Annotated in this window: 55 protein-coding genes and 1 tRNA gene (1 of these 56 running past the window's edge); 12 read left to right on the forward strand and 44 right to left on the reverse strand. The window is 52.9% G+C overall.

What is annotated here, in order from left to right:
* Both VIN76_RS01105 and VIN76_RS01110 read left to right on the forward strand, forming a co-directional pair.
* A partial coding sequence (locus VIN76_RS01105) for a hypothetical protein (protein WP_332039971.1) occupies nt 1-280 on the forward strand: 280 nt, incomplete at its 5' end.
* A gap of 272 nt (nt 281-552) precedes the next feature.
* Entirely contained in the window at nt 553-2,523 is a 1,971-nt protein-coding gene (locus VIN76_RS01110) for a S9 family peptidase (protein WP_332039972.1), read from the forward strand.
* 57 nt (nt 2,524-2,580) lie between these two features.
* Here the strand turns inward: VIN76_RS01110 and rpsD are convergent, their stop codons facing one another.
* Nucleotides 2,581-3,195 carry a 30S ribosomal protein S4 gene (rpsD, locus tag VIN76_RS01115; protein ID WP_332039973.1) on the reverse strand — a complete coding sequence of 205 codons (615 nt, stop codon included), beginning with the start codon at nt 3,193-3,195 and terminating at the stop codon, nt 2,581-2,583.
* Between the two features lie 111 nt (nt 3,196-3,306).
* On the opposite strand from rpsD, the gene VIN76_RS01120 reads away from it, so the two are divergent.
* A complete protein-coding gene (locus VIN76_RS01120; protein ID WP_332039974.1) occupies nt 3,307-3,723 on the forward strand; it encodes a chorismate mutase in 417 nt (138 codons plus the stop codon).
* 12 nt (nt 3,724-3,735) lie between these two features.
* On the opposite strand, the gene VIN76_RS01125 is transcribed toward VIN76_RS01120, so the two are convergent.
* The 16 genes from VIN76_RS01125 to gspJ all read right to left on the reverse strand — a co-directional run bounded on the left by VIN76_RS01125 (nt 3,736) and on the right by gspJ (nt 16,955).
* On the reverse strand, nt 3,736-4,467 hold the full coding sequence (locus VIN76_RS01125; protein WP_332039975.1) for an RNA methyltransferase: 732 nt from the start codon (nt 4,465-4,467) through the stop codon (nt 3,736-3,738).
* Nucleotides 4,464-4,940: a transcriptional regulator NrdR gene (gene nrdR, locus VIN76_RS01130; protein ID WP_332039976.1), complete on the reverse strand. Its 477-nt coding sequence runs from the start codon at nt 4,938-4,940 to the stop codon at nt 4,464-4,466. Before nrdR ends, VIN76_RS01125 begins: the two co-directional genes overlap by 4 nt.
* 12 nt (nt 4,941-4,952) lie before the next feature.
* Entirely contained in the window at nt 4,953-6,263 is a 1,311-nt protein-coding gene (gene glyA, locus VIN76_RS01135; RefSeq protein WP_332039977.1) for a serine hydroxymethyltransferase, read from the reverse strand.
* A complete protein-coding gene (rpiB, locus tag VIN76_RS01140; RefSeq protein WP_332039978.1) occupies nt 6,260-6,709 on the reverse strand; it encodes a ribose 5-phosphate isomerase B in 450 nt (149 codons plus the stop codon). Before rpiB ends, glyA begins: the two co-directional genes overlap by 4 nt.
* 188 nt (nt 6,710-6,897) lie before the next feature.
* Nucleotides 6,898-8,838: a potassium transporter Kup gene (locus VIN76_RS01145; RefSeq protein ID WP_332039979.1), complete on the reverse strand. Its 1,941-nt coding sequence runs from the start codon at nt 8,836-8,838 to the stop codon at nt 6,898-6,900.
* 152 nt (nt 8,839-8,990) lie between these two features.
* Complete coding sequence (locus VIN76_RS01150) at nt 8,991-9,644, reverse strand: tetratricopeptide repeat protein (protein WP_332039980.1); 654 nt, start codon at nt 9,642-9,644, stop codon at nt 8,991-8,993.
* Nucleotides 9,644-10,057, reverse strand: a complete 414-nt coding sequence (locus VIN76_RS01155; RefSeq protein ID WP_332039981.1) for a cytochrome c-type biogenesis protein — start codon at nt 10,055-10,057, stop codon at nt 9,644-9,646. Before VIN76_RS01155 ends, VIN76_RS01150 begins: the two co-directional genes overlap by 1 nt.
* Complete coding sequence (locus VIN76_RS01160; RefSeq protein WP_332039982.1) at nt 10,054-10,581, reverse strand: DsbE family thiol:disulfide interchange protein; 528 nt, start codon at nt 10,579-10,581, stop codon at nt 10,054-10,056. The genes VIN76_RS01155 and VIN76_RS01160 overlap by 4 nt, the downstream gene beginning before the upstream one ends.
* On the reverse strand, nt 10,578-12,515 hold the full coding sequence (locus VIN76_RS01165; RefSeq protein ID WP_332039983.1) for a heme lyase CcmF/NrfE family subunit: 1,938 nt from the start codon (nt 12,513-12,515) through the stop codon (nt 10,578-10,580). Before VIN76_RS01165 ends, VIN76_RS01160 begins: the two co-directional genes overlap by 4 nt.
* Nucleotides 12,512-12,961: a cytochrome c maturation protein CcmE gene (ccmE, locus tag VIN76_RS01170; RefSeq protein ID WP_332039984.1), complete on the reverse strand. Its 450-nt coding sequence runs from the start codon at nt 12,959-12,961 to the stop codon at nt 12,512-12,514. Before ccmE ends, VIN76_RS01165 begins: the two co-directional genes overlap by 4 nt.
* A 28-nt stretch (nt 12,962-12,989) precedes the next feature.
* Nucleotides 12,990-13,124, reverse strand: coding sequence for a hypothetical protein (locus VIN76_RS01175; protein ID WP_332039985.1), 135 nt, complete (start codon nt 13,122-13,124; stop codon nt 12,990-12,992).
* Nucleotides 13,121-13,837 (reverse strand): heme ABC transporter permease CcmC, encoded by a 717-nt coding sequence (gene ccmC, locus VIN76_RS01180; RefSeq protein WP_332039986.1) that lies wholly within the window; start codon nt 13,835-13,837, stop codon nt 13,121-13,123. Before ccmC ends, VIN76_RS01175 begins: the two co-directional genes overlap by 4 nt.
* Before the next feature lie 146 nt (nt 13,838-13,983).
* Complete coding sequence (locus VIN76_RS01185) at nt 13,984-15,033, reverse strand: Leu/Phe/Val dehydrogenase (RefSeq protein ID WP_332040077.1); 1,050 nt, start codon at nt 15,031-15,033, stop codon at nt 13,984-13,986.
* A 129-nt stretch (nt 15,034-15,162) separates the two neighbouring features.
* A tRNA-His gene (locus VIN76_RS01190) sits at nt 15,163-15,239 on the reverse strand.
* Nucleotides 15,240-15,342: 103 nt separating this feature from the next.
* Complete coding sequence (gene gspK, locus VIN76_RS01195) at nt 15,343-16,332, reverse strand: type II secretion system minor pseudopilin GspK (protein WP_332039987.1); 990 nt, start codon at nt 16,330-16,332, stop codon at nt 15,343-15,345.
* Nucleotides 16,329-16,955 carry a type II secretion system minor pseudopilin GspJ gene (gene gspJ, locus VIN76_RS01200; RefSeq protein ID WP_332039988.1) on the reverse strand — a complete coding sequence of 209 codons (627 nt, stop codon included), beginning with the start codon at nt 16,953-16,955 and terminating at the stop codon, nt 16,329-16,331. The genes gspK and gspJ overlap by 4 nt, the downstream gene beginning before the upstream one ends.
* A gap of 110 nt (nt 16,956-17,065) precedes the next feature.
* Between gspJ and VIN76_RS01205 the strand changes: the two genes are divergently transcribed.
* The 5 genes from VIN76_RS01205 to VIN76_RS01225 are packed head-to-tail and all read left to right on the forward strand — an operon-like array spanning nt 17,066 to nt 21,332.
* Nucleotides 17,066-17,704, forward strand: a complete 639-nt coding sequence (locus VIN76_RS01205; protein ID WP_332039989.1) for a 2OG-Fe(II) oxygenase — start codon at nt 17,066-17,068, stop codon at nt 17,702-17,704.
* Nucleotides 17,658-18,968 carry a divalent metal cation transporter gene (locus VIN76_RS01210; protein WP_332039990.1) on the forward strand — a complete coding sequence of 437 codons (1,311 nt, stop codon included), beginning with the start codon at nt 17,658-17,660 and terminating at the stop codon, nt 18,966-18,968. Before VIN76_RS01205 ends, VIN76_RS01210 begins: the two co-directional genes overlap by 47 nt.
* Nucleotides 18,965-19,723: a 5-oxoprolinase subunit PxpA gene (gene pxpA / locus VIN76_RS01215; RefSeq protein WP_332039991.1), complete on the forward strand. Its 759-nt coding sequence runs from the start codon at nt 18,965-18,967 to the stop codon at nt 19,721-19,723. Before VIN76_RS01210 ends, pxpA begins: the two co-directional genes overlap by 4 nt.
* Before the next feature lie 53 nt (nt 19,724-19,776).
* A complete protein-coding gene (locus VIN76_RS01220; protein WP_332039992.1) occupies nt 19,777-20,385 on the forward strand; it encodes an allophanate hydrolase subunit 1 in 609 nt (202 codons plus the stop codon).
* On the forward strand, nt 20,382-21,332 hold the full coding sequence (locus VIN76_RS01225; protein WP_332039993.1) for a biotin-dependent carboxyltransferase family protein: 951 nt from the start codon (nt 20,382-20,384) through the stop codon (nt 21,330-21,332). Before VIN76_RS01220 ends, VIN76_RS01225 begins: the two co-directional genes overlap by 4 nt.
* Before the next feature lie 30 nt (nt 21,333-21,362).
* Here VIN76_RS01225 and rpmE read toward each other — a convergent pair whose 3' ends face one another.
* From rpmE to VIN76_RS01295, 14 genes are all read right to left on the reverse strand, one after another.
* Nucleotides 21,363-21,593, reverse strand: coding sequence for a 50S ribosomal protein L31 (gene rpmE, locus VIN76_RS01230; RefSeq protein ID WP_332039994.1), 231 nt, complete (start codon nt 21,591-21,593; stop codon nt 21,363-21,365).
* A 117-nt stretch (nt 21,594-21,710) separates the two neighbouring features.
* Complete coding sequence (fabZ, locus tag VIN76_RS01235) at nt 21,711-22,169, reverse strand: 3-hydroxyacyl-ACP dehydratase FabZ (protein WP_332039995.1); 459 nt, start codon at nt 22,167-22,169, stop codon at nt 21,711-21,713.
* Nucleotides 22,170-22,177: 8 nt separating this feature from the next.
* Nucleotides 22,178-22,837: an OmpH family outer membrane protein gene (locus tag VIN76_RS01240; RefSeq protein WP_332039996.1), complete on the reverse strand. Its 660-nt coding sequence runs from the start codon at nt 22,835-22,837 to the stop codon at nt 22,178-22,180.
* Nucleotides 22,837-25,515, reverse strand: a complete 2,679-nt coding sequence (gene bamA / locus VIN76_RS01245) for an outer membrane protein assembly factor BamA (protein ID WP_332040078.1) — start codon at nt 25,513-25,515, stop codon at nt 22,837-22,839. Before bamA ends, VIN76_RS01240 begins: the two co-directional genes overlap by 1 nt.
* A gap of 166 nt (nt 25,516-25,681) precedes the next feature.
* Nucleotides 25,682-26,806, reverse strand: a complete 1,125-nt coding sequence (gene rseP, locus VIN76_RS01250) for an RIP metalloprotease RseP (RefSeq protein ID WP_332039997.1) — start codon at nt 26,804-26,806, stop codon at nt 25,682-25,684.
* Complete coding sequence (locus tag VIN76_RS01255; protein ID WP_332039998.1) at nt 26,803-27,975, reverse strand: 1-deoxy-D-xylulose-5-phosphate reductoisomerase; 1,173 nt, start codon at nt 27,973-27,975, stop codon at nt 26,803-26,805. Before VIN76_RS01255 ends, rseP begins: the two co-directional genes overlap by 4 nt.
* Nucleotides 27,972-28,778 (reverse strand): phosphatidate cytidylyltransferase, encoded by an 807-nt coding sequence (locus VIN76_RS01260; RefSeq protein WP_332039999.1) that lies wholly within the window; start codon nt 28,776-28,778, stop codon nt 27,972-27,974. Before VIN76_RS01260 ends, VIN76_RS01255 begins: the two co-directional genes overlap by 4 nt.
* Before the next feature lie 3 nt (nt 28,779-28,781).
* The gene (locus tag VIN76_RS01265; protein WP_332040000.1) at nt 28,782-29,543 is read right to left on the reverse strand and encodes an isoprenyl transferase; all 762 of its coding nucleotides are present in this window, start codon (nt 29,541-29,543) and stop codon (nt 28,782-28,784) included.
* Nucleotides 29,544-29,548: 5 nt separating this feature from the next.
* Entirely contained in the window at nt 29,549-30,106 is a 558-nt protein-coding gene (gene frr / locus VIN76_RS01270; RefSeq protein WP_332040001.1) for a ribosome recycling factor, read from the reverse strand.
* A gap of 20 nt (nt 30,107-30,126) precedes the next feature.
* Nucleotides 30,127-30,849 carry a UMP kinase gene (gene pyrH, locus VIN76_RS01275; RefSeq protein ID WP_332040002.1) on the reverse strand — a complete coding sequence of 241 codons (723 nt, stop codon included), beginning with the start codon at nt 30,847-30,849 and terminating at the stop codon, nt 30,127-30,129.
* Nucleotides 30,850-31,020: 171 nt separating this feature from the next.
* Nucleotides 31,021-31,944: a translation elongation factor Ts gene (gene tsf, locus VIN76_RS01280; RefSeq protein ID WP_332040003.1), complete on the reverse strand. Its 924-nt coding sequence runs from the start codon at nt 31,942-31,944 to the stop codon at nt 31,021-31,023.
* A 126-nt stretch (nt 31,945-32,070) separates the two neighbouring features.
* Nucleotides 32,071-32,919: a 30S ribosomal protein S2 gene (gene rpsB, locus VIN76_RS01285; protein WP_332040004.1), complete on the reverse strand. Its 849-nt coding sequence runs from the start codon at nt 32,917-32,919 to the stop codon at nt 32,071-32,073.
* A gap of 476 nt (nt 32,920-33,395) precedes the next feature.
* The gene (locus VIN76_RS01290) at nt 33,396-34,190 is read right to left on the reverse strand and encodes a phosphatidylcholine/phosphatidylserine synthase (protein WP_332040005.1); all 795 of its coding nucleotides are present in this window, start codon (nt 34,188-34,190) and stop codon (nt 33,396-33,398) included.
* Between the two features lie 46 nt (nt 34,191-34,236).
* Nucleotides 34,237-34,971: a phosphatidylserine decarboxylase gene (locus tag VIN76_RS01295; protein ID WP_414696250.1), complete on the reverse strand. Its 735-nt coding sequence runs from the start codon at nt 34,969-34,971 to the stop codon at nt 34,237-34,239.
* A 179-nt stretch (nt 34,972-35,150) separates the two neighbouring features.
* Between VIN76_RS01295 and VIN76_RS01300 the strand changes: the two genes are divergently transcribed.
* A complete protein-coding gene (locus tag VIN76_RS01300) occupies nt 35,151-36,371 on the forward strand; it encodes an NADP-dependent isocitrate dehydrogenase (protein WP_332040007.1) in 1,221 nt (406 codons plus the stop codon).
* 137 nt (nt 36,372-36,508) lie between these two features.
* Here VIN76_RS01300 and alaS read toward each other — a convergent pair whose 3' ends face one another.
* The 6 genes from alaS to dapA form a co-directional block, all read right to left on the reverse strand.
* The gene (gene alaS, locus VIN76_RS01305; protein WP_332040008.1) at nt 36,509-39,157 is read right to left on the reverse strand and encodes an alanine--tRNA ligase; all 2,649 of its coding nucleotides are present in this window, start codon (nt 39,155-39,157) and stop codon (nt 36,509-36,511) included.
* 242 nt (nt 39,158-39,399) lie between these two features.
* Nucleotides 39,400-40,485 carry a recombinase RecA gene (gene recA, locus VIN76_RS01310; RefSeq protein ID WP_332040009.1) on the reverse strand — a complete coding sequence of 362 codons (1,086 nt, stop codon included), beginning with the start codon at nt 40,483-40,485 and terminating at the stop codon, nt 39,400-39,402.
* 152 nt (nt 40,486-40,637) lie between these two features.
* Nucleotides 40,638-43,088, reverse strand: coding sequence for a response regulator (locus VIN76_RS01315; RefSeq protein WP_332040010.1), 2,451 nt, complete (start codon nt 43,086-43,088; stop codon nt 40,638-40,640).
* The gene (locus VIN76_RS01320) at nt 43,078-43,704 is read right to left on the reverse strand and encodes a DUF2062 domain-containing protein (protein ID WP_332040011.1); all 627 of its coding nucleotides are present in this window, start codon (nt 43,702-43,704) and stop codon (nt 43,078-43,080) included. Before VIN76_RS01320 ends, VIN76_RS01315 begins: the two co-directional genes overlap by 11 nt.
* 25 nt (nt 43,705-43,729) lie before the next feature.
* Nucleotides 43,730-44,212: an SsrA-binding protein SmpB gene (gene smpB / locus VIN76_RS01325; RefSeq protein WP_332040012.1), complete on the reverse strand. Its 483-nt coding sequence runs from the start codon at nt 44,210-44,212 to the stop codon at nt 43,730-43,732.
* 78 nt (nt 44,213-44,290) lie between these two features.
* Entirely contained in the window at nt 44,291-45,166 is an 876-nt protein-coding gene (gene dapA, locus VIN76_RS01330) for a 4-hydroxy-tetrahydrodipicolinate synthase (protein ID WP_332040013.1), read from the reverse strand.
* A gap of 103 nt (nt 45,167-45,269) precedes the next feature.
* Here dapA and VIN76_RS01335 point away from each other — a divergent pair, with 103 nt between their 5' ends.
* Nucleotides 45,270-47,246 (forward strand): transglycosylase SLT domain-containing protein, encoded by a 1,977-nt coding sequence (locus VIN76_RS01335; protein ID WP_332040014.1) that lies wholly within the window; start codon nt 45,270-45,272, stop codon nt 47,244-47,246.
* A 30-nt stretch (nt 47,247-47,276) separates the two neighbouring features.
* Here the strand turns inward: VIN76_RS01335 and VIN76_RS01340 are convergent, their stop codons facing one another.
* The 3 genes from VIN76_RS01340 to aspS form a co-directional block, all read right to left on the reverse strand.
* On the reverse strand, nt 47,277-48,065 hold the full coding sequence (locus VIN76_RS01340) for a polyphosphate kinase (RefSeq protein WP_332040015.1): 789 nt from the start codon (nt 48,063-48,065) through the stop codon (nt 47,277-47,279).
* A 126-nt stretch (nt 48,066-48,191) separates the two neighbouring features.
* A complete protein-coding gene (locus VIN76_RS01345; protein WP_332040016.1) occupies nt 48,192-49,088 on the reverse strand; it encodes an alpha/beta hydrolase in 897 nt (298 codons plus the stop codon).
* A complete protein-coding gene (aspS, locus tag VIN76_RS01350; protein ID WP_332040017.1) occupies nt 49,085-50,869 on the reverse strand; it encodes an aspartate--tRNA ligase in 1,785 nt (594 codons plus the stop codon). Before aspS ends, VIN76_RS01345 begins: the two co-directional genes overlap by 4 nt.
* 200 nt (nt 50,870-51,069) lie before the next feature.
* Here aspS and rnd point away from each other — a divergent pair, with 200 nt between their 5' ends.
* Complete coding sequence (gene rnd, locus VIN76_RS01355; protein WP_332040018.1) at nt 51,070-52,245, forward strand: ribonuclease D; 1,176 nt, start codon at nt 51,070-51,072, stop codon at nt 52,243-52,245.
* 14 nt (nt 52,246-52,259) lie between these two features.
* Nucleotides 52,260-52,568 carry an I78 family peptidase inhibitor gene (locus VIN76_RS01360; protein WP_332040019.1) on the forward strand — a complete coding sequence of 103 codons (309 nt, stop codon included), beginning with the start codon at nt 52,260-52,262 and terminating at the stop codon, nt 52,566-52,568.
* A 9-nt stretch (nt 52,569-52,577) separates the two neighbouring features.
* Here the strand turns inward: VIN76_RS01360 and VIN76_RS01365 are convergent, their stop codons facing one another.
* The 4 genes from VIN76_RS01365 to VIN76_RS01380 form a co-directional block, all read right to left on the reverse strand.
* Entirely contained in the window at nt 52,578-54,014 is a 1,437-nt protein-coding gene (locus tag VIN76_RS01365; RefSeq protein ID WP_332040020.1) for a Ppx/GppA family phosphatase, read from the reverse strand.
* Between the two features lie 80 nt (nt 54,015-54,094).
* On the reverse strand, nt 54,095-56,287 hold the full coding sequence (locus tag VIN76_RS01370) for an RNA degradosome polyphosphate kinase (protein ID WP_332040021.1): 2,193 nt from the start codon (nt 56,285-56,287) through the stop codon (nt 54,095-54,097).
* Nucleotides 56,280-56,936, reverse strand: coding sequence for a DnaA ATPase domain-containing protein (locus tag VIN76_RS01375; RefSeq protein WP_332040022.1), 657 nt, complete (start codon nt 56,934-56,936; stop codon nt 56,280-56,282). The genes VIN76_RS01370 and VIN76_RS01375 overlap by 8 nt, the downstream gene beginning before the upstream one ends.
* Before the next feature lie 5 nt (nt 56,937-56,941).
* Nucleotides 56,942-57,671, reverse strand: the 3' portion of a protein-coding gene (locus tag VIN76_RS01380; RefSeq protein WP_332040023.1) for a heavy-metal-associated domain-containing protein. Its footprint extends 587 nt past the window's final position; 730 of the gene's 1,317 nt are visible here — the last part of the coding sequence; its start codon lies beyond the right edge, outside the window; its stop codon occupies nt 56,942-56,944.

A 57,671-nucleotide genomic window follows, 5' to 3' on the forward strand; every position in this document is an offset into this window, starting at 1 on the left:
GTTCCGCGCCTATCAGGAGCTTGTTCTCGCCGGGCGCTCGGAGCCCGAGCTTCACAAGCTCCTCACCTCAAGCTACCGCGCCTTTATCAACGAATGGCACGAAATCGCGCACTCAAAATTTGGCTGGAAATATTCCGACCCACAAATAGTGAAATCGAGTAATATTGCACATTACCTGCTCGACGGGATGGCCTTTGGTCGTCTCGGCGGACAATTAGATGAAAATGAAATCCAGGAATTACTCGACTACACTAAACAGCTATTACGCGGACACACGTAAAGGCCGCGTACGGATGGTTATTTGCAAATTATCCCTTCCCATGATTAGCAGGGCCAATAACCTGTCGGCAGATTGGCTAACTCACAAATAACGCTAGTCAAACCGGTCCTGCACCTTTGATTCAGTACATCTCCACATGATCGTAAAACGGTAAATATAAGAAGGCTCCCTCATGAACTAATCCCTTATTATTGCTAATGCCATAGGATTATTTGCGATTGACTGCCCCCGGTTTCTAATTAAGACTTATGTAAATATAAGAGGGGGCATAATTGAATAATTCTATTCGTTCTGTAATTTTGTCATTTTGTCTACTGTCCAGCAGCGCATGGGCCGGGCAGAATCAGGTAAAACCAACCGCAGCGGAGGTTTTTGGCGCTCTTCCGGCTGTTTATGACATCAGCCTTTCGCCCGATGGGTCGAAATTGGCATTTATTGCATCGGGATCGGGCGGAATAACCGATCTATTTGCTATTGATTTATCCCAGGCCAACCAAAATCCGGTCCGGGTAGCGCGTGCAAAAGGCGATCCCGATAATCTGCAATGGTGCAACTGGGTATCCAATGTCCGGCTGATTTGCCAGTTCGGCGGTCTCCATGAGCATAATGGCGAAATCCTGGGCTTTAGCAGAATTGTCGCTATCAACAGCGACGGTAGCGATCCGGTGTTGCTGAGCAAGCGACAAAGCGGCATCGCATTGGGATTCAATCTTCACGGAGGTAGGGTTATTGATTGGCTGCCCCAAGAAGATAATTCGGTGTTGATGACCAGATTATATATTGAGGAAATGCGCTCCGGTTCAAGAATAGCCAATAGCGCGGAAGGGTTGGCGGTAGAGAAAATTGATACCTTGACCGCAAAAACAAAGTTTGTCGAACGTCCGACACGAGAGGCCCTCGAATATATTACGGATGGCAAAGGCAATGTTCGCATTAAAGGTATGCGGACCAAATTGGGTCGCACGGAACTCGATAGCGGCGAAATAAAATATTTCTATAAAACCGGCGGAAAATGGCAACGTCTGACCGAGCTGAACTATGCAAACCGGACAGGGTTTAACCCCTATGCTGTTGATGCTTCAACAAACCGGGTTCTTGGATTCGCTCCCTACCAAGGACGTCAGGCGTTGATGGCAATGGCACTTGATGGCACAGCGAAAACCGAAGTCATATTCTCCCATGACGAAGTGGATGTTGACGACCTGATCAGAATTGGCAGGAATAACCGCGTGGTAGGAGTGAGCTATTCCACAGAAATGCGGCACGGAGTATATTTCGATCCTGAACTTTCCAATCTAGCCACTGCTCTCTCAAAAGCTTTAGGAAATGAAAAGTCAGTAAATTTTGTAGATTCCAGTCAGGATGAATCGAAATTATTGGTCTGGGCCGGGGCGGATACGGACCCCGGTCAATATTTCCTGTTCGATAAAAATACTAAGGCAATGAAGCCGCTGTTAGGCGTGCGCCCTCTCGTTGAAGGTCAAAAACTGGCAACGTCACGGCCCGTATCCTATCCCGCCGCAGATGGCACCATGATCCCTGCTTACCTGACATTGCCGCCAGATGGTGCAACCAAGAATATTCCGGCCATAGTCATGCCGCATGGCGGACCGGAGGCACGGGATGAGTGGGGCTTTGACTGGATGGCGCAATTTTTCGCCAATCAAGGCTTTGCCGTGATTCAACCGAATTTCCGTGGGTCTTCGGGTTACGGGGATGCGTGGTATTACAAAAATGGTTTCCAAGGATGGAGGACTTCTGTCGGAGATGTCACCGATGCTGGCCGGTGGCTGGTATCCGAAGGCATCGCCAAGCCCTCGGCATTGTCCATTGTCGGCTGGTCCTATGGAGGATATGCAGCATTGCAATCCTCGGTTCTGACTCCGGATTTGTTCAAGTCCGTAGTGGCCATCGCCCCGGTAACCGATCTGTCTTTACTCAAATCGCACTCAAAAGGCTATTATTCCGGTGCTGTCACGAGGGACTTCATTGGTTCTGGCCCTCATATAAAAGAAGGCTCCCCAGCGCAGAATGCAGCAAACATCAATGCGCCGGTCTTGCTGTTTCACGGCGACTATGACCAGAATGTACCTGTCGACCAAAGCCGTTTCATGGCAAAAAAGTTAAAGGATAGCGGAAAGTCCGTTCAATATTACGAATATCCTAAACTCGCACATAGTCTTCACGACGCGGAGGTGCGGGCCGAGATGCTGCAAAAGTCGCTGGACTTTCTTCCGAAATAACGCACAAAAAAGGGCGACTCCAGAGGGGCCGCCCTTTTTTGTATATCGTTTAACCGGTTAGCGTGAGTAGAACTCGACGACCAGATTTGGTTCCATTGTCACCGGATAAGGCACTTCATCCGGAGCAGGTATGCGGACATAGGTCACTTTGTCGGTGCCATCCGGGGTAATATATTCTGGAATGTCGCGCTCTGGAAGGCTTTGCGCTTCGATAACCAACAGCATTTCCTTAGCCTTGTCGCTCAACGAAATAACGTCGCCGGGCTGCACTTTACGCGATGCGATGTTACATTTAACACCGTTCACGCGAATATGTCCGTGGCTGACAAGTTGGCGTGCCGAGAAAATCGTTGGCGTGAATTTGGCGCGGTAAACGACCATATCCAGACGCTGCTCCAGCAGACCGATCAGGTTATGGCCGGTGTCGCCTTTCATGCTCGATGCTTCTTTATAAGCGCGCTTGAACTGTTTTTCGGTTACGTCGCCATAATAGCCTTTCAGCTTTTGCTTGGCGCGCAGTTGGATACCATAGTCGGAAAGCTTGCCTTTGCGGCGCTGACCGTGCTGGCCGGGACCATAATCGCGGCGGTTAACAGGTGATTTGGGGCGGCCCCAAATATTTTCACCCATGCGGCGATCAAGTTTATATTTGGAACTGGTACGTTTTGTCATGTCAATGACTCCTAATTTGCTTAAAGAACGATCCCGGAGTGCACCGAAAACCCATTGGATTAACGCGGCTACCGCTTCACCGGGGTGCGGAGCCAATTGCAAGCCGCGCCTATGACGATGCAGGGCGTAAATGTCAAGCAACTATGGGGCAATAAATCGCGCCGGAAACGCCATGTTTACTCGACTTGCAGCGCCGCAACGATTAAAGCCGCTGACATGACCAATACGACCCCGTTACCGCCCATGGAAACCATGGCTGACGTCCGCACGCAAGTGGACCGGATTGATGGCGAGCTGATCGCCCTGATGAAACAGCGTTTTGCCTGTATGGACGCCGCCGCGCGTATCAAGCAGGACCGCAATACCGTGCGTGACGAAGGGCGCAAGGCGCAGGTTCTGGCAAATGTGAAACAATTGGCTGGCGATGCCGCTCTTCCGGTTCCTACCATGGCCGCGATCTGGGAAATGCTGATAGAAACTTCGATCAGCTATGAATTGCAGAAATGGGACCAGATCAGGGACAAGTAAGCGCCCCGATCGTTATTTCTTTACAAACGGCTTCTCCAGAGCGCTGATAATACCGCGCCACGTCTGCACTTCTTCATTGGTCCATGCCGGTTTGGTGACCATATTGCGGAGCGTTACCTTTGTTGCGGCTGCGCGGTCCGGCGGATAGAAATAGCCAGATCCCTCCAGTGCCCGCTCCAGATGTTCAAAGAAACGGTCCAGCTCGACTTGCGGGGCCGGTTCGCGTTTTTTCTTTTCAATTGTGGGCTGCACGGTGCCCGAATGATCCATCTTTGACAGCTCGTAAGCGACCAATATTACCGCTTGTGCCAGATTGAGCGAACCAAAGTCCGGGTTGATCGGCACGGTGATGATCTTGCGGGCAAGCTCAACGTCCACAACTTCCAGACCGGAACGCTCCGGTCCGAATAAAATCGCGCATTTCCCGCTGGCCGAGGCAATATCCTCTGCCGCCTGAGCCGGGGTCAGGACATCCTTCGTCATCCCGCGCTTGCGGACAGTAGTCGCATAAATATGCGAGCAATCTGCAACGGCCTCTGCTGTGGTCGCAAACACCTGAGCTTCTTCCAATACCTGATCAGCCCCGGCCGCAGTCGGGCCAGCCGACGGGTTGGGCCAGCCATCTCTGGGATCGACAATCCGCATCTCGGTCAGGCCGAAGTTCAGCATCGCCCGCGCAGCTTTACCAATATTCTGGCCAAGCTGCGGTTTTACAAGAACGATAATCGGTTTGCCCGTGCTCATTTGTTCATGACATCGGTGATGCCAATATCTTTCACACTACCGGCAAATTCTTCAAAATCCCTGGCCTCGGTAAAGTCCTTATAGACTGATGCGAAACGGATATAGGCAACAGAGTCGAGGTTTTTCAAACCGTCCATCACCATTTCACCGATGCGTTTAGATGGTATTTCCGTTTCACCGCTCGTTTCCAGCTGGCGCTGGATACCGGATACGAGCTGATCCATCTGCTCTTGCGCGATGCCGCGTTTACGGCAAGCAAGTGCCACCGACAAATCAATCTTGGACCGGTCGAAAGCCTCCCGCCGGTCCTGACTCTTCACAACGCTGATTTCACGAAGCTGTATTCGCTCAAAAGTCGTGAACCGTGCCCCGCACCCCTCGCATTGCCGCCGCCGCCGGATAGTCGTCCCATCCTCCGTGGGACGGCTATCTTTTACCTGGCTATCGTCATGGGCACAAAAGGGGCAACGCATAGGCTGTTCCGATTATTCCGGGTAAATCGGAAAACGGGCGCAAAGCTCTTGAACGCGCTCACGAACATCGGCTTCTACTGCCGGATCACCGGCCTCCCCTTTTTCGCGCAGCCCGTCCAGCACGTCGGCAACCATGTCGCCAATCAACTGGAATTCCGCAGGTCCAAAACCGCGCGTCGTTCCTGCTGGAGAGCCGACACGAATACCGCTGGTCTTCATCGGTGGCTGTGGATCGTTCGGAATGCTGTTCTTGTTGCAGGTTATGCCCGCCCGTTCGAGAGCTTCATCGGCATCACGGCCGGTAATACCCAGCGGCGAAAGGTCAATAAGCGCGACATGCGTATCTGTTCCGCCAGCTACCAGATCGGCCCCGCGCTCTTTCAGTCGTGCGGCCAGCACTTTGGCATTTTCGATAACCGCTGCGGAATAGCTTTTGAATTCGGGCCGTAATGCCTCACCGAAAGCAACGGCTTTTGCGGCGATGACGTGCATCAGCGGACCGCCTTGCAAGCCGGGGAAAACAGCGGAGTTAATTTTTTTGGCAATGGCCTCGTCATTGGTCAATATCATGCCGCCACGTGGACCGCGCAATGTCTTGTGCGTCGTGGTGGTCACGACATCTGCATAGTCCAACGGGCTTGGATGATCACCTGCCGCCACCAGACCTGCGAAATGGGCCATATCAACCATGAAGAGCGCGCCAACCGCATCGGCAATCGCGCGGAACTTCGCAAAATCAATCTGCCGCGGATAAGCGGAACCGCCAGCGATAATAAGTTTCGGCTTATGCTCTTTGGCCAGCGCCTCAACCTCGTCAAAGTTTATCAGGTGATCGTCTTCGTTCACGCCATATTGAATGGCATTGAACCATTTGCCCGATTGCGCGGGTTTCGCGCCATGCGTCAAATGTCCGCCAGCATCCAGTGACATGCCAAGAATAGTATCGCCCGGTGTAGTCAGTGCCAGCATCACCGCGCCATTGGCCTGTGCGCCGGAATGCGGCTGAACATTGGCATAGCCGCAATTAAACAGCTTTTTCGCGCGCTCGATAGCCAGCGTTTCGACATCATCCGATGGTCCGCAGCCCTGATAATAGCGGCGCCCCGGATAACCTTCTGCATATTTGTTGGTGAAGACGGAACCCTGCGCCTGCAATACCGCCTTGGATACGATATTTTCAGAAGCAATCAGCTCAATCTGGTTTTGCTGACGCGACAATTCGGCATTGATGGCACCCGCCACTGCCGGATCGGTTTCCTCAACGGAGAAATCAAAAAACCCGGTAGGCCGGATAGTCTGTATATCTGCGACATTACTCATCATGCTGCTCCTTCGACTATTGGGGCGGAAAGTTTATCGACGCGCCGTTGATGCCGGTCTCCGCCAAATTCCGTGTTCATAAAAACATTCAAACAATCTTTTGCGATCTCGATCCCGACCACACGTGCGCCCATAGCGATGACATTGGCATCATTATGTTCGCGTGCCAGCCTGGCCGACAGCCCTTCGGACACAAGAGCGCAGCGACAGGCCGGATTGCGGTTGACGGCAATGGATATACCAATACCCGACCCGCATAAAGCAACGCCGCGATCAGCATTACCCGACGCAATGGCATTTGCCAGCTTATAGCCATAATCGGGATAATCCACGCTGTCCGTTGTCATGGGGCCCAGATCATCCACTTCATGCCCGGCATCGACAAGCCACTGAACCAAAACGGCTTTCATTTCTATGGCAGCATGGTCGGAAGCAATAGCGACACGCATGGGGAGCAGTCCTTCAGTCTATACGAGAATCGATGGTCCGGTATGTAGTGGAGCCGCTTGGCTTAGGCCACAAAATATTGCGCTTTTCTGACAATTAAATCGTAACGATAAAGCGCCCGGACAATCCCTGTATCAAATCTTGAAGACGGATGGATAAGCGACCCCATATACTTATATACTGTTCCGGCTCAAATCTCCATCTGGCTACCGAGCTCGACAACACGATTACTGGGTAGCTTGAAAAACTCCATCGCGGTGGCGGCGTTACGCAGCATCCAAGCGAATATTTTTTCGCGCCAGATCATCATCTTTGGCTTTTCGGACGGTAACAGCGTCTGCCGCGACAAGAAGAAGCTGGTCGTCATCATGTCAAACTCCATGCCGCATTCCTTTACCTTTTTAAGGGCCATCGGAATGTCGGTTTCCTGCATGAAGCCATAGTTCAGGATCAGGCGATAGAAACCGCTCCCCAAATCGGTAACGTCAACCCGCTCTGACCAGGGGATGCTGGGTACATCCTGAATATTCACCGTCAGGATTACCACGCGCTCGTGAATGATCTTGTTGTGCTTGATATTGTGCAGCAATGCCGAGGGCACACCCTCTGCAGAAGAAGACATGAATATGGCGGTTCCGGGAACCCGCATGGCACTTTGCTTGGCCGACTTGGCAAAAACCTCCAGGGGCATGGCCGCTTCCGCCATTTTATCCCGCATGATTTTGCGCCCCTTGGCCCATGTTGTAAGTAATATAAAAGCGACTGCTCCGACCAATAGCGGGAACCATCCGCCGTCCGGAACCTTGGTCAGGTTCGCCGCAAAATAGGCACCATCGACAAGGAAGAAAATGCCAATCAGCGGGAATGCATACCACCATTTCCATTTCCAGAGCGTCAGAACCACGATTGCCAGCAAACAGGTGTCGATGAACATCGCGCCGGTAACGGCAATACCATAAGCCGAGGCAAGGTTGCTGGAGTTCTGGAACGTCAGAACAAGCAATATGACCGCTATCATGATGGTCCAGTTGACGACCGGGATATATATCTGACCTGATTCCGATGCACTTGTATGCTTGATCGTAAGGCGCGGGATGAAGCCCAGCTGGATCGCCTGATGCGTGACCGAAAATGCGCCTGAAATAACCGCCTGGCTGGCGATGAAGGTGGCCATTGTCGCCAATATCACCAACGGCAGCCGCAAAACTTCGGGGGCAAGGATGAAGAACGGGTTCTGGATTGCTTCTGCTGCGCCCGCAGAATCAAGCGCAAGAATCATCGCTCCCTGTCCGAAATAGTTGCAAAGCAAGGCTGGCAGCGCAAAACCGAACCATGCGATCCGCATCGGTTTTTTACCGAAATGCCCCATATCGGCAAACAGAGCTTCCGATCCCGTAACCGCCAGTACAACGGAACCCAAAGCCAGAAATGCCTTGGTTCCATCGATCATGAAAAATTGCACCGCATACCAGGGATTTAGCGCGACCAATATTCCGGGATAACTGATAATGTGGCTTATTCCCAAAACCGCAAGCACAGAGAAATATATCATCATGATCGGCGCGAATAATGCTCCGATTTTGGCCGTTCCCCGCGATTGTATCATGAAGAGGAAAATAAGCAGGCCAACAGCAATAGGGAGCACCCAAGGAGCCATCCCGGCATGGACAACCGTCAACCCTTCGACAGCCGATAAAACGGAAATGGCAGGCGTAATCATGCTATCGCCATAAAATAGCGATGTTGCAAAGACGCCAAGCAATACCGCAACCCAGCCCAGTTTTGACTTTCTCAAGGCACCGGACAACAATGCGACAAGAGCCAGACTTCCGCCCTGCCCCTTGTTATCCGCGCGCATCAGGATCGTTACATATTGGATCGACACAACCAAGGTTATCGACCAGAATATCAGGCTGACGACGCCCAGAATGTGAATATTGTCCAGTTCCAGCGGATGGGCACCAACGAACGTCTCACGAAATGCGTAAAGCGGGCTGGTACCAATATCGCCAAACACGATACCAATCGCACCCGCGACCAGCTTGGTGACACCGCTACCCTCTTGGCGAGAGCCATGCGGCTGGATAGCTCGATTACGTTTCTTTTCAGATTTTGATGTCGAATCAGACATTGATTGCCGTACTGGCCGTACCCCTATTGGCTCAAAACGGTGGCGCTGGTCTTGCGCTGCCGCAGTGACAAGCGCGGGCGATTAGCATGGGCCTTCAGGCTTAGCAACAAAGGTAGGCGCTACGCCTGTTATCTAGTTGAAAATATTATGATTTAGTTATCTGTAGCCGGGTTTTCAGGGGTTGGGAGCGATGGCTGCATCTGCTCCATAGCGGCCAGACGCGACTCGAGGTCTTCACGCCACGGCGCGTCTTCCGGACTGCGCTTCAAAAGCTCCGCCCAGATCGCCCGCGCCTGATCTATCTTGCCGGACTGGGCATATGCCAGTCCAAGGAAAAACGGCGGCCCGGGATGTTCGGGCGAAATATCGGCTGCTCTTTGAAACGCAAACTGGGCCGCCGGAGTGATGATGCCGTCGGCATGAACAACCAGCGCATTGCCAAGCCCGACCCACAGGTCAGGATCATTCGGATGTTCCTTGACACCGTTACGCAGGTAATTGGCCGCAGCGCCATGCTTGCCACTGCGGTTTAGGGCATCTGAAAATACCAGCCACTCGCGCGCAGTTCCGAAACGCTCACCCATTTCCGTGCGGGATTGGATCTTGCTCTCGTCAAAGCTGCTGGCCTTTTCCTTTGGCTCTACCGATACGCCCGCCATGCCCGGATGGCCTTGCCAGGCATATCCGGCAACACCAAGCAACAACGCCGCTCCGGTCAGTTCATAAGCCCCGCGCGGCAGCTTGCCGAGAAAAACCAGACCGCCAAATAGCAGCAACAAAAAGCCAAGGAGGATCAACCAACCCATCAATCTTTATCCTTCTTACGGCGAAAACGCCCCCTGGCCAGCATCAGGGCCAGGATCAACAGTAATACCGGCGCGATCCACAAAGGCCATGTCAAGGGGGTTACAGGCGGATCATAGCTCACCCAGCTACCATAACGCTCGATCAGCCAGCTACGGATTTGCTCCGGCGTTTCGCCCGCCATAATACGCTCACGGACCTGGCTACGCATATCCCCCGCCATCGGGGCATTGCTATCCGCGATGGACTGGCTCTGACATTTCAGGCAGCGTAATTCTTCCATCAAATCGCGCGCAGCCGCCTCTTTCGCCGGATCAGCCAGTTGCTTGTCAGCATAAGGTGCGGGCGGCAATCCGGTTTGGGCAGCGGCCGGAAGAGCAATGGACAAAAGGATCAAGGCAAGAATATATCTCATTGCGCCTTCCGTAATATTTCAAGCAATTCCGGCACATCTTCCTTTCGGATATCGCCGATATGCTGGTGAACGATGATGCCATTGCCATCTATCACAAAAGTTTCCGGCACGCCCGACGAGCCAAGCTCCAGTTGCACCGAGCTGGTCGTGTCCGACCCGATCCTGCTATAAGGATTGCCCCAGCGGTTCAGGAAATTCGCAATATCCTCCGGCGTATCCCGGCTGGCTATCGCGTAGATGTCCACACCCGCTTGTTGCAGTTCGAGCAGTTGCGGAGCCTCCGCAATGCAAGGCAGGCACCAGCTTGCAAAAATATTGAGCAGCTTGGGCTTGCCGTCCGTTAGATCGCTGCTGCTCAGGGCAGGCCGCTGTTCGACCGCTGCGGGCAATGAAAATTCCGGCATCGGTTTGCCGACCATTTTCGATGTAATGATATCGTCTTTCGGCGTTATCAAACCAGCCGCCACAATCGCAAAAAACAGTCCGAAGAGCACTAGCGGAACCCAGAGAAGCCAACGGTTCATAAAACCATTTCCGCATATAGTTTTTGTTTATGCTGCACATAGCGCCGCCGCAAACGTCCGATCAGTGCCAGCAATCCGCCAAGCGCAACCAATATCCCGCCATACCAGATCAGCGTCACAAACGGCTTCCACCAGACCCGTATCTGCCAGCGCCCCTGGGCATCGCCCTCACCCAGAACCACATAGAGCTGCCCGTTCCAGCGTGTTAGCAGGGCAGCCTCGCTTGTCTGGGTCTGGGCCGCAGCGAACATGCGGTTTTGCGGTGCAATCTCGACTTGTTTCCCCCCATCATATTGAGCGGTCATCCGCGCTTCCAAGGCAGTCCAGTTCGGCCCGGCAACCGGCTCTATCGCTTCGAATTTCAGCTTCCACTTGTTCACCGTAATCTCGTCACCGGGCACGGCAGCAACCAATCTTTCTTCGGTAAAGCTACTTTCCGACGCCATCCCGACCAATGCCACGGCAATACCGAAATGCGCGATCACCATACCATAAGTATGCATGGGCGTCCGCCGCAAATTGCGTTTCCACAGCGGCGCAAAGCTGGCCACAGCAACCCCGACGGCAAGAGCCAGTCCAAGCAATGACAAGACCGACATGCCCGTTGTCAGCAAAACCAGCAGGAACAAAGCACCGGCGGTAATCAATACCGGAAAGGATATCCGGCCCAGTAAAGTCTTTATATTATCACGCCGCCAGCGCAGCAAAGGTCCAGCGGCCATGATCGCCACCAGAATAAGCGCCAGCGGGCCAGTTGCGAGATTGAAATATGGCGGGCCAACGGACAGCTTTTCATTGGTCAGCGCTTCCACCACCAGCGGATAAAGCGTCCCGACGAAAACGATGCCTAATATCGCGGATAGTAACAGGTTATTGGCCACCAAAGCACCTTCCCGGCTGACCGGTTCAAACCGTGCGCCTTCCCTCACCGTGCCTATCCTGAGCGCGAACAGGGCCATGGCACCGCCAATATAAATGGCGAGCAGAGCCAGAATGAAGCTGCCGCGTTCCGGATCAACGGCAAAGGCATGGACACTGGTCAATATGCCTGAACGCACCAGAAATGTGCCGATCATCGACATAGAAAAAGCCACAACTGCCAACATCACCGTCCAGGCCCGCAAACCATCGCGCGTCGCCAGAACAGTCACAGAATGCAGCAAAGCGGTGGCCGCTAGCCAAGGCATGAGCGAAGCATTTTCAACCGGATCCCAGAACCACCAGCCGCCCCAGCCCAGCTCATAATAGGCCCAATAGCTACCCGCAGTAATGCCTAGCGTCAGGAATATCCATGCGCCCAGCACCCATGGCCGCATTGCTCTTGCAAAGGCCGGGCCGACATCACGGGCAATCATCGCGCCAACCGCAAAGGAAAAGGCGACCGACAGGCCGACATAGCCAAAATACAGGGTTGGCGGATGGAATGCCAGACCGGGGTCCTGCAACAGCGGGTTTAGCCCCTGCCCATCCTGCGGAACCGGAAACATGCGCTCGAACGGATTTGAGGATATGAGCAGAAACGCATAGAAACCAATGCTGATAAATGCTTGCGCGGCCAATGTTGTGACCAGCGTTTTTACTTTTAAACTGCGCTCGAATAAGGCGATGAACGCCCCGGCAAGCCCCATAACCGTAACCCACAGCAACATGGAGCCTTCGTGATTGCCCCAGGTTCCGGCAAATTTATAGAGCAGCGGTTTGACCGAAGCGCTGTTATTTACCACCAGCGCGACAGACATGTCAGAGCGCAGGAACAGCCAGATCAACAACAGGAATGACAGCGTAACGAGAACGCCTTGCGCCACCGCTACGGGCCGGATCGCGGCGCAATAATCCTCGCGGTCAAAACGCACTCCAACAGCGCCCAGCGCAAATTGCAGCATTGCCAGTCCTGCGGCCAGCCACAGTGCGATCAGACCTGCTTCTGCAATCATTCGACCAGCGTACCCGTTTTCACCATATTGCCGGTCATATCAATTCCCTCCAATTCACGCGGGATATAGTTTTCATCATGTTTGGCGAGTAAAGTCTCTGCCACGAACACACCGTCGCCGGTCAATTTCCCGTCGGCGACAACGCCCGACCCTTCAACAAACAAATCGGGTGTGATGCCGGTATAGATAACCGCCTGCCGCTCGGTGCCGTCCTGAACGATGAAATTGACCGTTACACCGTCATCATCATGCCGGATAGAGCCTTCCTCAACCATCCCGCCCAGGCGGATGGCCTGACCGGCGGCTGGTTTTTTGGCAACTATGTCAGATGGCGTATAAAAATAGCTGGCCTGATCCTGCAGCGCAAAAGCCGCCAACAGACCTGCACCAACCAGTGCAAGCAGGGCAAGCACTGCCAATGTCAGTCTTTGATGTTTCGCCTTCACCGCTTGATCCCATTCATTTGCTGGCCAATTACCTTCTGGCCCTTTTAAGCTTTTCCGCCTTAGCTTCCGATTTGCGCATGGACAAATAGCTTTCGGCAATAACCATTGCCGTGCCGCCCAGTACGATTACATAGGATGCAATGATAAAAGGCCAATGATTCATTCTGCCGCCATCCGTTTCAATCTTGCCTCTACCTTGGTTTCCGCCAATATTCCGCGCATCCGCATCAGCACTATTGCGCCAAATATCAAGCTAAAGCCAACTACATTTACAGCGAGCGGCCATAGAAACGCTGTATCAATGGAAGATCCGCTGACAGTGATGCTCGCCTTTTGATGAAGGGTATTCCACCACACGACCGAACGGTTGATGATCGGAATATTGATCGCTCCGATAATCCCGAAAATCGCGGTTACGCGGGAGACGCCGCCTTTTTCGCCGCTCGCATTGGCAAGCGCGATATAGGCAAGATACAGAAAAAACAGAACCAGCACCGATGTCACGCGGCCATCCCAGACCCACCATGTTCCCCAGGTCGGACGTGCCCAGACCGATCCGGTAATCAGTCCCAAAGCGGTGAACAAAGCGCCCGGAACAGCCACTGCGCGCGCCGCGACCGCAGCCAAAGGATGCCGCCACGCGATTTGCACAATGCTGGCAATCGCAATCGCGGTCCAGCCGCCCATAGACAGCCAAACGGTCGGAACGTGGATATAGAGAATACGGACGCTATCGCCCATCAACCTGTCAGCGGGGGCATAGAACAGGCCATAGATCGAACCAAAAGAGATCAATACAAAGCCAATCGCCATGAACCAAAGCGTTAGCGGCCTGGCAAGCGACAGAAAGCGGGTGGGATTTGCGTATGCGTGCATGAAAAAACGGTTATTGCCTCTGGCTACTGTGCGACCAGTAAAATTGGATTTTTTGATGGCAGAACTGTCACTGGGCGACAAGTGTTTTTCTGGATGAACAGGGTGAGAATCTCCGAAACACCCTGCTTACACACCCTGTTTCTGCCTCAACGCCCCAATAACGCCTCTGCCATATTGTCCGCGACATCGGCCGATGGCAGTTTGCGGGAATCACTTTCTTCCCATATTTCAGTCAGACGTTCCGGGATTTGAGCAACCCTGCGGTTCACTTCTTCAACATCACCGTCGCCAAGATATTCCAGGGCAACACTGATGATCCCACCCGAATTAATCACATAATCAGGTGCGAACAGGATATCACGGTCAAAAATCCGTTGGCCATCTTCGGGCGTCGCCAACTGGTTATTGGCAGCGCCGGCAACAATAGGCGCGTTTAGATGCGCGATGGTCACTTCATCCAATATTGCGCCCAAGGCATTGGGACTGAACACATCTGCTTCCAGACGCATGATTTCATCCAGACCAACGACGGTCGCACCAATTTCTCCCGCTAACTTGCTTGCATGATCTTTATCAATATCCGCAATACTCAGCCGCGCGCCGTTTTCGGCTAACAGCCGGGCCAGCTTGCCACCGACACTGCCAACGCCCTGAATAGCAACATGGACACCCTCGACGCTATCACGGCCCAGCTTATATTTCACGGCTGCCTTCACGCCAAGGTAAACACCCATTGCCGTGAACGGGCCGGGATCGCCGCCTGCATCGCCCTTATCGCTGATCGGCAGGCCGGATACATATTTTGTCTGTTTGGATATTTCGACCATATCTGCGGTGCAGATACCGACATCCTCCGCTGTGATATAGCGGCCGCCAAGCGAATCGACCATACGGCCAAAGGCGGCCATCATTGCGGGGGTTTTCGTCCGGTTGCGGTCTGCTAATATTACCGCTTTGCCGCCGCCCAATGGCAATCCCGCCATTGCATTTTTGTAACTCATACCGCGCGACAGACGCAGCGCATCTGTCACTGCGGTTTCGCGATTCTCGTAATGCCAGAATCTCGTGCCGCCAGCCCCCGGCCCCAAATGCGTGGAATGAAGGGCAATAATCGCTCGAAGGCCGGTTTCAGCATCATGAAAGAAATGGACACCCTCATGCCCGTCAAAATCCTGCAAATCCCACATAGCAACCATTGGAAAGCCCTTCATTAGGTGCGCAATATAATTTGGAAGTGCTGTAATAATATTACAATACCCATTTGTCACCCAGATAATTGGGAAACGGCAAACTAGGGAATATGTCTATTCGGTGGTTTTGTAAAATGGGGCGACCGAGGGGTCTCGAACCCCCGACCTCCGGTACCACAAACCGGCGCTCTAACCAACTGAGCTACGATCGCCACAATCGCATGACATATAAACTGCCTGCTGCGCGCCGCTGCATAGGGATGCATAGGGGCTGACGTCAAGCATTTAGAGCATCACTGAGCTATCAATCAAGCATCAAAATGCATCGCCCCGCTCACGGTGGACCAGCCGGGCCGGTTGGCGCGCCGCATCGACCAGTGCGCGCTCCTCTACAAAAGCGCTTTGCATCTCTACCGTCATGTCGAGTCTGAACCAGCGCGTCGCCAGTTTTACCTGACTCTGGACCTCTGGAGATGCAGCAAAACTGGATGGGAAGGATTCGGCCCAGAAATCATTCAGGCTGCCATAGCCCACATCCGCCCTACGGCCCAGAAACTGCCGGGCTCCGCCAATATCGGGGTTGTTGGAAAGCATGGCGAGCAGGATCGCCTGCTCCGGACGAAGGGTGTTGATGTTAATGGGTGACAAATCAGTAGTCGGCAGCGCACATAACCACGGAGCAAGCTGCGCGTAAACGTCACTCGTCATGCCCTTCACCGCCCGCAGCTCGCTGATATCGACCAGCACTGCATTTGCGGTGCGATACGGTGTTTCCAGCCGCGTATAATGCTCATCCTCCGCCCCGCTCCGCAAGGGGGCCGTGTCACTATCGATCCAGTCGGTTAGTGACTCCATAATCTCCATGGCCTGTCCTTGCGGAATATCTAACAAGCCCATCAACCGCATAAACTGCGCCTGGCCTTCCGGTCGTGCGGTTAAAACAGCCCCCGTCTGTTGCACCACACTGTTCACATTGAAACAATTTCCCCCATCTCTAAGCGCCGCAGTTATCAAACCGCCGGGAACCGGAAAATGCCGATCCTGCCCGTTCCAGCCCCCCAGATTGGTTGTTCGTCCGGGTGAAATGACAACAATCTGTTCAGCCGATTGCATGCCAATCGATTCTGCTGCAATCAGATAAGCCTTGGCCTGGCTGAGTTCGCGGGCATTGGCCGCAAGCTTGGTTGCCCCCGCCAGCCGATCAATTCCGTGCGCGGCAAGCACTGCAATGACGGCCACCAGCAGCAAAACCGTCAACAAGGCGGCGCCGCGTTCACCTTTTCGCACGCTTCCGTTCCGCTTCACAAATATCCCGTCCCGACCAGAAAGACATGGCGATAGCTCCGGCCATTCTGGTCAAACCGCAGTTCAACCGCCCGCGGAAGATCACTGAGCCGCTCGGTCCGCCAATCGCGCACCCATTGCCCCCTTTTGTCGCGAAAACGCAATTCAAGCCCACTGATATCGTCTAGCAATATCGCAGGTTCGCTAATCGAACCGCCGTCGGTCATCTCGTATTGCAACCGCTGAAGTTCGCCATCATTCACTCGGTAAGACACACGCACCATATTGGAACGCAGCTTGTTATTGATATTACTCTGTCCGCCGCGCGTAAAAGAAAGCGCTCCCCGCTCACTACTTCCGGTTTCGCTGACAAAGGCCGCCACACGCTCACCGCTTTCGTCTCGATAAGGCCGGGGGAGTGCCTGGCTCAAATCGGTTTCGAGCAGTGAAACCAAACGCTGCATCCGCGCCATGTCGCCAAGTTTCGCATCTGTAACCTCATTGCTATTGACCGCTCCCCGCAAAAGGGCGACTCCGGCAACCGAAAGCAGCGAAAATACAAACAACGCAACCATCATCTCAACCAATGTGAAACCGGCTTGGCCTATAATGCTATCGCCGTGATTATGGTTTGCGTTTGCCATGTCCTGTTGCCCTATATCCGCATTATATCGCCCCGCAAAGAGCGGTTGCAGCACATGGATTTTCATTTAATCTGCCCTACCGGACATCAGGAGCGATTTCAGGCCTGTTTATGACAGATAAAAACACCACTACCGCTGAACATCTGCTGGCACATGGTAAAGTGCAGCGTTATCCAAGCAAGCAGGTTGAGATATGTTTGCTAAAAAACTTTCTCAACGAGGCTGAATGTCATCAGTTGATTCAGAGAATCGATAAGAACCGGCGCCCATCAACAATAGCTGATGCGAATGGTGACGATTATTTCCGGACCAGCGAAACATGCGACCTGGATCATAAAGATCCCTTTGTCGCGGAAATAGATGCAAAGATTTGCGACTTTTCCGATATTGATTCTGCTTTTGGGGAACCTCTTCAAGGCCAGCGCTATGCCGAAGGGCAGGAATTCAAAGCCCATACCGATTTTTTTGATCCGCACGGGCAGGATTTCAAAAAGTTCTGCGCCCAATCCGGCCAGCGGACCTGGACTTTCATGATCTACTTGAATGAACCCGACGCCGGTGGCGCCACCCGTTTTGTAAAGCTCAACAAGAAATACGCGCCGAAGACCGGCAATCTATTGTGTTGGAATAACCTGTATTCTGATGGCCGCATCAATGATCTAACTCTTCATCACGGAATGAGAGTGCGTAAGGGAACCAAATATGTCATCACAAAATGGTTCCGGGAACGACCATGGGCATGGAGTTAATGAAGAAATCGCCACACAGGGGGGCACTCATATTGCGGCAAGTTCCATGAAACTGACACGCTATCGCCCCGGTCCGGCTATGATGGTATCTGCCGCCTTTATTGGCCCCGGCACAGTTACCGCCTGCACGCTTGCCGGCGCTAATTTTGGCTTTGCGTTGATATGGGCACTGGTTTTTGCAACGATAGCAACGATCATCTTGCAATCGATAGCTGTACGGGTCTCACTGGTGTCCCGTATGGGACTTGCAGAGGCGATGATGCAGACGGTTACCTCACCACTGCTTAAATGGCTCGCTTCCGCGCTGCTCATAGCTGCTTTGGTGCTTGGAAATGCCGCCTATGAAGCAGGCAATATTACCGGTGCTTTATTGGGCCTTGAAGCATTTAATGAAGATATGTCAATCAATCGCAGCACTATCATATGTGTGATTGCATTGCTTGCCGGGACAGTAATCCTATTATCGGAACCACGCTGGATTGAACGGATCTTGATCGCAATTGTTCTTTTCATGTGCCTGTCTTTCCTGCTGACATTCGTGATTACACGGCCAGATATTCCCGCAATTTTGGGAGGAATCATCCCCACTATTCCGGAAGGCGGATTGCTGACAGCCATTGCGCTGATTGGGACAACCATCGTCCCGTATAATCTGTTCCTCCATGCTGCAAGTGTAAGGCAGCGCTGGTCCGAAAGCGATCTACCCGAAGCGCAAACAGACAGTGCTTGTTCCATCGGGCTAGGCGGGTTAATCTCGATCATCATATTGGCAACGGCGGCAACCAGCTTGTTCGGAAACGGGAAAGAGATTTCCAGTGCTGTTGATATGGCGAAACAGTTGAGCCCACTATTTGGCAGTTTTGCCGCTTGGACACTGGGTGCCGGGTTATTTGCAGCGGGGTTGAGTTCCGCCATTACCGCACCATTGGCGACAGGATATATTGTGCAGGAGATTTTCGGAAGGACAGATGCAGCATCCTCGCGAACGCCGTTTCGCGTCGGCGCGTTGCTGGTCATATTGTCCGGAACATTTGGTGCATTGCTCAATTACAAACCGGTCGAAATCATCTTTGTGGCGCAAATTGCCAACGGTCTGTTACTGCCAATCATTGCATTTTTCCTTATCAGACTGGCCAATGATGACGCTCTGCTTGGCAGACATGTCAATGACTGGAAGGCCAATGTTGTCGGGGCAGTAATATTGGCTGTTACCGGAATGCTGGGCCTTCGTTTGATTGCGCGTGCAATGGGATGGTGGCCATGACAAATAGTATCGATCTAAACGCCGATCTGGGTGAGGATGACAGTGACAGTGGAATTGCGCGCGATATTGCCATTATGAATATCGTGACCAGTTGCAACATTGCTTGCGGAGGTCATGCCGGCACACCGGAAACCATGCAGGCTATGTTGAGGGCTGCAAAAACAAAGGGCATTTCAGCGGGGGCGCATCCTTCTTATCCTGATCGTGATAATTTTGGCAGGACGAGCATGATTATGCATCCTGACAAGTTGAAAGACAGCCTGATGGAACAAATGGAGGCTATTGAAGCAATTGCGGGTAATGTTGGAAATCGGCTGACCCACCTGAAGCCGCACGGCGCGCTCTATAATGATGCGCAGGATGACGAGATCCTGTCGGATGTTCTTGCCAGTATAGCGCGGGCCAGGAATCTGGCTCTGGTGGGAATGGGAGCATCGGCCGTTGAACAGTCTGCGCAAAAGCATGGAGTATATTTTATCGCGGAAGCCTTTATTGACCGGCAATATACCAGACATTCCCGGCTTGTGCCGCGGAGTGAAAATGGCGCGGTTATCCATGATGAAAGCGGCCGGATCAAACAAGGTCTGATCCTCGCACAAGGGAAAGCCATTACTACCGAAGAAAACCATTCGACGATCATCCGGGCCGAGACATTATGCCTTCATTCCGATAGCGACGGAGCGCTTGCGACAGCGAAAGAAATCCGCCGAATGCTGGAGCGCGAAGGCATAAACATCGAACCACCGGTAAGGTGAGCACTATCGACATTCACGCCTGCGATGACTGGCTGTCATGCCAATTGGATGATTTGAGCGCAGTTCATGCGGCCAGCACCGCTATTCAGGGGCAGTCGATGTGGCAGGAAGTTGTTTCCGGAATCGATAATATCGCCGTGCAATTTGATCCTGCCCAATTGAAGCCCAATGAAGCGATAAAGCTATTTCGCAGCCAATTACAGGGTGTTACACATAATAAACCACTGCAAATATCACCTGTCACGATACCCGTTTGCTATGATGAGGACTTTGCACCTGATGCGAAATGGATAGCCGAAAAACTGGGGATTTCGGTCACTGCGCTTATCAAGTGGCATAGCGGCATGCGCTTCACAGTCACGATGCTCGGTTTCATGCCGGGATTCACTTATCTGCAATGCAGTGATGACATCACGGAAATCGGCAGGCTACCCAAACCCAGGCAGAAAGTGGCCGCAGGCTCGGTCGGTATCATTGGCGACCAAAGCTGCATCTATTCTTTCAGCAGTCCTGGCGGATGGCCGATAATTGGACGGACACCTTTGCCTCTATTTGACCCGGCCAAAGACAAGCCCGCATTGCTGTCCACAAATCAATCTGTTTCATTCAGGCCAATAGAACGAGCCGAGTATGACGCTATTGCTAGAGAAGAATGTCGATGACGATCATGGTCATTAAACCCGGTCTGCAAAGCACGTTGCAGGGCGCGCCCTTTACGGGCCATCGCCATTTGGGCATGCCCGCAGCCGGTGCGGCGGATTGCCTGTCGCTTGCCTTGGCAAATCATCTGGTCGGGAATGCACCGGATGCCATAGCGATAGAAATCACGCTGGATGATGCCAAATTCGCCTTTGCTTGTTCCACCGTCATCGCCCTGACCGGAGCCGCTGGATTTTTGCGGCAAAACGGTGAAGATCGCCCGTTACATGCGCCGGTGATCGTGAAACCCGGCGACGAAATCCATGTCGGACCAGCGAAACTGGGCTGCCGGTCCTATCTCTCGGTTTCCGGTAAACTGGACGCGCAGTTGCTGTTAGGTGGGCAGTCCACTTATCTAGCTGCCGGTCTAGGCGGATTTCATGGCCGGGCGTTGAAAGCGGATGATATTCTGGATTGGACGGCCGCAAAATCAGATCCGAAAACTCTGAACCGGAAAACGCCGCAAAAGTTACAGCCAACTATTTTGGATAAATATATTCTCCGGATCACCGAAGGACCGGAACATATTTTGCTCAGCGCCGCTTCCCGGCAAATGTTTTTCGAGAATAAACACAAGGTAGGGACACGGGCTGATCGTATGGGGCTTTGCCTTCAGGGCGCAGTTCTGGAAACCGTGAACAGCCCGCAAATGAACAGCGCACCTGTTTTCAACGGAACGGTGCAGTGCCCCCCTGACAGCGAACCATTCCTGCTTGGCCCTGATGCCCAGACCACCGGCGGCTATCCACGGATAGCGCAAGTGATTCGGGCCGACCGCCACTTGATCGGGCAGCTACGCCCCGGATCAGAAATCCAGTTTGTTCGCACAACAGCTGAACGGGCAACAGAAATCTACCGGCAAAAACAGTCACTGCTCAAGCCATGGCTCGGAACCATCAACCTGTGGTGAGCAGAGGCGCGAAGCCCCTGCAGACACAGCTTAGTTTTTCTTGAGTGACAAACCGCCAAAGCGCTTGTTGAAACGTGCGACCTGACCGCCCGTATCCATCAGACGCTGGTTGCCGCCGGTCCATGCCGGGTGCGATGACGGATCAATATCCAGTTGCAGCGTATCGCCCTCTTTGCCCCATGTGGAGCGGGTTTCAAACACTGTACCGTCGGTCATCTGGACCTTGATAAGGTGGTAATCGGGATGCGTATCTTTTTTCATTTTATGCTCCAAAACGGGCTGGTTTCCGACCAGATCCCCAAGCGTGTGATAATATGCGAAGCGGCGGATTAACCGCCGCCGCTCCAAAGTGCAAGATTCTTTTAGCCTATAGCCCGGTTATGAACCTGGCGGGTCGGCAATCATTGCTGTAAAATTAGCTTCAGCCGCCAATTTGTCGCCAACCATCGCCTGCCCTGCAAATTTGCACACCCGTGGGCGCTTCTGGACAAATTTAACATTGAGCGACAGTAAACAGCCGGGCTCCACGGGATTGCGGAATTTTGCTCCGTCAATCGCCATGAAATAAACAAGTTTGCCGGAACCGGCCAGTCCAAGGCTTTCCATCGCCAACACGCCCGCTGCCTGAGCCAGCGCTTCGACGATCATAACCCCCGGCATGATGGGCCGCCCGGGAAAATGGCCCTGAAAAAATCCTTCATTTATCGTAACGGCTTTCACCGCACGAATGGATTCGTCCTTGACCAGTTCCTCTACACGATCAACCAGCAACATGGGATAGCGGTGCGGTAACACCGCCATCACCTTGGTTACATCATAATCCAATGACTCGGACATATGGTAATTTACCGGCTTGCGGGCTGCTGGGTTTCAGTCGCAGGTTGCTGCGCTGCATTTTCCTGTGCCTGGCCAGGCTGCCATCCTGCTGGCGGCGTGATGGAAGCGGAAGGAACCGTCTTGTTCAATTCTTCAGCAATGGCGCTTGTAATATCCACATAAGGTTCACGCGCGATCACAGCTTGTGGTTGCAAGACCAGATCAACCTTTTTGGTTTTCATTGCGGCTCTGATAGCGTCATTCAGTTTCATCGCTACCTGTTCTTCAACATAGGCGGTTGCCAATGATACGCGCTGTTGCAAACGAGCCAGTTCCTGCTGGCCGGCCTGGCGTTTTGTCTGAAGAGCCTGAGCCTGTGGCTGAACAGATTCCTGAGTTGCACCGGGCTTTTGAACAGCCGTGTTATAAGCATCGACCAGAGGCTTCAGTTCAGCCTGCAGCGAGGCCGCACGCGCATTGGTCGCATCAATATCCGCCTTATAGGTCGTTTTAATCTGTTCAATCGCGTTCTGATATGCCTGCGACTGGACAACAGCGCCTTCATAATTCGCAACCGCGATGCTGGTTCTGGACTGTGCCGCAGCTGGTGATGCAACCATTGCCGGAACCGACAAGGTAGCGAGGGCCAAAGCGGCCGATTTCAAGAGTGTCTTGGTTGAAATGTTCATTAGAATTGTGTTCCTACATTGAAAGTGAATAGCTTGGTATCGTCACCCGGCTCTTTTAACAGCGCGCGCGCGACGTCGATCCGGAATGGACCGAATGGGGAGTTCCAGTTGACGCCGATGCCAACAGAAACGCGAGGCTTGGGACTATCACCAAAAAAGCGTTCCGTAAATTGTGTTGCAATCGGGAACGGATTACCATCGCTGTCAACAGCCTGCGGCGTGATAACAACATCGCCGTTTGAGTCGGTCCTGAGATAGCCGAGGGCGTTTTCAACCGGCACAGGGACCATTACTGCCGGATCCTCATCACTGGGCACCAGCACAAGATCGCCATTGGCATCCCGCTGGTTCAGAGTGCCGGCAACCTGCGGATTTTGCAGAATCGGCGTTGTCACTTTGAACACTGCACCGGCATCAATAAAGATCGACGGCCGCAATCCAAGCTCGCGCATGCCGGAGCCCAGAGGAATTTCCAGCTCCGCACGGGTCATATAATAAGCCCGTCCACCGATAGCGTCATCAATCTGCTGGTTTTTGGTTTCGACGATCATGTTATAAGGATTACCATTTTCGTCGAGCGCAGGAATCGTGCTGTTACGTACGACTCTGGGACCGATACCGCGAATATCGAAACCGCGCATCTGTGGTTCACCCAGGAAGAAACGGTCTGTCAAGCGAACATCGTCGATGCCATCGGCTGCACTGCCCCGGTTTTCAAGCGGGTGGATATAGCCACCTTCTGCGCTGATCGAGAAAATGAAATTGCCCAGCACACGCCAGTATTTCGCAGCGTTAAGACGTCCGCGCAGATATTTGACGCTGCCGCCAAGACCGGCAAAGTCCAAGCTGCCGACCACGGTTTGGCCGCGCGACGGGCGGATACGGTTATCCCGGTCATCATAGATCAGCGACGCTCCGACAGATGATGTCGTCCGCTTGCCAAGCGCGTCACAGAGGTAACGTCCTGCAATTAGCGGGTTACAAACCAGCTCACCACTTTCATTAGGGATGAAGAAGCGATCCCGGTCAAGCGTGACATCATCATAGCTCAACCCGTAACGGAGCGAAGCCGACAAATATTCGGTAATCGGCACACCTGCACGGACCTGAAAGCCGGTGGTTAGCTGTTCAAATGTCGTTTTTCGGTCATTGCCGATAAAGTTAAAGCTGTTCAAATCACGGCGGAAAACATCAACCCCGACTGCGACGTTCCGGTCGAACAAATATGGCTCGGTAAAGCCAAGCTCAATGGATTGCGAGAAGCTGGAATAGCTGACGCTGGCGCGCAATTCCTGGCCCTTACCGCGGAAGTTGCGCTGGCGGACAGAGGCTTGCAGAATGAAATTCTCGACACTGGAGAAACCGGCGGAAAGCTGCAATTCGCCAGTGGCGCGTTCCTCGACATTCGCTTCCAATATGATCCGGTCCGGTGCGCTGCCCTGCTTCTGTTCGATTTCCAGCGATTCCTGGAAAAAGCCCAGAGACTTGATACGGTTGGCGGAGCGTTTGACCTGGAAACTGTTAAAGGCGTCGCCTTCATTCAGACGGAATTCGCGGCGGATGACTTTATCCTGGGTCAGCGTGTTGCCGTTAATGTCAATGCGTTCCACATAGACACGGTCACTTTCCGCAACCTGGAAATTGATCCCCATGGTCAGGGTCTCTTTATCGCGGTTGAATTCCGGGCGTACGTCAGCAAAGGCATAGCCGTATAACCCGGCAGTCTCGGACAGGCTTTCCACCGTGTCTTCGACCTGCTTCGCGTTGTAATAATCGCCCTCTTTCATCGGCAAGAGCGGCGTCAGTAATTCGGAAGTAAAGTCGCGAATCTCACTCTCAACCGTGACATCGCCGAATTTATAACGATCCCCTTCTTCGACCACATAAGTGATGATGAAGTCCTGTTTGTCCGGCGTCAGCTCCGCAACCGCTGAAATCACGCGGAAATCCGCATAGCCTTCGGTCAGGTAAAACTGGCGCAGCTTCTGTTGGTCAAAGGCAAGGCGATCCGGATCATAGGTATCGCTGGAGCTGAAAAAGCGCCAGAAACGCGATTGTTTCGTCACCATCTCGCTGCGCAGATCGCCATCGGAGAATACTTCGTTCCCGATAATATTGATCTGCTGGACTTTGGATTTCGGACCTTCATTGATCTCGAAAACAATATCGACGCGGTTTTGATCAAGCTGAACCATCTTGGGTTCAACGCTGGCGGCGAACCGGCCCTGGCGTTTGTAAAGCTCGATAATCCGGGCAACGTCGGCACGGACCTTGGACCGGGTATATATCTGACGCGGGGCCAGCCGGATTTCAGGATAGATTTTATCTTCCTTGATCCGCTTGTTGCCTTCAAGCAAAATCCGGTTAACCACCGGATTTTCGACCACTTCAATGACCACGGCTCCTTCATTGTTACGGATGCTGACATCCTTGAACAATTCCGTCCCGAACAGGTCTTTCAGCGCCTGGTCAGCCGCTTCCTGCGTATAGGTCTGTCCGACCCGCAGTTTCATGTAGGAAAGGACAGTGCCCGCTTCCAGCCGCTGCGAGCCGTTTACCACGATGGATCTGATTATATCCGCAGACTCGGCCGCCGGAGCGGCGGCGGGCGGTGTCGTGGGAACAGGCTGCACTGGATCTGCCACAGGTGTTTCCTGTGCATGTACCGGCACCGCCATGCCCGTTAAAATCGTACCACTTAACAATATGGGCAGGAGACGTTTTTTATGCTTCACAGACAAACTCGCTTTCACGTCTAAAACTCAATAAAACCGAACCTGCGCAAATATTGCATCAGGCTTTTCAAAACCCCTGCCCCAAGAGAGCGGATCAATCAACGGGCAATTAGCCCGATAATATTCTAAACAAGCCGAATGATGCCAAATCATTGAATGTCACCACCAACATGAACATCACGACAAGGGCAAAGCCCGACCGGAACGCCCATTCCTGAATCATAGGGCTGGCGGGCTTTCGCCGCACGGCCTCTATGGCATAAAACATCAAATGCCCCCCATCGAGCATAGGGATTGGCAGCAGGTTGATGAACCCTAAATTAATTGAAATTAACGCTACAAAGAATATGAACTGGTTCAACCCGGCAACAAATTGCTCACCCGAAACCTGCGCAATTTTAAGCGGACCGCCCAATTCCGTGACCGAACGGCGGCCACTTATAACCTGCCCCAGTGTCGTGACGATCAGGTCGACAATCTCACCCGTCTGGCGCGTTGCAACGATGGGCGCTTCCCATAACGCAACGTCCCGCCGCTCCAGGCTGCCGGGTGATACACCCAGCAAACCTATGCGATATTCATTATCGAACCGGTCTTTTTCAATACGCACACCGATTGTTGCATCTTTGGAGATTACCGAACCGTCGCGTTCAAATTTAATCTCGACTTGTTCGTCCGGAATGATCGAGATTTTACGCGCCAGGTCAGCGAAACGGTTGATTGAATCTCCATCAATCTCAATGATTTTATCGCCGTTTTGCAGACCAATTGACTCCGCCGTCGAGTTTTCTGCAACGGTCCCGACAACCGGCGGTGCGACATTCTCACCATAAGCCAGCGCAAAACCGGCCAATATCAATATGGCAAAGAGGAAGTTTATCGCTGGCCCCGCAAAGACAATCGCCGCGCGCTGCCACAAGGATTTGGACTGGAACGTCCGGTTGCGTTCTTCCGGCGGTAAGTTCAGCCATTGTTCGCTCGGCTTGCTGGAAGGGTCCATATCTCCCGCAAATTGAACGTAGCCGCCCAGTGGCAAAGATCCGATTTTCCAGCGGGTACCGCGTTTGTCGTTCCAACCGGCAATTTCCTTGCCGAAACCAATCGAAAATGTCTCTGCCTTCACGCCGCACCAGCGTCCGACCAGATAATGCCCCATTTCATGAATGAAGACGAGCACACCAATGGTGAGCAGAAAAGCGAATATAGTCAGTAATATACCGGGGTTTTCGGTCAAACTTTAATATCCTCAATCATCGCCATTGCCCGTTCGCGCGTTTCTTTATCAATCCCGAAGATATCGTTAAGATCATTGGGTTCAGGGGGGCTATAGCTGTCAATAATCCGCGATACAATCTTAGTGATTTCCAGAAACTGAACGTTACCTTTCAGGAATGCCGCGACTGCGACTTCATTGGCTGCGTTCAATATTGCTGGCACCGCCCCGCCCGCTTCTATGGCATTGCGGGCCAGTTGTATCGCCGGAAAGCGGTCATGGTCCGGAGCTTCAAAATCCAGTCGGCCAATTTTTGCCAGATCGAGAGGCACACAATTGGTCGTCATGCGCTCTGGCCACGCCAATGCACTGGCAATCGGAATACGCATATCCGGCGATCCCAATTGCGCCAGTGTCGAACAATCGTGATATTCCACCATCGAATGAATGACCGATTGGGGATGAACCAATATGTCAATATTCTCTAAACCAACGGGGAACAGGTGGTGGGCCTCAATCAGTTCCAGCCCCTTGTTCATCATGGTCGCGCTATCGACGGAAATCTTTGCGCCCATGTCCCAGTTCGGATGGGCCACTGCCTGCGCCGGCGTTACTGATGCCATTTGATCTTTGGACCATGTCCGGAAAGGGCCACCGCTCGCCGTTAATGTTATTTTACGGACCTGATCGATCCGACCGCCCTGAAGGCATTGGAAAATTGCGTTATGTTCAGAGTCCACTGGCAAGAGTACAGCGCCCGCATCCCTTGCCTGTGCCATCATCAGATCACCGGCGGAAACCAGTGCTTCCTTATTTGCCAGAGCAACCGTCTTGCCGCATTTCAATGCTGCCAAAGTTGGCGGCAATCCGGCGCAGCCGACAATCGCTGCCATTGTCCAGTCAGCGCCCAGCGAGGCAGCCGCAACCAGACTGTCCAGCCCGGCAGCAACTTCTATACTGGTGCCCGCTAACAGGTCTTTCAGCACGTCATATTGGCTGGCATCGGCGATAACGGCGACCTCGGCATCAAATTCTTTGGCCAGCTTCGCAAGTTCCCTGGCATTTCCGTTCGCGGTCAGGGCGAGGACGCGATAGCTATCGCGGTCCAACCGGATAAGATCCAGCGTCGATTTCCCGACTGATCCGGTCGCACCGAATATGGAAACGGTTCTGGGGGAGCGGAACGTCATTGGCTGCCGAACAACATGATAGCGGCAACCACAGGAGCAACCGGAATCAAGCCATCAAGCCGGTCCATTATCCCGCCATGCCCCGGAAATATTTTACCGCTATCCTTAACCCCTGCCCGGCGTTTCATCTGGCTCTCGAACAAGTCGCCCATCTGGGCAAGCACGGCAAGCGGCATGCTGAGTATCACAAGTTTGAAGGGCAGTTGAAAATAGAGATGCAAGGCAAAGCTGAACAACCCCGTCAGGATTACTCCACCGATCAACCCCGCCCAGGTTTTATTCGGGCTATATGTCGGCGCAAGCTTTGGTCCGCCGATCAATCGGCCTGAAAAATAAGCCCCGATATCTGTCGCCCATACCAGCGCAAGCGTCCAGAAAACAATCAAAAGCCCGTTATCAATTCCCCTGAGATACAGGACAGAAAGCGCTGGTAATCCAGCATAAAATATTCCGATAGATAATTTTATGGAACGATCAAATACCGCAATGAACATCGCGGCACCGATAATCAGTCCCAGTGCCAGAAACGATGGCCCCGCCGCCAGATAGGACATGATCGCAAGCGGCACGGAAAGAGCATAGAGCGCCAGCCGCTTATTCTCCAATCGTCCGGTCAGCGCAGCCCACTCGGACAATATGCCTAGGGCCATCAAAACAACCAGTAACCAAAAGGCATGCCTGCCAATCTCATGATCGCCTACGATCAATGTTGCGACGGTCACGGAAATTAATGCAAAGCCCACAACGGCCCTGGTCGCCAGTTCACTTGACGGCTTTTTCGCAGTGTTTACAGGATCGGTCATAATTTAGCGGCCACCGAAACGGCGTTCCCGGCTCCCAAAGGATTCCAGGGCGCGCAGAAGTTCCTGCTTATCGAAATCGGGCCATAATGTTTCGGTAAAATAAAGTTCGGAATATGCCGCCTGCCACAGCAGGAAATTGGACAATCGCAATTCACCAGATGTGCGGATAAGCAAATCGAGCGGCGGTAGTCCGGCGGTATCCAGTGCTCCTGACATGTGACTGATGTTAATCTGGTCAGGTTCTACCTCACCATTTTTCACAGCCATCGCAATGCTCTGCACCGCGCGCAATATTTCATCCTGCGCGCCATAGTTCAGCGCAATGGCCAGCGTCATCCGCTTGTTGCCTGCGGTCCGTTCCAGCGCATTGTCGATCAATTCCACAATGTCGCTATCCAGCGCCTTGTAATTGCCGATGATTTTCAGGCGAATACCATTGTCGTCAAATTCATCGATGTCCGATTGAATATACTGACGTAGCAAACCCATCAGGTCGGTGACTTCTTCAGCAGGCCTGCTCCAGTTTTCGGAAGAGAAAGCATAAAGTGTCAGAACTTCTATGCCCACTTCCCCCGCAGCACGAACTATATTGCGAACCGCTTCGACACCCTTTTTATGGCCGAGAGAACGCGGCAGATGCTTCCGTTTGGCCCAGCGGCCATTGCCATCCATGATAATCGCCACATGGCGCGCACCATAAGTCAGATCAGCCCCTTGAGCGGTAGCATCAATCTCGGGATCAACCGATCCATTCTTGGATGGCATCAGCCTCACTGTGTAAGGATTTCCTGTTCTTTTGCTGCTGCCAGTTCGTCTGCTTCCGCGATCATGGCATCGGTCAGTTTCTGGACCTCTGTTTCCAGCCGCTTCTTGTCATCTTCGCTGATTTCTTTCTTGTTTTCATCAGCCTTGATGTCATCCATACCATCGCGGCGCACGTTACGGATAGCGATACGGGCTTTTTCAGCAAACTGGCCGGTGAGCTTGGCAAGATCTTTACGGCGCTCTTCGGTCAGGTCGGGGATCGGCAAGCGGATGTTCGTTCCGTCAATCATGGGGTTGAGGCCCAGTCCGCCAGAGCGCACCGCTTTTTCCACAGACTGGACATTGCTCTTGTCCCAGACCTGTATCGACAACATGCGCGGTTCGGGCACCGATACGGTCGCGACCTGATTCAGCGGCATTCTTGAGCCATAAACTTCAACCGTAATAGTATCGAGCAAGGCCGTATTCGCCCGCCCTGTCCGCAGACCGCTCAGGTCATGTTTCAGGGCTTCCATAGAAGCCCGCATCCGCTTTTCCAGTTCGTCCCTGTTATATCTTGCCATGGTTTAATCTCCCAAAATATCTATGCTGCTGCACCAACAATCGTCGCAGTTCCACCGCCGCCAAGGACGGTCGCCAGATTACCCTGCTCACGAATTGAAAAGACAACAATCGGAATATTGTTTTCCCGACACAGGGCAACGGCACTTGCGTCCATCACCTGCAAATTGTCGGTTAAAACCTGATCGAAGCTAAGCGCTTCATAACGCTGTGCGTTCGGGTCTTTTTTCGGATCGGCATTATAAACGCCATCGACGCTTGTGCCTTTGAAAAGGGCCTCACATCCCATTTCCGCCGCCCGCAATGCAGCTGCGGTATCGGTCGTGAAGAATGGGTTTCCGGTTCCTGCCGCGAATATCACGATTCGCCCTTTTTCAAGATGCCGGACAGCTTTGCGGCGAATATAAGGTTCGCAAACACTCGCCATCGGAATGGCTGACAAAACCCGCGTATCGCAGCCCATTTGCTCTAGCGCATTTTGCACGGCCAGCGCGTTCATCACGGTTGCCAGCATTCCCATATAATCCGCGCTCGTCCGGTCAAAGCCCTTGGCCGCTGCCGCCAATCCGCGAAAAATATTGCCGCCACCGACGACCAGACATAATTCATAACCAGCTTCTTTGGCAGATTTCACTTCTGCCGCAATCCGATTCACGGTTTCCGGATCAATACCGAAATCCCCCGACCCCATCAGAGCCTCACCGGAAAGCTTTAGCAATATGCGTTTAAACGCTGGTCTTTTCATGCAAATATCCCATAAATTATCACGCGCCTACGCCATCATGCTGCCAGATTTGGCACAAGAACTATACCGGGCATGATACCAGAAACAACAATGGCGCAGACCATAGATAGTCCGCGCCACTGCGCCAAGTGTTAATGCGCCAAACTGTTATTTGGCGCGCAAAACGACCCTTTAGTTTCCGAGTGTTGCAGCCACTTCTGCTGCAAAATCTTCTTCTTTTTTCTCAATGCCTTCGCCAAGCTGGAAACGGACATATTCGACCAGCTTGATTTCAGCACCGGCGTCTTTACCAGCCTGCTCGACGACCTGTGCGATCGGAGTTTTGTTGTCCATCACAAAAATCTGGCTGAGCAGCGCGTTTTCTTTGGCGAATTTTGCCATCGCACCATCAACCATTTTCTCGACGATATTGGCCGGTTTGCCCGATTCCGCTGCTTTTTCTGCGGCGATTGCGCGTTCACGTTCCAGCATTTCCGGATCCAGACCCTCTGCATTCAAAGCCAGCGGGAATGCCGCGGCAATGTGCATGGCGATCTGCTTGCCAAGCGGCTCCAGAACATCAGCGCCAGCCGTGCTTTCAAGAGCAACCAGCACGCCGATTTTACCCATTGTCGATGTCACGGCGTTATGGATGTAAGGCACAACAGCGCCGCTGCTCACCGCAACGGTCTTCATCCGGCGAATGGCCTGGTTTTCGCCAATGGTTGCAATATTGTTAGTCAGTTTTTCCTGAACCGTGCCGCCGCCGGGGAATTCGGCCGCAGCCAGAGCTTCGACATCATCGCTGCCAAGGTTAAGCGCAACTTCCGCTACATTGCTTACAAAATTCTGGAACTGTTCGTTCTTCGCAACAAAGTCCGTTTCGCTGTTCACTTCAACAGCGACGCCTTTGGTGCCGGAAACGGCAACGCCAACCAGGCCTTCCGCAGCGGTCCGGCTTGATTTTTTCTGAGCTGCAGCAAGGCCCTTGGTCCGCAGCAAGTCAACTGCGGCTTCCACGTCACCATTGGTTTCGCTCAATGCTTTTTTGCAATCCATCATGCCAGCGCCGGTGCGCTCACGCAGTTCTTTCACTGCTGCTGCGGTAATAGCCATGTTCTTTGTTCCTCAAAATTTTCGTGTGCGAGAATATCATTCTCGATAAAATGAAGGGGCAGCAACCCTGCCACCCCGCCATTTTCCTATGCGTTCAATATATTACTGAACGAAGACGCATCAAGCTCAGGCCTTTTCTGCCTCAGCCGGCTTTTCTGCATCCGCTTCCAATTCTGCAACCGCAGCCGCTTCACCGGCAACCATCGCACTGGCATTGGCTTCGCTGGTAACAATCGCTTCAACCGGTGGCACTGCTTCAGCGCCCAAATCCTTGCCGGATGCGACAGCCGCTTCCTGACCGCCCTTGGTTGCAGCCGCAGCCACTGATTCGCAATAAAGACGAATGGCACGGGCCGCGTCGTCATTGGCAGGAACCGGGAATGCGATATTGCTGGGGTCAACATTGGAATCGAGTATCGCGACGACCGGAATACCAAGAACATTGGCTTCCTTGATCGCAAGCTCTTCCTTGTTGGCGTCGATAACAAACATCACATCGGGAATACCGCCCATATCGCGGATACCGCCAAGGGAAAGCTCAAGCTTATCGCGCTCACGCGACATCTGAAGCGCTTCTTTCTTGGTGAAGCCCGTCATATCGCCGGAAAGCTGTTCTTCCAGAGTTTTCATCCGGCGAATCGAGTTGGAAATGGTTTTCCAGTTGGTCAACATACCGCCGAGCCAACGGTGGTTCACGAAATGCTGGCCGCTGGCACGCGCTGCTTCTGCGATAGGCTCTTGCGCCTGACGCTTCGTTCCGACGAACAGAACCTTTCCGCCAGAGGACACTGCGTTTGCAATGAAATCAAGCGCGCGAGCAAACAAAGGAACGGTCTGCGACAGATCAAGAATGTGGACGCCGTTACGATCACCAAAGATGTAAGGTTTCATCTTTGGGTTCCAACGGTGGGTTTGGTGGCCGAAATGCGCTCCGGCTTCAATCAATTGCTGTAGAGTGACGACAGGGGCCGCCATAATATTTCTCCTTATCCGGTTATGCCTCTGGAAAGCTGAGAACGTCAAACGGCCTTAAAGACCGCTATCCGCACCGGTATGAGTGCTTTCCATGTGGAATGCGTGTGCCGTTATAACGATGCGGCACAAAATGCAAGTCGAAAGCACTGGCAAGGCAAAATTCCCATTTCCCGGCCGGATTTCAGCCCTGTTCCAAATAGCGCTTGACAATGAGAACATAGATAGAACATAAAGACATCATACAAAGAACGGATGGGATTTTGATATGCTCACATTTGCTATTGCCACCTTTTTTGCTCTTGCGTTGTCAGGGGCATTGTTGACTATCATTGCAATGTTTCATGCTTATCGGAACAAGATAAAGACGGTGGTAATTGCCGGTCTGGCCCATGATATTGGTCGTGATGATGCGTATGCCCCGGTTATAGTACCGCAAAACCATGCTCAGCTACGGCGAGCGTTCAAAGCTCAGCAGATCAAGCCGCGCTATTTTTTATGTCAGACTGCTCCATTGCCCGCTGCCGCCTGACCTTTGCATAGCTGCGGATGCTGAACGGGATCAGGATGATATAAAATATGCTGATCGCGCTAAGTGTTATCCACGGGCTACTGAGCAGCGAAACACCCAGCAAGGCAAAACCGGCCAGCGCCTCGAGACGGATATTTTTACGTAGCCGGAGCGATGACCAGCTATAGGTCGCGGTATTGGAAATCATCAAAAAGGCAATCAGTACAATCCACGGCGCAACGACTATATAATGCCGGAATATCTCTTGCCCCGTTACCGTCCACAGATAGAGCGGAAGCATAGCCAAGCCCGCACCGACAGGTGCCGGAATACCGGTCAGGAAGCCGGCAGATTTGTGGGGCTGGTCATCATCGTCAATTTGCGCGTTGAACCGGGCGAGTCGCAAAGCACAGCCAACCGCCATTGTCAGGGCAAGCACCCAGCCGAAATGCGGCATATATTGCAATGACCAGAAAAACATTATCAGCGCCGGCGTCACACCAAATGCAATAACATCCGACAGGGAATCAAGTTCTGCACCAAAGCGGCTTTGTGCATTTAGCAACCGTGCAATCCTGCCGTCCAGCCCATCCAATATACCTGCCAAGACGACCGCGCCGGCAGCTAATACCCAATTTTCCATGAACGCAAAGCGGACACCGCTTAATCCGACACAAAGGGCCAAAGCTGTGACAGCATTAGGTGTAAAGGCCCGCAGAGAGATCCCTCTTTCAAGACGTTCCGGGCGCTTGTTGTCAGCCATTAGCTAAAATGAACCATGATCATTCGAGTCATGTTTACCGCAGTTATCATTGGCCGACACCCTCTATTTCTTTCATCTGCCCGATTTCGGCGATGATGGTTTCACCGGCAATTGTCCGCTGACCCAAAATCACACTAGGAGTTGTCCCCTTGGGCAAATAAACATCCACTCGGCTACCAAAGCGGATCAACCCGATTCGCTGTCCCGCAGCAACAAAATCGCCTTCTTTGACAAACGGCATAATCCGCCGTGCAACAAGCCCTGCAATCTGGGTAAACCCGACCTTAAGGCCATCGTTACGTTCGACCATGAAATGCTGACGCTCATTTTCCTCACTGGCTTTATCAAGGTCAGCGTTCAGGAACTTGCCGGATATATAAGCCTTTCTTTTGACTGTCCCTTCAATAGGCGTGCGGTTGATATGCACATCAAAGACGCTCATGAAAATGGAAACGCGGATCAATTCCTCGTCACCCAGACCGCCCTCACCTTGCAATTCAACGGGCGGAACCACCGGCATGATTAAACTGACCAACCCGTCAGCCGGGGCAATAATAAAATTGTCGTCCAAGGGCGTGACTCTTTTCGGATCCCGAAAAAAAGCCAGAACCCACAGTGTGATACCGGCCATAGGCCAAGCCAGTGTTTCCCATGCAAGAAACGCAAACACTGCAGTAATCGCTGCTGAAATAAGCGCAAATTTGCGCCCTTCAGGATGAATCGGAGGAAAGGACCATTTGGCCTCGCCAAGCCCTTTGTTTGAATATTTCTCTATCGCCATGATAGTCATTTAGGAATAGTGTCCTGCCCTGACAATAGCGATGGGGCAGTTTTGCCTGATTGACTGACTTGGAACAGGTGGTTGAACAAATTGTGATCTTTGCTAAGAGACCGTCATCTTAAGAATCCTCCCACTGAAATGCTTCAATAATCTTAGCTTGCAGGAAAGAACTCTCTACTATGTCTAAAATTAAGGTCAAAAACCCGGTTGTCGAACTTGATGGCGATGAAATGACGCGCATCATCTGGCAATGGATCCGCGAAAAATTGATAGAACCTTATCTGGACATTGACCTGCATTATTATGATCTCGCCATCGAAGTGCGCGACGAGACCAATGACAAGATAACCGTGGATGCCGCCAATGCCATCAAAAAGCATGGTGTCGGCGTCAAATGTGCGACTATTACCCCGGATGAGGCACGGGTTGAAGAATTCGGCCTGAAGCGGATGTGGAAATCTCCCAATGGCACCATCCGTAACATCCTGGGCGGCGTTGTATTCCGCGAGCCCATCGTGATCGACAATGTTCCGCGTCTGGTTCCCGGCTGGACCGACCCGATTGTTGTCGGACGTCATGCCTTTGGTGACCAATATCGCGCAACCGACTTCAAAGTACCCGGTCCCGGCAAACTCCGCCTGGTTTTTGACGGAGACGATGGCACCAAGATTGACGAAGAAGTGTTCCAGTTTCCGTCACCCGGTGTGGCTATGGCTATGTATAATCTGGACGATTCCATTCGTGACTTTGCCCGCGCGTCCATGAATTACGGCCTGAACCGTAACTGGCCCGTCTACCTTTCCACCAAGAACACAATCATGAAAGCCTATGATGGGCGGTTCAAAGACCTGTTTGAAGAGGTGTTCGAAGCCGAGTTCAAAGATAAATTTGATAAAGCCGGCATTACATACGAACACCGCCTGATCGACGACATGGTTGCATCGGCCCTGAAATGGAGCGGTAAATTCGTCTGGGCCTGTAAAAACTATGATGGCGACGTGCAGTCCGATACGGTCGCACAGGGCTTTGGTTCGCTTGGCCTTATGACTTCCGTTCTGATGACGCCGACCGGTAAAACCGTTGAAGCCGAAGCGGCACACGGCACTGTTACGCGGCATTATCGCCAGCATCAGGAAGGCAAAGCGACATCGACCAATCCGATTGCGTCAATCTTTGCCTGGACACGCGGCCTGATTTATCGTGGCCAATTCGATGACACACCAGAAGTAACGCGCTTTGCTGAAACACTTGAGAGAGTCTGTATCCAAACGGTTGAAAATGGCGATATGACAAAGGACCTTGCGATCCTTATCGGTCCGGACCAGAGCTGGATGACAACCGAGCAGTTCTTTGAAGCTGTGCGTTTCAATCTTGAAACGGAAATGCAGAACTGGAAATAATTTCCAGTTGCTAACAATCAGGCATTCCTCAGATGCCATCATTAAATTAAAAGGGGCGGGGATTGTTATTCCCGCCCCTTTTGTTTGTGCGTAATCAAGTGGGCCCAGTCATTTAGGGGCGCACTGTGCTGACAAGTTCAATCTGCCAGAATCGTTCTTATCGCAGCAATAGCATCATCAGCCTTATCGCCATCGGGGCCGCCGCCCTGCGCCATGTCGGCTCGGCCGCCGCCACCTTTCCCGCCGATGGCTGCAACCGCAGACTGGACCAGATCGACCGCGCTATGCTTGTCGGTCATATCATCCGTCACACCAACAGCGACGGTAGCACGGCCATCATTAACCGCGATCAACGCGCTGACTCCGCTGCCGAGTTTCTTTTTCGTCTCGTCAATTAAACCGCGAAGTTCCTTGGGGTTCAGACCCTTTATGACTTGTCCGCTAAACTTCATATTACCGATCGTTTCGACTTCAGTGGAAGGCGCGGAACCGCCCTCACCTGCCAGAGCCAATGCTTTTTTGGCTTCCGTCAGTTCACGGTTCAGCTTTTTACGCTCCTCGACCAGTGCAGAAACACGATCTGACACTTCATCGGGAGAGGCTTTCAGCACCGCCGCAATGGATTTCAATTTGCTATCACGGTCCCCAAGCCACAAGCGTGCGGCCTCCCCGGTTAGCGCTTCTATCCGACGGACACCGCTTGATACTGCGGATTCAGAGATAATGGTCAGCAATCCGATGTCGCCAAGGGCATTGACGTGCGTTCCGCCGCAAAGCTCTACCGAATAGTCGGTGTCATCCTCAATACCCATCGAGAGAACACGGACTTCATCACCATATTTCTCCCCAAACAGGGCCAACGCGCCAGCGGCCACAGCATCATCCGGGCTCATCAGGCGCGTCACCACAGCGCTATTACCGCGAATCTGTGCATTCACATCGGCTTCAACCGCTTTAATTTCCGCTTCGGTCAAGGCCGAGGGGTGAGAGAAATCAAACCGCAGACGATCTGGTGCCACCAGACTGCCTTTTTGCGTTACATGATCGCCGAGATGATGGCGCAAAGCCTTGTGCAGCAAGTGGGTCGCACTGTGATTCGCGCGAAGCTGTGTCCGCCGGACCGAATCAACGATCAGGTGAACCGTATCCCCAACGGAAACGGTCCCGCTTTTTACAGTCACATGATGCGCGTGAAGGCGACCAAGCGGCTTGCTTGTATCCGAAATCGTGGCAGCAAAACCGTCATCGCCCGTCGCCAATCCGCTATCGCCCATCTGTCCGCCGCTTTCAGCATAAAAAGGCGTCTGGTTGGTCAGCATTATAACCGCATCCCCCGCTTTTGCGGACTGGGTTTCTTCGCCGTCCCTAATGAGAGAGATGACTATAGCATCACCAGCTTCGGCGTTATATCCGGTAAATTCGGTGCTGCCCTCGCGTTCAGCTATATCGAACCAGATGGCTTCGGAAGCCTGATCTCCAGAGCCTTTCCACGCAGCGCGGGCAGCGGCCTTTTGTTCTGCCATGGCGGCATCGAAACCTACGCGGTCAACGCCAAGTGATTTTGCCCGCAAGGCGTCTTCGGTCAGGTCATAGGGAAAACCGAACGTGTCATAGAGCTTGAAAGCGGTCGCCCCTGGCAAGACACCCCCTTCTTCCATGTCTGCAATTTCGGCATCGAGCAGTTTAAGGCCCTTGTCGAGCGTCCGGCGGAAATTGGTTTCTTCCCGCAGTAAAGTTTCCTCGATCAAAGGTTTTGCGCGGATCAGTTCCGGGAAGGCATTACCCATTTCACCAGTCAGGGCACCAACCATCCGGTGCATCAACGGGTCTTTGGCTCCCAAAAGATGAGCATGACGCATGGCCCGCCGCATAATCCGCCGCAAGACATAACCGCGCCCTTCATTGGCCGGCAAGACACCATCAGCGACAAGGAAAGAGGAAGCGCGCAGATGGTCCGCGATCACACGGTGGCTTGCCTGATTATCACCTGTTGTGGATGTTCCTGTTAGCGTGCCGGATTCGGCGATCAGAGCCCGGAACAGGTCAATATCATAATTGTCATGTGTGCCTTGCATCACCGCGGCAATACGTTCCAGCCCCATTCCCGTGTCAATGGACGGCTTTGGCAGATCAATACGATTGCCACTGCTATCCTGTTCATATTGCATGAACACCAGATTCCAGATTTCGACAAAGCGGTCGCCATCTTCATCCGGGCTGCCGGGCGGGCCGCCGAATATTGTGTCGCCATGATCATAGAATATTTCGCTGCACGGTCCGCAGGGGCCGGTATCACCCATTGACCAGAAATTATCGTTGGTCGCAATGCGAATGATCCGCTCTTCGGGAAGGCCGGAAATCTTGCGCCACAGATCATAAGCTTCATCATCGGTATGATAAACGGTCGCCGTCAACCGATCGGGTGAGATTTCCCATGTTTTCGTGAGAAGCTCCCATGCGTTGAGAATGGCCTCTTCCTTGAAATAATCACCGAAGGAAAAATTGCCAAGCATTTCAAAGAATGTGTGGTGGCGGGCCGTATAACCCACATTATCCAGATCATTATGCTTGCCACCAGCGCGGACGCACTTCTGGCTGGATGTAGCAGTTAGAAACTTGCTCTTTTCGGCCCCTGTGAAGATATTTTTAAAGGGCACCATACCGGCGTTGATGAACATCAATGTCGGGTCATTATGTGGAATCAATGGAGACGATGGGACAATTTCATGCCCTTTCGCGTTAAAAAATTCCAGAAAAGAACGTCTTATATCGTTGGTTGTAATCATGGATTCGACTTAGGCGACGCCTGTCCGGTTTACAATCCCGTGATTGAATTGACGGGAAAAATCTCTCCAACCTTGTAATGAAAGGGGCCGTCCTGACTATCTGGGGACAGAAGGACGGCCCGGATGCCAAGGTTCACCTCGGGGGAAGCGAACCGGCAAACCTGATAAATTGGTATGCAATATTAGGAAAGGTGCAGAACAAGGGCAGGTCTAGGCCTTTACCCTATATTTCTGCGCCTTTCTTATTCCTTATCTTCGTCCCCGTCACTGGCGAGAGGGCCGGTCATCATTTCTTCCGCAATTCCATCTTCGTTGCCACGGATCTGTTTTTCCAGCTTTGCCATCATTTCAGGGTTTTCAAGCAGGAAGCGCTTTGAATTTTCACGCCCTTGGCCAATGCGCACCGAATCGTAGGAGAACCACGCGCCGGATTTTTCGACCACACCGGCTTTGACGCCCAGATCGATAATCTCTCCCACTTTGGAGATGCCTTGCCCGTACATGATGTCAAATTCGACCTGTTTGAACGGAGGCGCGACCTTGTTTTTCACCACTTTCACGCGGGTCGTGTTACCAACAATATCCTCCCGCTCCTTGATCTGGCCGATGCGGCGGATATCCAGACGAACCGAGGCATAGAATTTCAGCGCATTACCGCCCGATGTCGTTTCGGGATTGCCATACATCACACCGATTTTCATCCGCACCTGGTTGATGAAGATCACCATACATTTGGACCGGCTGATTGATCCGGTCAATTTGCGCAGCGCCTGGCTCATCAAGCGTGCCTGCAAGCCGACATGGCTATCGCCCATCTCGCCTTCGATTTCCGCGCGGGGAACCAGCGCCGCGACCGAGTCAACGACCAGAACGTCAATGGCGTTAGATCGCACCAATGTATCCGTAATTTCCAGCGCCTGCTCACCTGTGTCGGGCTGTGATATAATCAGTTCGTCAATATCCACGCCCAGTGCATTGGCATAAACCGGATCAAGCGCATGTTCGGCATCGACAAAAGCCGCTGTACCACCTGCCTTTTGCGCCTCGGCAATGACATGCAGCGCCAATGTGGTTTTACCTGAACTTTCAGGACCATAAATTTCGATCACGCGGCCTTTTGGTAATCCCCCGATACCAAGCGCGATATCCAGTCCCAGCGAGCCGCTAGAGATTGATTCAACCTCCATTGCCTTGCGGGAGCCGAGCTTCATTGCCGAGCCTTTACCAAAGGCACGGTCAATCTGCGCCAATGCGGCGTCGAGTGCTTTTTGTCTGTCTGATGAGTTCAACTGAGTATCCGTTTCTACGACTTTTAGATTGCCGGCCATTTGCCTGTCCCCTTCGCTAAATGCTTGCATGATATCAATCAATGACTGATATTATGTACCGTATTTGTTCTACGAGAACAAGTAGGGAACTTAATTTTTTCCAACTTCGTTTAACCTACTGTTTTATAAGTAAATAATGTTCTATTCGAAACTTATTTGCTATGTTCGGCCAAAACTTCTCCGACCGCTTCCGCAAGTTGGGCCACAGAAAATGGCTTGGGCAGAAACGCGACATTGTCGAGATCAATGGATTTGCGCAATTGTTCCTCGGCATAGCCGGACATGAACAGGATGGGGATATCGGGATATTGCCTGCGCGCCTCGCGGGCCATCGCGGGACCGTCCATATTCGGCATGACGACATCCGACACAATCATGTCAAACACATTGTCGTCTTCACCAATCGAAGTCAGATGTTGCAACCCCTCTTCACCATCGCTGGCAGTTACCACCGTATAGCCCTGGCGCGTCAACGCCCGTTCGGCCACAGCGCGGACCATATCTTCATCCTCGACCAACAGGATATGCCCGCTGCCCCACAGCTCTTTTCTGGGCGCAGCCTTATGGGAATCAGCGCTGGAGTCGGGCAATTGCGGCGCTTCGCGATCAAGTCCCTTGTAAACCGGGAAGTAAATCGAGAATGTCGCCCCCTCGCCCGGTCTGGAATCGGCAAAAATATAACCGCCCGACTGTTTGACAATCCCGTAAACAGTAGAGAGGCCCAGCCCGGTGCCTTTACCGACATCTTTGGTTGTGAAGAAGGGTTCAAATATTTTGCCCATCAACTGCGGGGGAATGCCCTTGCCCGTGTCGGTGACATATAATGCGGTATAATCACCGGCTGGAAGAATCTCGTTATTCAGTGCCTTTACGTCCGCCGGTGTGACAGTTTGCGTAGTGATCGAAATCTTGCCGCCATTGGTTCCGCTGGCATTAATGGCATCACGCGCGTTCACACCAAGGTTTATTATCACCTGCTCCAACTGCCCAGGGTCAGCCCGGACCAGACCCAGATTGCGGCCGTGCTTCACCTCCAGCTCGATGCTGTCGTCCAGTAAGCGTTTCAGCAGGTTGGATACGTCCGCGACAACGTCGGGGAGCTGTAAAATCTGTGGCCGCAATGTTTGTTGCCGTGAAAAGGCCAGCAATTGCCGAACCAGCCCGGCAGCCCGGTTGCTGTTATTCTTGACCTGCTGAATATCGTCATAATCGATGTCACCCGGAGAGTGGCGCAGCAGCATCAGGTCACAATGCCCGATAATTGCGGTCAGGATATTGTTGAAATCATGGGCAACGCCGCCCGCAAGCTGCCCCACCGCCTGCATCTTCGTCGCCTGTGCGACCTGGGTTTTCAGCTTGGCCTCTTCGCTATTGTCCTTGATCGACAGCAAGACCGCTGCCTCGTCCAGTCCGCGAATACTCGCCATGCCCAAGGCAACCGGGTCTTCACCACCGGAACGCAGACGCACCACCAGATCACCAGCCATCGAAGGGCCACTGGCATAACGGCGCACGGCATCCGCCACAGCCGACTTGTCAGCGCGGATCACCAGATCACCGGGATAGAGCGGCTCTTCCCCTTCCTGTACGCCAGATATTTTACGAAAAGCATTATTATAAAACAGGAACCGGCCATCACGGTCAGTCAGCGCCAGCCCAAGAGGAAGCAACGACAATAGCGATCCAACCTGCTCCAGCGCTTTACCGCGCTCTATCATGCCTCCGTCATCGTCGATCAGCAGGATCAGCGCCGGACCTTTTTGCTGATCGCGGTTCAGCGGTATATGAAACAGGCGCACCGGGGTGCCTTGATGGCCATCGCGTTCAAAAAATATGGCGCCTTTTTCATCAGAGCGCAGGAAATTGATAAAATTGCGGCCCGCGATATTCGCATCTTCACGGCCTGTTGCCCGTAGCACAAAGCCCGGATTAGATGCCCTGATCCGCCCTTCACCACCGATAACGACGACCAACAGGCCAGCTTGCGACAAAGCCCGGCCGGTTGCTCCATCGGCCAAACGGATGGCGTCGTCCAATATATCGTTGCGACGCTGGGGATTGAAGTGCCAGAGAAGATATTCATCGCCATATCCTGCGCGCACAACCCTTGCATTATATTCTGCAACCCCGCGTTTCAGACCCTCCGCCTGGCCGCGGCCATCGCGCCATGCATTGCGGCCAGCAGTCGCGAGCAATTCGTTTCCGCCATCCTGCAACGGCAATTCCGGCGGGATTACGGGGCCACCGAACCATTTCGTAAATAGCTCATTGGCGCAGACCAACCGCCCGGCACGATCTGTAATGGCCAGCCCCACCTCCGCCTGATCTGCAACCAACCGCGTTACAGTCCAATCGGTGAAAGAGGGATGTTCATCATCACTCGCAGAATTGTCGGGGCGCAAAAAATAGATAATTGCACCCGTCGTGCCCGCCAGCACCAGGAAAGCGAGTAAAAGTAAGGGGTTTTGCACCTGCCAGTAGAGCAACGCGAGCGAACCCAATATGGCGAGTCCCAATATCGCGGCCCGCAAGCGAGCGTCATTCGCTCTCTTGCGTGTGCTAGCCTTTAACAGCCCTGTATTGTCCCGTGCTTCACTCGCCATCGCTCTTGCTATCTAGGCCATTATCTACAATTCGTCGCTGCCATTTCCGCGCTGTCCACCAGCGCCAGCCAAACGAGCTAATGACATAGCCCAATGATGCGAAAATAATAGCCAATAATACAAAGCCAAAAGCCGTTGTGCCCGCTTCGCGCACAAACCAACTGAGCCAGATTCCAAATTCACCGCGTATATGTTCATCCAGTGGCTGATCATCGGTAAGCGCATCAATCCGCAAAGCAAATTTTCCGAGATGATAAGCCGCCGTAATCCAGATCGGATAGGTGAACGGATTTGTTATGAAGGTCGTCAACGCCGCAATCGGGACATTCGCGCGAATCGGCAAGGCTAGAAATGCCGCGACAAAAATCTGCCCCACAGGGACCAGAAACGCGGCCAACATGCCCAAGGCAACACCGCGCGGAACCGACCGGCGGGTAAAACGCCACAGGTCGGATCGTAAAATGCGATGCGCTATCGGCTTTAGATAGCGGTTTTCCGCCATGACTGCACGGGTCGGCATTTTGCTTTCGAGCCAGCGGGTAATGCGCCTTATGGTTCGCACGCCCCAATCTTTATCTTTACCCGTTTGGCCTGACTCTGCCATTTTTGGGGTCACTGGTACAGGATCCTTGGGACTCGGCTCAACCATGCTCGCGCAACAATCGCCCTTGCTGGCGTTTCCAATCGCGATCTTTTTCAGCCGCCCGTTTATCCGGGGCCTTCTTGCCCTTGGCCAGGGCTAGCTCGATCTTCGCACGTCCCTTGCTATTAAAATAGATGGACAGCGGCACGACTGTCATGCCTTTGCGCATCACTGCGCCATGGATCTTGTTGATCTGCCGCCGGTTGAGCAGCAGTTTCCTAGGGCGCTTAGGCTCATGATTATAACGGTTGCCGTGGCTCCATTCAGGGATATTGGCGTTGATCAGCCAAATCTCGTCATCCTTCACCTCGGCATAACTCTCCGCAATCGTGCCGGACCCGAAGCGCAGAGATTTGACCTCTGTTCCGGTCAGCATGATGCCCGCCTCAAACTTCTCATCAAGATGATAGTCATAGCGCGCGCGCCGGTTTTCGGCGACGATCTTTTGTTTATCGAATTCCAGAGGACGCGGCCTGACCATTATATCCCGTATCTAATCAACATGCACCCCTGCGACGAAGCATAATGGCGGTTAAAGTCTGCGAAAGAAACCGTCAAATCAAACCAGCCCCGCATTTTCAAGTGCTTCATCCACGGCTTTGCGCGACGCTTCCGATGGAGGGGTCATAGGCAAACGCAAATCGGTCGGGAAGCCATCAATGACGCGAGACAGCGCATATTTCACCGGTCCTGGCGAAGCATCGGTGAACATCGCCTTGTGAAGCGGATAGAGTCTGTCGTTCAGCTCACGCGCCTTGTCATAATCACCGGCCGCACAAGCCGCCTGAAACTCGCTGCACAGCTTTGGCGCCACATTGGCTGTCACAGAAATGCAGCCTGAACCACCCGATGCGTTGAAAGCAAGCGAAAGCTCATCGACACCAGAGAGCAAACAAAAACCATCTGCGCAGGTGAGCCGATGCTCGGTCACCCGGTCAATTTCACCGCTGGCATCCTTGATCGCAACCACAGTGGGCAGTTGAGACAAGGCTGCGACCGTTTCAGGCTTGATATCCGTTACTGTTCGTGCCGGCACATTATACAGCACAAGCGGCAAGTCAGTGCCTTTGGTCAGGGCTTCAAAATGCGCGTAAATGCCTTCCTGATTGGGGCGATTATAATATGGCGCCACGACCAGACCGGCTGCCGCTCCGCTTTTGCTGGAAAAGCTCAGGTGCAGCAAAGCATTGGTGGTATCGTTGGAACCGCACCCTGCGATAACGGGCACACGCCCTGCCGCCTGTTCAATACAGACTTCGATCACGCGGTGGTGCTCGGCATTGGACAAAGTCGATGATTCACCGGTGGTTCCACACGGGACCAGCGCACTACTGCCTTGTTCAATCTGCCAGTCTACCAGTGCCCTAAACTCTTTTTCCGCAAACGATCCGTCGCGAAAAGGTGTTACCAGAGCCGGAATTGAGCCGGAAAACATGGAAATACTCCTTTAAATTTGGCTTGAAATTCGCCAATGCTTATACAAGCTTAATGGTGATATAGTTCTTCGTTCAGCGCCTGATAAGGAGACTACCCCCAAAATGTCCAGTATGGTATCAAGAATTATTCTCGCAAGTCTGCTTTTAACGCCCGCAACGTGCATCGCTGCCGAGCAGAGCGGCGGAACGGTTTTGTCCGATCCGACCGGCGGCAATGCCATATTGGGCCTGCAACGCTGGCGTGTTTTGACACAGTCCGACAATTATTCATTTGAAGATTATGCCGGATTCCTGTTCACTTATCCCGACTGGCCAGAAGACACGCGAATGCGGCGCACCGCTGAAAAGGCGATTAAAACCACCAGTTTTTCTCCGGACCGGGTCATCACCTTTTTTGACCGGTTTGAGCCGCTCACCAATACGGGTGCGGCCCACTATGCTCTTGCACTGCGATCCAGAGGACAAAGCCTGAAAGCCAATGACATGGCCAGACAGGCGTGGCGGGGCGGAGTTTTACCGGACGAGCTGGAGGCGATGCTACTGCGCCAGTTCAGTTCTGTCCTGACTATGGAGGACCATGACGCACGGATGGATTCCTTGCTCTGGGCACGCGCGGTTCCGGCGGCTGCCGGACAGTTGGGCTTTACGTCCCCCGGACGCAGGGCCATTTTTGAAGCGCGGCTGGCCCAGTTGACAGAAGCTCCTGATGCCGATGCAAAGGCAAATGCTGTTGCCTCGCTTGTCCGGGGCGATGCCGGCTTTATTGCTGATCGCTCACGCTATCTGCGGAACAAGGGACAAAGCTACAACTCCCGCCGCCTGATGGCCAATCGCCCTGTGCTGAGCGTGCGGCCAAGCAGTCCATCCCATATTGCGACATGGTATGAATCGAACCTTATCAATGCCCGGGCCGCCGCCAATGACAAGCAATGGTCACTGGCTTATGACATCGCATCAAAAGTGGATGATGCCTATTCCAAACCAACCGATATTGCCGAAGAAAACAGCTCGATCCGCGATAAATATTCAGATCTTGTATGGCTCGCCGGTAACGTCGCCCTGTGGAATGAGCGCCAACCCGCCAAAGCAATAGCGATGTTTGACCGCTATGCACGGTCCTATAACAGCCCCAATATTCGCTCAAAAGGCTATTACTGGGCAGGCCGCGCCGCCGCCGAAGCGGGGCAGCCTGCGCAAGCTAAAGCCTATTTCGAGAACGCAGCAGCTTTCCCCGGCTATTTCTATGGTCAACTGGCCCTGGAACGACTGGGACGATCTTTACCGACATTTAACCGCAAACCTGCCATCGAGATTACCGATCAGGACCGGCGCTCCTATGACCAGAAACCGCTGGTAATAGCCGCAAAAGCCTCGATAAAGACAGGCCCTTGGAGCGAACAAATCCGGTTTCACCGCGCTCTTGCCAATAATGCCCAGAGCCCTAAAGACTATATGTTGCTAAGCGATCTGGCACAGCGCGTTGGTGCCCGCGACCTCGGCGTGATTAAAGGTATCAGTGCGCTAAGCACCGATATCGGACCGATTGATGAAACATCTTTCCCGACCATGCCGGTCCCGGCGGGTCAAGAAAGCAACTGGACTATCATTCACGCCATCACACGTCAGGAAAGCCAATTTGCCCAAGCCGCCATAAGCCATGCTGGTGCGCGCGGATTGATGCAACTGATGCCCGGCACAGCGCGGGAGCAATCGGGTAAAATCGGACTTTCCTATAACCAGTTCGCACTGACGGGTGACCCCCTGTATAATGTCCGGCTGGGCAGCAGCTATTTCCAACGTATGCTCAGCAATTATGGTGGCAGCTATCCCTTGGCCATTGCCGCCTATAATGCTGGCCCCGGCAATGTGAACAAGTGGTTGAGAACCAATGGCGATCCTCGTCTGGGCGGTATAGACTGGTTGAAATGGATCGAGGATATTCCGTTTACCGAGACCCGTAATTATGTGAAACGCGTGCTGGAAAATGTCGTCGTTTATGACACGCTCAACCCGCGCGGACCACGATTCCAGAGCAACGCGACACTGACCCGCTATATCGGAAAAAATTATAAGGGGTAATGCTTTGCTGGCGGACTTGGTATAGCGTATCTAGTCCGCCTCATAGCCAAAAGCCGCCTCGGCCAGTTTGACCAGTTCGGGATCCGCTTCCGGCAAATTCTTTGGCAATGCGGCTTCCAACTTTTCCGCAACATGGGTCATGGCTGCAATACGCGCAGCCTTTTTATTATTGCCATCGATTACCTTCCACGGCGCCCAACGTGTGTCTGTTTGCTTGAACATATCGTCCATGGCTTCAAGATATTCTGATCGTTTGGAGCGGTTGCGAAAATCGTTCTTGTTGAGTTTCCAGCGTTTATGCGGTGTGTTCAATCTGTCTGCAAAACGGCGGTCCTGCTCTTCCTGCGTGACGTGGAAGAAAAGTTTGACCAAATGCGTGCCTCCATCAATTTGCTGCGCCTCAAATTCGTTAATCTCATCATATCCACGCTTCCACTCGGCATCGCTGCAAAAGCCTTCCACTCGCTCGACCAGAACACGGCCATACCAGCTACGGTCAAATACAGCGATCTCACGGCTGCCCGGCAGATGTTTCCAAAACCGCCAGAGGAAATGCCGGTCCAGTTCTGCCTTGGTTGGCGTGCCAACCGGAATAACCTCAAAATAGCGGGGATCCCATCCAGCCACCATGCGCCGGATACAGCCACCCTTCCCGGCTGCATCCCAGCCTTCGATGACCAGCATTGTCCGGTTCCCGTGAATAATATGCTTGAAATGCACATGCGCCAGACGCTTTTGCACCTCTTTCAGCGCATCGGAATAATCGCCATCAAAACTCTCGCCCGCTTCATAGTCGGACAGGTTGATAAGTTTGTTCATGCTTTCCCCCAATAATGTGCGTCGCATCAGCTGGGTAATAGCCGATACCGGTGCCAGCAAATATCACACATACAATGGGAAAGTTAAAAGAACGAATCTGTTAACCCTGTTTTACTCAAGCTGATTTTATCGCCCGCTATCAAGTCCGTTGGCGATATATCCAGCAATCCTTTCGGGGTCCTGCATCGGCATGAAGTGGGTAAGTTCCGGGATATAAAGTTCTTTCGCATTGGTGAAGCTGTCCACCAATCCGGGCCAAGTCGGACTATTTGCGAAATCCCGCACAGCAGTAACATCGTCGCTTGCCCGTTGTGCGCGTAGAATATCGACCGGCACGTCAATGCTTTTGATAAAGGGATACGGGTCAACCGAACCGAAACCTTCGTAGATGGAGGCTTCGAGATAAGGCGGACAGGCCAGAACAAAGCCCTCACCATCATCGGCAGGCAAAAGCCCATATTGGCAATAATCCATCAGCACATCCGCTTGCCAAACATTAAAGGGGTGCCGATCCTTGAACGCCTCAAACATGGTTTGCGGCGACGGCCAATTGTTACGGCGGCGCGACACCGGATTTTGATTGATGTCTATTTCCGCGAAATTGGGCGGGTTCTGATAGCCTTCCGGCTCGATAATTGTCGGATCGATCAAGAGGAGCCGCTTGAACCGCTCCGGCATAACTCCTGCGACCTGCACTATTACATGGCCGCCCATGCTGTGGCCAACACCGGTCACATCTTTTAGGTCAAGCCCTGTTACCAGCGCCCCCATCGCCCGCGCAGCCATATCCCAATGGATAAGGCTTTCGGGCTTTCCACTGCGCCCATGACCGCACTGGTCAACGGCGATAACATGATATCCGGATGGCAGAGCGGCGATTGTTTTATCCCAGCACCGCGCATGGAAACCCGTGGCATGAACCATCAAAATCGTCGGGCCATCCGGATTACCCCACTCAAAATAGCAGAGGTCCGTATCGCCCTGTTGAAAATGCTTTTCTATTGGCTGCCCCGCTTCGCTCATGCCTCTTTCGGTGGCTCCACAACACGGATATGAAGTTCGCGCAATTGCTTGGCAGAAACACCGCTTGGTGCGCTCATCATCAAATCTTCCGCTTTTTGGTTCATCGGGAAGAGCACAACTTCACGGATATTCGGCTCATCCGCAAGCAACATCACGATCCGGTCAACACCCGGCGCAGAACCACCATGGGGCGGTGCGCCATATTTCAGCGCGTTTATCATGCCCGAAAACTCGGTATCCACGGCGGCCTTGTCATAGCCGGCAATTTCAAATGCCTTGTACATGATGTCAGGCCGGTGATTCCGGATCGCGCCAGATGACAGCTCAATTCCGTTACAGACAATATCATATTGCCAAGCCAGAATATCGAGCGGATCTTTATTCTCCAGCGCATCCATCTCACCCTGCGGCATTGAGAACGGGTTGTGCGAGAAATCGAGTTTTTTCAGTTCCTCATCATATTCATACATCGGGTAATCAACGACCCAGCAGAATTTAAATTCGTTTTCGTTGATAAGGCCAAGCTGTTCACCGACACGGGTCCGCGCGACACCAGCCAGTTTTGCCGCTTCAGCTTCCTTGCCAGCGGCGAAGAAAACGCCGTCATCCGGTCCGCAGCCAAGGTCAGCGAGCAGTTTCGCCGTGCCTTCTTCTCCATGGTTTTTGGCAATAGGGCCGCCTGCAACGCCCTCTTTCATGTTGATATAGCCCAGACCAGCATAGCCTTCGCCGCGTGCCCAGTTGTTCATATCATCAAAGAATTTCCGGCTGTTTTTACCCGCTTCCGGTGCAACAAAGGCACGCACGGTTCCGCCAGATGCGGTGATCTTGTCAAACAGGCCAAAGCCAGAGCCTTTGAAATGATCCGATACGTCCTGAATGATGATCGGGTTTCTAAGGTCCGGCTTGTCCGAACCATATTTCAGCATCGATTCCTTGTAAGGAATACGGGGGAACTCACCTGCTGGCGTGACGCTTTTGCCGTTGGCGAATTCCTCGAACACCCCGGCCAAAACCGGTTCAAGCGCCTGAAACACGTCTTCCTGAGTTACAAAGCTCATCTCAAGGTCGAGCTGATAAAATTCGCCAGGGGACCGGTCTGCACGCGCATCTTCATCGCGGAAGCAGGGGGCAATCTGGAAATAGCGGTCAAAGCCCGCCACCATCAGCATCTGTTTGAACATCTGCGGCGCTTGTGGCAGCGCATAGAATTTGCCGGGGTGAACACGGCTCGGAACCAGATAATCGCGCGCGCCTTCTGGCGAGGAAGCGGTCAGAATCGGTGTCTGAAACTCGGTAAATCCCTGATCGGTCATACGCTTGCGCAAGGAGGCGATCACCTTTGAACGCAGCATCATATTGGCGTGAACCTTCTCACGTCTCAGATCAAGGAAACGATAGCGCAGGCGGATATCTTCGGGATATTCCTGTTCACCGAAAACCGGCATGGGCAGTTCCTCGGCAGGCCCCTGCATTTCAACAGTTTCTGCGACGAGCTCAATTTCGCCGGTGGGCAGGTTCGGATTCACTGTGTCAGAAGAACGCGCCGTGACCTTGCCGGTGACGGTAATAACCGATTCTTTGCGCGCTGCATCCAGTACCTTGAACGCTTCGCTGCCTTCCTCGCTGACAATCTGGGTCAGGCCAAAATGGTCACGCAAGTCAACAAACATGAGGTTTCCATGATCGCGGATATTATGAATCCAGCCGGACAAGCGGACTTCTTCACCAACATTCCCGGTGCGAAGCTGTGAACAGTTATGGGTACGATATGCGTGCATGATGAACCTTTGATATCTGGAATGCTTCTTATCGAGAAGCTTATGATGGCGTAACACAGTCCGAAAGCAGTTTTGTCAAGGACGAAGCATTGAATCCGGGCTTTCTTATTACATACTTTCCCACCCTTAATCACCGCCAGAAATAGAATTTGTCTATCGGAAATGTTTGCGACACTGGATGCAGCTTGTATAGAACGCGCATGAAGATTCATCCCTTGCTGACTGATAATCAGGATATTGCCGATATATGCGAACGTTTTTCGACAGCCGACTTTGTCGCTGTAGATACGGAATTCATGCGCGAGAACACTTATTGGCCAATTCTGTGCCTGATCCAGATTTCCGATGGCAAGGAGGCCGCAGCGATTGATCCGCTTGCCCCGGATGTTAATTTGCAACCATTGCTCGACCTGTTTGTCGAAAATGAAAATGTCCTGAAAGTTTTTCATGCCGGGGGGCAGGACGTGGAAATTATCCACAATATGACCGGCAAAACACCCCATCCGATTTTTGACACGCAGATTGCAGCAATGGCTTTGGGGCCAAGCGAGCAAATCGGCTATGCCAATCTGGTCGATAGCTGGCTAGGTGTCACCCTCGACAAGGGTGCCCGCTTCACTGATTGGGCGCGGCGTCCCTTGAATGACAGGCAGATTGAATATGCCATTGGCGATGTCACGCATCTGTCGGCCATATTCCCGACCATGCTGGAAAAGCTGATCGAAACGGGCCGCGGCATGTGGATAAATGCGGAGATGGAGAAGCTTGCCGATCCGGATAATTATGTCAATGAACCTGAAGACGCATGGCATCGCGTAAAATTCCAGGGCCGCAATCCCGAAGCATTGGGCCGCCTGAAAGCATTGGCAGCATGGCGCGAAAAAGAGGCACAGTCCAAGGATATGCCCCGCGGCCGGATCATGCGCGATGAAACGCTGGCCGATATCGCCGCGCATCCACCCAAGGATCAGTTCAAATTAGCGCAAGTACGCGGACTGTCACCGGGATGGAAAAACAATGACATTGGCGAGCGGTTGATGAACGCACTGGCTAAGGCACGCCCGCTGGCAAAAAGTGAATTGCCAGAACGCAACAGCGGTCGCCGCACTAAATTCAGCAAGGATAATGCGCTTGTAGTCGATCTGCTGAAACTGCTTCTGAAAATACGGTCCACGGAAATGAATGTTGCGGCCAAGCTTCTGGCCCGTTCCGGTGAACTGGAACAGATTGTCGCCGGTGTAAGAGAAGGCCTCGAACTGCTTGAAGGATGGAGATACGAAGAGTTCGGCCGCGATGCGCTTGATCTGATAGAAGGACGGATGAGCTTCACCGTAAAAGATGGTAAGCTGCAAATGACCCATAGCCCGGAATCATAAAAGGAGACCGTACAATGAAGGTTCGATTCTTACTGACAGCAATCACTTGCCCTGCGTTGATGGCCTGTTCGACGATGGGAACGGGAACGCCGCCCACGGATAATGGCATGGCAGCTGAACATAAATGCAAGGCAGATGGTCTAGAAACATTTGTGGGACAAAAGGCAACTGCGGAAATTGGGGCTACAGCGATTGAACGGTCCGGTGCAAGAAACCTCCGCTGGATTCCGCCTAACACCGCTGTAACGATGGATTATCGTGAGGATCGTCTGAATATCGAATATGATGACAAGATGGTGATCACCCGCGTCCATTGCGGATAATCCAAAGCCTTATTCGGTAACCAGTACGGCTACCAAATCCAGCATATTGGCAAGCTGCACATGCCGCTTTGCGACTGCATCTCCGTAAAGGTCGCGCAAATCGGTAGCCATGATAATTTCCAGCCGGCCACCGGTTTTGTTAAGGCGTGTCTGCTCCAGCGGATTACGCGTTCCACCGCTGATCCGCTGGCCCAGCCGCATTGCCAACCCCCAACAGATCGCGCGCTGCGTTGCCTTTTCGCTGGCCAGAACCCCGCCACCTGGGAAAATATTATTCCCTCCCCCAAAGCTGGTATACAGCGCCTGCCCCAATAATTCCCGTTCAGCCCCTGTGATACCAACCCAGTTACCATGCAGACCCATGACAAGCCCGCGCTCGGCACGAAAGTTTGGATTCGCACGCCAAGCGACATCTCCGAGATTGCACGCGGCCTGCCGGATACGCTCTTGTTCAGGGGTGTCGTCAGAAAAGATCGGGGCGATCCATTTATCAAGCAATTTGCTGTTCGCAGGGAAGCGAGCTTGTGCCGCGCCTGATATTTCGGTCGCCAGCAACAACGGATCGCGCTTGCTATCCGCTTTGCTGACATTCTTGAAAAGCAATCCTTCGCGCACACCATAAGCCGATACGATCATGGTGCTGCTATTCAGATAGCGTATGATATATGACAAAAGCCATGCAGCATCATTAAGGGTGGGTATGCGTGATGACGAAAGGCCCGGAACAGCTTTTAACTTAGCTTTGTCCATTCGCGCCAATTGACTAACCAGTCTTCGCGCGCGTTGCGGCTGCATTTCATAATGATGGATCACCGGCAACGGATAGCCGCTGTCAAACATATCCAGCCGCGCCAGCGAGCGCCAGGAACCACCAACCAGATAGAATGGCAAGCCTTGCGCTGTTTTATCCCATCCCGTTTTTTTCAGCATTTTGCTGATCTGGCGTTTGAGCTTGTCTTTATCTTTGCGTCGCAAATCAGCGACACGCAAGACACCAAGCGGGAAGCTATAACGATCCAGCACCTTCCGGTCCTTGATCAACGCCAGTTCGAGACTGCCACCGCCAAGATCCCCGACAATCCCGTTAGCCTCCGGTATCGCAGAGAGTACCCCCAGCCCCGCTAATTCCGCTTCTTCTTCACCGTTAAGCACCTGAGTATCAAAGCCGATTTTTGTAGCGGCCTGCAACAGATCCTTGGCATTAGTCGCATCCCGAACTGCTGCGGTTGCGAAACATTTTATCGAATCTACTTCCATCTCGATACATAGGCGACGGAAACGCTGCAAAGCCTGTATCGCCAGCGCCATTGAATCTTCTGCAATAGCCCCGCTAGTTGTAAGTTCTTTACCCAGCCCGGCCATGACTTTTTCATTGAACAGAATCGCGGGCACGCGGGCCGCACCCTGATAGACGACCAGCCTGATAGAGTTTGACCCGATATCCACAATCGCCGTTCTGCGGCTTGCGTGCAGATTTTTTCTCTCTCTGGTTATTTGCAATCCCCCAACCTGCATGCGCTTCGCAGTCAGGCCTTATTCTTGCGGCGGCGCAGCGATAACCGCGGAACAGCATTGTTTTTGTCCAGCGCCTTGCCCCGACCGGACAGTGATGGATTAGTCATGAAATAACGATGCAGGTTAAATGGCTCGTCCGATGGCGTAACTCTTGTATAAGTGCCATCGCTATTAAGTTCCCAGCTTTGCTCATCGTCGATCAGATTGGCGACCATGACCTGATCCAGTACCTGGTCATGCACAGTCGCATTGGTAATCGGGAGCATATATTCCACCCGACGGTCAAGGTTGCGCGGCATCCAGTCAGCCGAGCTTATATAAACCGCAGCATCATTATTTGGAAGTTCCTTGCCATTTCCAAAGGCCCATATCCGGCTATGTTCCAGAAAACGGCCAACAACCGACTTCACGCGGATATGTTCTGACATGCCCGGGACACCCGGCCGCAAACAGCATATTCCCCGAATAACCAGATCAATCTCTACCCCTGCATTACTAGCTGAATAGAGTTTCTCGATCAGCGCAGGGTCAACAAGAGAGTTCATCTTGGCCCATATCATCGCGGGTTTCCCGGCGCGCTCGTTGGCAATTTCCCGGTCAATCAGGTTCATCAAATCCTGCCGCATATAGCGCGGCGACATGGAAATCATTTCCAGTTTTTCCGGGTCAACATAACCGGTGATATAATTGAACAATTGCGCCGCATCACGTGCCGCCTTTGGATCGGCGGTAAAGAAGCTGAGGTCAGTGTATATTTTGGCTGTCACCGGGTGATAATTGCCCGTTCCAAAGTGGCAATAGGTACGATAACCCTCTTGCTCCTTTCGAACCACCATTGATATTTTGGCGTGGGTTTTCCACTCGATAAAACCATATACCACCTGCACCCCGGCACGTTCGAGTGCACTGGCCCAGAGCAGGTTTTGTTCCTCGTCAAAACGGGCCTTTAATTCCACAACGGCGGTTACAGACTTGCCAGCCTCTGCCGCATCAATCAGCGCACGAATGACGGCAGATTGCTTTCCCGCGCGGTAAAGGGTCTGTTTAATAGCGACAACATCGGGGTCAGCTGCCGCTTGGCGCAGGAACTCGATCACTACTTCAAATGATTCATAGGGGTGATGGACAAGAATATCCTTGCCGCGGATCGCAGCGAAACAATCCCCTCCATGTTCCCGGATCCGCTCTGGGAAACGTGGGCTATAGGGCGTAAATTTCAGGTCGGGACGATCTTCCTCAACCAGCAATTCCAGATCACTAATACCAACCAGTCCCTTGACCCGGTTTTCCGTAGCACCTTCCGACAGGAGCTTTTCCCGCAGCAACGAAACGACACTGTCCGACAGGTCGGGGCCCATTTCCAAACGGATAACATCACCCCGGCGGCGGCGTTTGATAGCACTTCGGAAAAAGCGGACCAGGTCTTCTGCCTCCTCTTCCACCTCAATATCGCTGTCCCGGATGATCCGGAACAAGCCGCCACAAATTATATCATAGCCGGGGAAAATCAGGTCAGAATAGCACCGGATGACAGATTCTACCGAAATATAGATCGCGGTTTCGCCGGGCATCCGGATGAAACGCGGTAGACCGGACGGGATCATGACCAGTTCGCGTATCACCTGACCGTCCGATTGCCGGACCAGATCAAAAATCAGGCTAAGCCCCTTGTTCGGAATGAACGGGAAAGGATGTGCCGGATCCAGAGCCTGCGGAGTAAGAACCGGGAATATCTGATCGAGAAAATGTTGCCTGAGCCATATGTCGCCAGCCTCATCCAGCTCGGACGCAGACAAAACATGGATATTCTCTTCCGCCAACAGTTCGGACAGATTGTCCCAAACCGTTTGCTGGCTGGACATCAGCTTTTCGCTACTCTCGACAATTGCCTGCAACTGCTGTTTGGGAGTCAGGCCATCGGCTGAACGTTCCTCGATATTCTGGCGGAACTGCCCGACCAGCCCGGCGAAACGGACCATGAAAAATTCGTCAAGGTTACTTCCCGAAATGGACAGGAAACGAAGCCGCTCTAACAAGGGATGAGAACTATTCTGCGCCTCTTCCATCACGCGTGTGTTAAAGGCAAGCCAGCTCAGTTCCCGATTAAAATATCGGCTCGAACTGTCTTCTTCACCATAAGTCGAATTCGCATTGTCATTAGCGTTCTCAACGATATCCGGTGCTTGGGGGACAAGACTATCCATTCAATTTCTCATCATTTTGAGCCGCCTGTGACACAGTTTCAGGTTCGTCGCCCGACATCTGATGCCGTTCCAGCGCCTCCTTGGCAATAGCGCGCGTGATGGGCCGTTTTCTCTCTATAGCAAGTTTATCCATAGATTGTGACAAAAGCTGAACATCCCGATAAGATCGCTCCATCCGTTTGCCGAGATAGGATAACGCATCTTCGGAAATAGACAGGCCGCGTGACCCGAAATATTTCTGGAATAATCCAGCTATCATCGCTTCATCCGGCGGGCCAATTTCGATCAATAGAGACGCCGCCAAACGGGATTTCAGATCCGGCAGATCCACTCCCCAAGCAGGTACCGGCTTCGATGAAACAAGCAGTAACGGCTTTTGTTCCTGTCTAGCGCGATTCCATAAATGGAAAAGGTCATCGTCCTGCATTACCGCAGCATCATCGACAACATAGCCGCCGCTGTCACGCTCAAATTGCTGTGCCATGACCGATTTTCCCGCAGCATGGTCCCCGATCAATATCGCGGTCAGATTGGGCCAGTCTTGCCAGTTTTGCAGTTGATCATGGGCCCCTGCGTTGGACAGCGTTACAATATAGTGATCATCCTGCGCGGTTATAGCTGTATCCAAGGGAAGAGCGATCTGGCTCACTGACCCTACTCACCGCTTCCGGGATTTGGTCCGGAGGTAGAGGAGTTTGCTCCTCCACCCCGACTGATTCGAAGCACACCTGCCCCTTGCTGAACCTGCCAGCCCCTTGAACGCAGCGCCGCTGCCAGATTAGCCAGATCACCGCTATAGGTTACCTGCATGACCGATACCCCGCCCAATGCCAAACTACTTGTAGAGACTGAGGATACGCCCGGGACAGACCGGACCGCTGCCTCACCTCTGCTCACCGCGCCGACATCCGGGGTGTCAAACTGAACCGAAACATTTATGACCGCACCGGTTGGAACTGATATATTAGCTGTATCACCATTTCCGGAAGTTCCGGCACTGACCGCTCCGCCATCCGCGCCGTAGCCCTCAGCAGCCAATTCTGCTTCGATTTCCTTCTCCAGTGCCTCCAGATCAATCGGATCTTCGATGATAAGGGATTCATCAGCTTTCAGGACACCGCGCGATAACGCATTGGTGTAAATAGTATCCAACCGTACAATCGCCTGATCCAGCATTGCTGGAATACCATCTGGAGACTTGGTTTTCAGGGAAAAGCTGCCGATATATTTATTATCGGGTCCATAGCGCGCACTAAAATGCGCGGTCACAGGACCACCAGGATATTCACGTTCCATACGGACGATGGGAATAATGACATCGGCGGCACTAAACTGGTCCAATACCGTGCGCCACCACCGCCGGTCGCTGCGTTGTGCTTGCCCT

It is taken from the genome of Parasphingorhabdus sp. (assembly GCF_036568145.1).
Lineage (GTDB): Bacteria > Pseudomonadota > Alphaproteobacteria > Sphingomonadales > Sphingomonadaceae > Parasphingorhabdus.

What these genes read in the sequence shown, in the direction of transcription:
- rnd (WP_332040018.1), top strand. Translation starts at nt 51,070, where the DNA reads ATGAAGATTCATCCCTTGCTGACTGATAATCAGGATATTGCCGATATA.
- rpsD (WP_332039973.1), bottom strand. Translation starts at nt 3,195, where the DNA reads ATGACAAAACGTACCAGTTCCAAATATAAACTTGATCGCCGCATGGGT.
- VIN76_RS01210 (WP_332039990.1), top strand. Translation starts at nt 17,658, where the DNA reads ATGTCATCACAAAATGGTTCCGGGAACGACCATGGGCATGGAGTTAAT.
- alaS (WP_332040008.1), bottom strand. Translation starts at nt 39,157, where the DNA reads ATGATTACAACCAACGATATAAGACGTTCTTTTCTGGAATTTTTTAAC.
- VIN76_RS01150 (WP_332039980.1), bottom strand. Translation starts at nt 9,644, where the DNA reads ATGGGTTGGTTGATCCTCCTTGGCTTTTTGTTGCTGCTATTTGGCGGT.
- VIN76_RS01175 (WP_332039985.1), bottom strand. Translation starts at nt 13,124, where the DNA reads ATGAATCATTGGCCTTTTATCATTGCATCCTATGTAATCGTACTGGGC.
- smpB (WP_332040012.1), bottom strand. Translation starts at nt 44,212, where the DNA reads ATGGTCAGGCCGCGTCCTCTGGAATTCGATAAACAAAAGATCGTCGCC.
- rpmE (WP_332039994.1), bottom strand. Translation starts at nt 21,593, where the DNA reads ATGAAAAAAGATACGCATCCCGATTACCACCTTATCAAGGTCCAGATG.
- glyA (WP_332039977.1), bottom strand. Translation starts at nt 6,263, where the DNA reads ATGATGAGTAATGTCGCAGATATACAGACTATCCGGCCTACCGGGTTT.
- nrdR (WP_332039976.1), bottom strand. Translation starts at nt 4,940, where the DNA reads ATGCGTTGCCCCTTTTGTGCCCATGACGATAGCCAGGTAAAAGATAGC.
- gspJ (WP_332039988.1), bottom strand. Translation starts at nt 16,955, where the DNA reads ATGGCAAACGCAAACCATAATCACGGCGATAGCATTATAGGCCAAGCC.
- VIN76_RS01340 (WP_332040015.1), bottom strand. Translation starts at nt 48,065, where the DNA reads ATGAACAAACTTATCAACCTGTCCGACTATGAAGCGGGCGAGAGTTTT.
- VIN76_RS01160 (WP_332039982.1), bottom strand. Translation starts at nt 10,581, where the DNA reads ATGAACCGTTGGCTTCTCTGGGTTCCGCTAGTGCTCTTCGGACTGTTT.
- recA (WP_332040009.1), bottom strand. Translation starts at nt 40,485, where the DNA reads ATGGCCGGCAATCTAAAAGTCGTAGAAACGGATACTCAGTTGAACTCA.
- VIN76_RS01315 (WP_332040010.1), bottom strand. Translation starts at nt 43,088, where the DNA reads ATGGCGAGTGAAGCACGGGACAATACAGGGCTGTTAAAGGCTAGCACA.
- VIN76_RS01360 (WP_332040019.1), top strand. Translation starts at nt 52,260, where the DNA reads ATGAAGGTTCGATTCTTACTGACAGCAATCACTTGCCCTGCGTTGATG.
- VIN76_RS01225 (WP_332039993.1), top strand. Translation starts at nt 20,382, where the DNA reads ATGACGATCATGGTCATTAAACCCGGTCTGCAAAGCACGTTGCAGGGC.
- VIN76_RS01240 (WP_332039996.1), bottom strand. Translation starts at nt 22,837, where the DNA reads ATGAACATTTCAACCAAGACACTCTTGAAATCGGCCGCTTTGGCCCTC.
- dapA (WP_332040013.1), bottom strand. Translation starts at nt 45,166, where the DNA reads ATGTTTTCCGGCTCAATTCCGGCTCTGGTAACACCTTTTCGCGACGGA.
- aspS (WP_332040017.1), bottom strand. Translation starts at nt 50,869, where the DNA reads ATGCACGCATATCGTACCCATAACTGTTCACAGCTTCGCACCGGGAAT.
- VIN76_RS01335 (WP_332040014.1), top strand. Translation starts at nt 45,270, where the DNA reads ATGTCCAGTATGGTATCAAGAATTATTCTCGCAAGTCTGCTTTTAACG.
- pyrH (WP_332040002.1), bottom strand. Translation starts at nt 30,849, where the DNA reads ATGAAAAGACCAGCGTTTAAACGCATATTGCTAAAGCTTTCCGGTGAG.
- VIN76_RS01290 (WP_332040005.1), bottom strand. Translation starts at nt 34,190, where the DNA reads ATGGCTGACAACAAGCGCCCGGAACGTCTTGAAAGAGGGATCTCTCTG.
- VIN76_RS01120 (WP_332039974.1), top strand. Translation starts at nt 3,307, where the DNA reads ATGACGATGCAGGGCGTAAATGTCAAGCAACTATGGGGCAATAAATCG.
- ccmC (WP_332039986.1), bottom strand. Translation starts at nt 13,837, where the DNA reads ATGCACGCATACGCAAATCCCACCCGCTTTCTGTCGCTTGCCAGGCCG.
- VIN76_RS01165 (WP_332039983.1), bottom strand. Translation starts at nt 12,515, where the DNA reads ATGATTGCAGAAGCAGGTCTGATCGCACTGTGGCTGGCCGCAGGACTG.
- VIN76_RS01125 (WP_332039975.1), bottom strand. Translation starts at nt 4,467, where the DNA reads ATGAGCACGGGCAAACCGATTATCGTTCTTGTAAAACCGCAGCTTGGC.
- VIN76_RS01255 (WP_332039998.1), bottom strand. Translation starts at nt 27,975, where the DNA reads ATGACGTTCCGCTCCCCCAGAACCGTTTCCATATTCGGTGCGACCGGA.
- bamA (WP_332040078.1), bottom strand. Translation starts at nt 25,515, where the DNA reads ATGGCGGTGCCGGTACATGCACAGGAAACACCTGTGGCAGATCCAGTG.
- frr (WP_332040001.1), bottom strand. Translation starts at nt 30,106, where the DNA reads ATGGCAAGATATAACAGGGACGAACTGGAAAAGCGGATGCGGGCTTCT.
- tsf (WP_332040003.1), bottom strand. Translation starts at nt 31,944, where the DNA reads ATGGCTATTACCGCAGCAGCAGTGAAAGAACTGCGTGAGCGCACCGGC.
- VIN76_RS01345 (WP_332040016.1), bottom strand. Translation starts at nt 49,088, where the DNA reads ATGAGCGAAGCGGGGCAGCCAATAGAAAAGCATTTTCAACAGGGCGAT.
- VIN76_RS01155 (WP_332039981.1), bottom strand. Translation starts at nt 10,057, where the DNA reads ATGAGATATATTCTTGCCTTGATCCTTTTGTCCATTGCTCTTCCGGCC.
- rpsB (WP_332040004.1), bottom strand. Translation starts at nt 32,919, where the DNA reads ATGGCGGCCCCTGTCGTCACTCTACAGCAATTGATTGAAGCCGGAGCG.
- rpiB (WP_332039978.1), bottom strand. Translation starts at nt 6,709, where the DNA reads ATGCGTGTCGCTATTGCTTCCGACCATGCTGCCATAGAAATGAAAGCC.
- VIN76_RS01185 (WP_332040077.1), bottom strand. Translation starts at nt 15,033, where the DNA reads ATGGTTGCTATGTGGGATTTGCAGGATTTTGACGGGCATGAGGGTGTC.
- VIN76_RS01370 (WP_332040021.1), bottom strand. Translation starts at nt 56,287, where the DNA reads ATGGATAGTCTTGTCCCCCAAGCACCGGATATCGTTGAGAACGCTAAT.
- pxpA (WP_332039991.1), top strand. Translation starts at nt 18,965, where the DNA reads ATGACAAATAGTATCGATCTAAACGCCGATCTGGGTGAGGATGACAGT.
- VIN76_RS01295 (WP_414696250.1), bottom strand. Translation starts at nt 34,971, where the DNA reads ATGGCGATAGAGAAATATTCAAACAAAGGGCTTGGCGAGGCCAAATGG.
- VIN76_RS01145 (WP_332039979.1), bottom strand. Translation starts at nt 8,838, where the DNA reads ATGTCTGATTCGACATCAAAATCTGAAAAGAAACGTAATCGAGCTATC.
- VIN76_RS01300 (WP_332040007.1), top strand. Translation starts at nt 35,151, where the DNA reads ATGTCTAAAATTAAGGTCAAAAACCCGGTTGTCGAACTTGATGGCGAT.
- VIN76_RS01260 (WP_332039999.1), bottom strand. Translation starts at nt 28,778, where the DNA reads ATGACCGATCCTGTAAACACTGCGAAAAAGCCGTCAAGTGAACTGGCG.
- VIN76_RS01205 (WP_332039989.1), top strand. Translation starts at nt 17,066, where the DNA reads ATGACAGATAAAAACACCACTACCGCTGAACATCTGCTGGCACATGGT.
- fabZ (WP_332039995.1), bottom strand. Translation starts at nt 22,169, where the DNA reads ATGTCCGAGTCATTGGATTATGATGTAACCAAGGTGATGGCGGTGTTA.
- VIN76_RS01265 (WP_332040000.1), bottom strand. Translation starts at nt 29,543, where the DNA reads ATGCCATCCAAGAATGGATCGGTTGATCCCGAGATTGATGCTACCGCT.